Source organism: Roseovarius sp. D0-M9, from assembly GCF_037083805.1.
In the GTDB taxonomy this organism is placed as follows: domain Bacteria; phylum Pseudomonadota; class Alphaproteobacteria; order Rhodobacterales; family Rhodobacteraceae; genus Roseovarius.
The window spans coordinates 1-55,339 of record NZ_JBAPKZ010000001.1 but is presented as its reverse complement, the minus strand read 5'-3'; the positions used below and the strand labels follow the sequence as shown (position 1 = coordinate 55,339).

Sequence of the window (55,339 nt, the reverse complement as noted above, 5' to 3'; positions counted from 1 at the left end):
TGTCGACACGATCCTCGGGCCGGAAATGCGCTCGACCGGCGAGGTCATGGGCTGGGATGTCAGCTTTGCCCGCGCCTTCCTCAAGGCGCAGATGGGCGCGGGCGTTGTGCTGCCGACAGAAGGCAATGTCTTCTTCTCTGTCAAGGAGGCTGACAAGACCGCGCAGATCACCGAGGCCGCGCGCATCATGACGGGCATGGGCTTCACCATCGTCGCCACGCGCGGCACCGCGGCCTTCCTCAAAGAGCAAGGCATCGCATGCAGCACGGTCAACAAGGTCTACGAGGGGCGCCCCAATATTGTCGACATGCTCAAGAACGGCGATATCGCCGTGGTGATGAACACGACCGAGGGTGCCCTCTCCGTCGAGGACAGCCGCGAGATCCGCTCGGTCGCGCTCTACGACAAGATCCCCTACTTCACGACCGCTGCGGCCTCTCTCGCGGCCGCTCAGGCAATGCTGGCGCGGTCCGAGGGCGATCTGACCGTCATGCCGCTGCAAGGTCCACAGGCAGCTTAACGGCAAAGGGTCTGTGCAGCGATGCGCCGCAAGATGGGGCAGACCCGATCACGGACTGTGACAAACGCGATATAGCGCGAAATACGAAATATTATTTCGCGCTATATCGCCGACTGCCTCCCCATTTTAGTTATTTATTTTCAATAAGTTACCGGCATGCGCGCGACCTATGCGCCGCCAGCGCGCCGGCTATGCGCCCCATGCATGTAATTTTATTGAATTCTACATTGCAAAGTCGCAGAAAATGAGTAGATGCGGGTCAGGGCAATGAAAGACGCCCTGGAGACGAACGCGCAAACTTGAAGGAGGCACCCATGACCCGGGATCAACTGAACCGTGAACTTCGCATGCATAGTGCCACCTGGCCTGCTGTGCTTATCGTCTATGGCCTGATCGTTGGGACCATGGTCCTCTCGGCGATGTCAATCACCTGACATCAGGCACGGGCCGGACAATACCGGCCCGGTCTCTTCGAAAAGTTACAGCAGATGCAGCGGCGGATGGGATACCCCCATGCGCCAATTACGACTTCTGACCGGGGGGAACGGAGCCTCTCGGTCTGCCATAAAGGCGATAGCACCATGACCAGAGAACAACTGAACCGTGAACTCCGGGCGCATAGCGCCACTTTCCCAGCCGTTTTGATCGTCTATGCCGTCATTCTCGGCACGATGGTCCTGACCGGTATGGCAATGCTCTGAGGATCAACATGACAAGTCAGCAATGTTAAAGCGGCGGATGGCCTTCCATCCGCCGCTTTTTTATGTCGGGCCCGAACATCAGGCTTTGGTTGTTGCGACCTTCTCGTCTTCGGGGTCGATCTTGTTCGACGCAGACTCCCCAAGGTTCTCCACCCCGCGCTCTTCGAGCAAATCGGTCAGCCAATCGGGGTCCATCTCGGGCACCGAGCTGAGCAGCAGGTCGGTATAGGGGTGATGCGGCGGCGTGAACATCTTGTCCTTCGGCCCCTGCTCGACCACCTGGCCGTTCTGCATGACGACCACCTCATCCGCGATCGAGCGCACAGTGGCCAGATCGTGCGTGATGAACATATAGGCCAGATTCAACTCGTCCTGTAGCCGGTCCAGCAGACGCAAGATCCCTTCGGCGACAAGCTGGTCCAGCGCCGATGTCACCTCGTCGCAGATGATGAAGCTTGGTTCGGCCGCCAGCGCCCGCGCAATGCCGATCCGCTGCTTCTGCCCGCCCGAAAGCTCGGGAGGATAGCGGTTGTAGTATTGCGATGGCTCCAGCTCGATCAGATCCAGCAGCTCATCCACGCGGTTCTTGAGCGCCGTGCCGGACAGACCAGAGTAGAATTTTGCCGGGCGCCCGATGATTTCGCTGATCTTGACCTTGGGATTCAGGGCCGTATCCGCCATCTGGTAGATCATCTGGCATTGGCGCAGCTGGTCCTTGCTGCGATCCCGATAACCGGCGGGAAATGCCTCACCCCTGAAGAGCACCTCGCCCTTTTCGGGCGGCAAGAGCCCGGTGATGACGCGCGCCGTCGTCGATTTGCCCGACCCCGACTCGCCCACAACGGCAACGGTCATGCCTTCGTAGATATCAAAGCTCACGTCATCGAGGATCTTGGGCCCCGATCCATAGGAGGCATCCACGTTCTTGACCGAGATGAGGCAATCGCGCCCCTCTCGGCTGCGCTGCGGGCTCTTGAAGCTGCGCACCGCCCAGAGGGATTTGGTGTAATCCTCCTTGGGGTTGCTCAGCATGTCCTTGGTCGAGGATTGCTCGACCTCTTCGCCCTTGAGCAGCACCTTGATCGTGTCGGCCATCTGCGCCACGACCGCGAGGTCGTGCGTGATATAGAGCGCCGCCGTGTCGTATTCGTCCACGATGTCGCGGATCGCGGCCAGGACCTCGATCTGCGTGGTCACATCGAGCGCGGTCGTCGGCTCGTCAAAGATGATGAGATCGGGCCGGCACGACATTGCCATCGCGGTCATCGCGCGCTGCAACTGGCCGCCCGATACCTGGTGTGGATACCGGAAACCGATCTCGCCGGGGTTGGGCAGACGCAGCTTCTCATACAGCTCCATCGCGTCTTCCTGCGCCTCGACCCGCTTCTTGAGGCGGTAGTGCAACGGTGCCTCGGTGTGCTGGTCGATGATCTTGTGCGCCGGGTTGAAGGACGCCGCCGCCGATTGGGCCACATAGGCGATGCGGGCGCCGCGCAATGCGCGCCGCTCGCCCTCGCTGGCCGTGGTCAGCTCCATCCCGTCGAACTCGATCGAGCTGTCCTCGGTGATGCGTGTGCCATCACGGGCATACCCCATGGCGGCCGCACCAATAGTGGATTTGCCCGCGCCCGACTCGCCGATGAGGCCCATGACCTCGCCGCGATGGAGGGTCAGATCGACACCCTTGATGATGTCGACCCAGCTTTCATCCGTATAGCCTTGGATCTTGAGATTACGGATCTTCAGCAGGACGTCTTTTTTCTTTTGGTCGTTCATAGTCATTGCTCCTTCAGGCCGGAGGACCGGTGCAGCATCCAGTCCACCACGAAGTTGACCCCGACGGTCAAGAGCGCGATGGCGGCGGCTGGGATAAGAGGTGTGATTTCACCGAACGAGATCAGCGTCGCATTCTCGCGCACCATCGACCCCCAGTCCGCCGTGGGCGGCTGGATGCCGAGGCCGAGGAACGACAGGCCCGCCACCAACAGGAACACAAAGCAGAATTCCAACCCGAATTCCGCGATCAAAGGTGCGGTGGAGTTCGGCAGGATCTCGCGGCGGATGAGGTAGAACATCCCCTCGCCGCGCAGCTTTGCGGCCTCGATATAGTCCATCACCACGACATCACCCGCAACCGCCCGCGTCAGACGGAAGACACGCGGCGCGTAGATGATGGCGACGGCGATGATGATGACCGGCATCGACGGGCCAAAGATCGACAGCATCAGCAGCGCAAAGATCAGCGACGGGATCGACATGATGACATCCGCGATGCGGCCCATCAGGTTATCGAACCAACCGCCCTTGGTGGCCGCCAAGAGGCCCAAGGTAGCCCCGAGTATGAAGGCCAGGATCGTTGCGGTCAGTGCAAGGCCGACCGAGTTGCGCGTGCCGTAGATCAGACGGCTGAACATGTCACGGCCCAGCTGATCGGCGCCCAGCAGCATGTTTTGATCCGCCGGAGCAAAGGCCGAACTGATGACCTCGGCCTCACCATAGGGCGCGATCCACGGCGCAAAGATGCCCGCGATCACATAGATGAAGATCACGAACATGCCGAACGCAGCAGTCAGCGGCGCTGTGCGGAGCTCCTTGCCCATGTCACGGCTGACCAGAAGGATCATGAACTCGCGGAACGTGAAGGACATCATGGCCGCCATGCCGATGACGATCGCGATGACCACGAACATCGCCAGCCAGGTGGCGCCCCCGACGATCCCGACGATGATCGACAAGAGCAGCAGTGAGAACAGCATCATGAAGGCCGCCCGCTGATTGTAGATCGTCGCGGCGCAGGATGCGATCAGCAGCACCGCATAATAGACGACCGCGAACACACTCGGCGACATGCCAAAGTAAATAAGGGTTTCAATAGCTTCCATAGTCTCTCTCCCTTACTTCGGATGCCGCAGGCGCGGGTTGGTGAGGATTGCGCCGACATCCGCCGCAAGGTTCAGCAGAATGAAGGTGGCGGCAAAGATCAGGCAGCATGCCTGCACCACCGGGAAGTCACGCTTGGACACCGCATCGACGAGGGCCTGACCGATGCCGGGATAGACAAAGACCACCTCGACCAGAACGACACCCGTGATGAGGTAGGCAAGGTTCAGCGCGACGACGTTGATGATGGGCGCCCATGCGTTGGGCAGCGCGTGCCGCACGATCACTTTCCAGGGCGGCGTGCCCTTGAGCTTGGCCATCTCGATGTAAGGCGACGCCAGAAGGTTGATGATCGCGGCGCGCGTCATGCGCATCATGTGCGCGGTGACGACCAGAACCAGCGTCAGAGCAGGCAGGAACGTCCGCTCCAGAAGATCCCAGAATGACATATTTTCATTGAGGCTGGCGATGGCGGGGAACATGCCCCAATTGACCGAGAAGTAGAGGATCAGGATGTAGCCGAGAAAGAATTCAGGGCTCGAGATCGAGGTCAGCGTCAGCACGTTGGCCACACGGTCAAAGATCGAGTTGCGCAGGAGCGCGACGATCACCCCGAGGATGATGGCAAACGGCACCGCGATGACGGCGGCATATGTCGCCAAGAACAGCGTGTTGCGGAAACGCTCGCCGATCACGCTCATCACCGTTTTCTGGGTAACGATGGAGCGTCCAAAATCAAGGAAGATCGCCCCCTTGAGCCATTCGAAATACCGGACCAATGCCGGCTCATTGAGGCCCATCTGCTCGCGCAGGTTCCTCACGTTTTCCTCGGTCGCCCCTTGGCCCAGAACCGCCTCGGCGATATCGCCCGGCAGCAGCTCGACCATGAAGAAGATGATGACTGAAATCACGAATAGTATGAGCAGCCCAAGACCGAGCCGTTTTGCAACGAGCCCAAGAATGTCTCCCATTTATCCCTCCTGCGGTTTTTATTTTTCTGGCACCGCTTGCACGGCGCTGGCTTCTTGAAAAGACCCCTGATCTTAGGCTGGTTCCTGCTTGTTTGGCAGGATGTGGCAACCAAGGGCCATTTATGTCTTGCGGCGCGATTGCCGCTTGCAAAGACGGCCCGGCGCACCCGCCGGGCCGTTCCCGTATGATCAGGTATCGAACCACCAACGGCTGGCGGCGCGATAGCCGTCCAGCTGCCAATTGGCGGAGTAATTGCCCGTAGTGGCCACATTCTTGCGCTTGCCATAGACGAAGTTCGGGAAATACGGGATGACCGTGCCGCCGTCGTCGCGTGCCAGAATAGCCATGTCGCGATACATCTCGCTGCGCAGCTCGTCATCCAGCTCGGACTTCGCCTTGGCCAGAAGCTCGTTAAACTCCTCGTTTTGCCAATGCGATTCGTTCCAGGCCGCATCGGCAGCATAGGCGAGGCTATACATGACGTCCGGCGTCGGGCGCGCGCCCCAGGCAACCATGCACCATGGCTTCTGGAGCCAGATATCGGACCAATATCCATCATTCGGCTCGCGCGAGACCTGAATATCAATGCCGGATGCCTTGGCGTGCTCGGAATAGAGAATAGCCGCATCGACCGCGCCCGTGGCGATGGAATCGGCAGAATGCAGCGTGACCGACAGGTTTTCGGCGCCGGCCTTCTTCAGCAGCGATTTTGCCTGATCGGGGTCATAGGGCGTCTGCTCTACCCCCTCGGGGTAATATGGCATCGCGGGCGAATGGTGAAAATCGTTGCCCATCGTCGCCGCGCCAAAGAGGATCTTTTCCATCATGTCTTCGCGGTCGATCGACAGTTTGAGCGCATTGCGGACGTTGACATCATCAAATGGCGCGACGTCGCAGAACATCGGCATCGTGATGGCCTGCGCGGAGGGCAGGTTGATCACATCGACTTCTGCATGACGCTCCAAGAGGGACATCGTCTTGTTCTCGAGCCAGCTGGTGGCATCTGCATCGCCGGTGACCAGCGCTGTCTGGCGCGCATTGGGGTCGTTGATGAAGACCACCTCGATCGCGTCGAAATAGGCACCCTCGCCGTGCCAGCCATCATGCCGCGTCAGCGACGCGTTGCGGCCCGGCTCCCACTTGTCGAGGCGGTAGGGTCCGCAGCCATCGCCGCTCTGCCAATCGGCATTGCCATCGTCCCCGCGCGGCAGAATCACCAGGTGATAATCCGTCATCAGCCAGGGAAGGTCGGCGTTGCCGGCGTTCAGCTTGAACGTCACGGTCTCTTCGTCCTCGGCGACGATCTCGTTCACCATCTCAAGCAGCGACTTGGCGACGGATGTGGTGTCTTCTCCCCGGTGGAAGTTCATCGAGGCGGCAACATCCTCGGCGGTCACCTTGCCACCGGAATGGAATGTCGCGTTGGGGTCGATCTTGAACGTCCACTCGGACGCATCGGGCGATGCGGACCACTCGGATGCGACGTCAGGCCCAAGGGTGCCATCAGTGTTGATCTGTGTCAGGAACGACCGGAATGTGTGCGCCAGAAGGATTTCGGCATTGGATTCGTAAAGGCCCGGATCGTGGCTGTCGCCGGAATTCCCGTCATGCTGCGCGATGCGGAAGGTGCCGCCGCGCTTGGGCTGGGCCCGCGCGGCGGTGCCCCAGAGGCCGGTTGCGGCGCTGGCGGTGACGCCCGCGGCCATCGAATAATTCATGAAGGAGCGACGTGATATGCGCCCTTCTCGCGCAGCACCCGCCAGGCGGTCGAGCATCTGCTGGTTCATTGGACTTTTCATATCTTCTCCCCGGATTTTTTATTGATTGGTTTGCGACCACTTGAAAATCTCAGGCGCTCAAACAGTGTCGGATTACAATCCGCGCGCCGTAAGTGCGAAAACGACGCATTGGCAGCAAAACACGAATGATCCTTTGCATCCACAACTTTATGCCAAGTTCATGATTTAGGCTGCTTTTCCCTGTGGTGGAAAAATTTTCAGGTCGCAAGCATCCATCAAGAGCCAAAACATGTGCTGGATGCGGCGGAATTTGAACGGAGGGGTTCGGCGCGCAACGCGCCGAACCCTTTATGTGTACGCACGTCATCGGCGCGTTTAGCTGGCGAACCACCAGCGGCTCGGACCGCGTGCACCGTCCAGTTCCCAGCTGGGGGCCAGGTTCTCACCGGTCTGAACATTGTCCCGCACGGCATAGACGAAGTTGTTGAAGAACGGGATGATCGTGCCCCCGTCGTCGCGTGCCAGATGCGCCATCTCGCGATACATCTCGCTTCGCAGCTCATCGTTCAACTCGGCCTTGGCCTTGCGCAGAAGCTCATTGAACTCCTCGTTCTCCCAGTGCGACTCGTTCCATGCGGCACCCGACTGATAGGCCAGCGAATACATCACATCGGGCGTGGGGCGCGCGCCCCAGCTGACGGCTGTAAACGGCTTTTTCAGCCAGACGTCCGAGTAGTAGCCATCGTTCGGCTCGCGCACGACGTTGACGGTGATGCCCGCCTCGCGCGCTTGCTCGGAGTAAAGGACGCACAAGTCCACCGCACCCGAGAAGACCGAGTCCGCCGTGCTGAGGCTGACTTCGATATCTTCGGCGCCTGCCTTTTTCAGCAGCGATTTCGCCTGATCTGGGTCATAAGTGCGCTGCTCGATCCCTTCGGGATAGTAGGGCATCGCGGGCGAGTGGTGGAAGTCGTTGCCCATCGTCGCCTCGCCAAAGGCGATCTTGTCGATGATCTCTTCACGGTTCATCGCCAGTTTCATGGCGTTGCGCACGTTCACATCGTCAAAGGGTGCCGTATCGCAGAACATCGGCATCGTGATCGCAGCAGCCGAAGGCACCGAGAGGATTTCGATCGACGGATCACGCTCGAGCAGGGATTTGGTCTTGAGATCGACCAAGGACACCGCATCAACGTCACCCGTGACGAGGGCCGTCTGCCGCGCGTTCGGGTCGTTGAGGACCAGCATGTGAAGCTCATCGAAATAGGCGCCTTCGAGGTGCCAGCCGTCATGACGCGACAGACGGAACTGAACGCCCCATTCTTCGTCGTCGAGCTTGTAGGGGCCCGAACCATCGCCGGATTCCCAATCGATCGTGCCGTCGCCATTGCTGGGACAGATCGCAAAGTGATAGTCGGTCATCAGCCATGGCACATCCGCGTTGCCGCCGCTCAGTTCGACGACGACAGTGTGCTCGCCGTCGGCGCGAATGTCGGTGACCGACGAAAACAGCGACTTGGCCGCCGACGTCGAGTCTTCACCGCGGTGGAAGTTCAGCGAATCGACCACATCCTCGGCGGTTACCGATTTGCCGCTGTGGAAGCTGGCGTCCTGGTTGATCTCGAACGTCCAGACCGACGCGTCATCATTCGGCTCCCAGCCGGTAGCCAGGTCATTGCCCAGCGTGCCATCGGGATTGATCATCGTCAGATACGACCGATGCTGGTGCGCCAGATAGATCTGCTGGCGGCTGACATATGTGCCGGGGTCATGATTGTCCGACGAGTTGCCGTCATGGATGCCAAAGCGGAATGTGCCGCCCTTTTGCGGGGCTGCGTATGCCTTGGATGTCCACAGACCGGTCGCTGCCGAGGCGCTGACGCCTGCGGCCATCGAGTAATTCATGAACGAGCGGCGTGAGATGGTGCCTGTTTTCGCGGCATCGCCGAGGCGTGCCAACAGTTCGTTATTTTTTGTCTTGGTCATCAAGAGAACCTCCGTAGTTGTTGAAATCAGGCTGCCGGCAATCGGGCGGCGCAGGATGCGCACACCGGGACGTCGATCACTCGGCGGACAATCGCTGAGACGCACGAAGTAGCTTTGCGTCTGTGGTCAATTTGGCCCGCATGGGGATAGACTAATTGCGACATGTCGTGAATAGAGCATGTCTGGCGTCACATCGCCAGCCGAATTAGGCAAGAAACCCTTATTTTTATAGGTTGACCTTGGGCAGAGCCCCTCTAGGGCCCTTGTAATAAGTGCTTCGAGGCGAATTTGTGACGTAGCGTCAATTGGCCGTGAGCCCGCATTCATGTCGTAAACAGACACGGTTTTGCGGCCTGCGTGTTATTTGAGCACAACTTAGGCGCTTAATCCCGGCGCATGCGCAACTTTGCAAAGTAATCAAGCCGCTTCTTCAGCTCTCGCTCGAAGCCGCGTTCAACCGGCTGGTATAGCACCGGCCGCTTCATGCTTTCAGGGAAGTAGTTCTGCCCTGAAAACGCATCCTCTGCATCGTGGTCATAGGCGTAACCCGCGCCGAACCCCTGCTCTTTCATCAGCTTGGTCGGCGCGTTGAGGATATGTTTCGGTGGCGGCTCGGACCCGGTCTTTTTCGCCTCGCGCATCGCCGCCTTGAAGGCTGCGTAGCCTCCGTTCGACTTGGGCGCCAAGGCGAGGTAGATCACCGCCTGCCCCAGCGCCAGTTCGCCCTCGGGGCTGCCCAGCCGCTCGTATGTCTCCCACGCATCGAGGCAGACGCGGTGGGCATGCGTATCGGCCAGTCCGATGTCCTCGACGGCCATGCGGGTGATCCGCCTTGCCAGGTATCGCGGATCCTCGCCCCCGGTCAGCATCCGCGCCAGCCAGTAGATCGCGGCATCGGGATCGGACCCGCGCACCGACTTATGCAGCGCCGAGATCAGGTTGTAATGCTCATCACCGGACTTGTCGTATTTCGCGGCACGGCGCATCAGGCGGCTGGCAAGGCCCTCGGTGCCCAGCTTTCCCTCCACCTTCCACGCCATGATCTGCTCGATCAGGTTCAAGAGGGCGCGCCCATCCCCATCGGCCATCTCCAGCAGCGCCTCGCGCGCGGGGCCGTCGAGCGGCAGGGCGCGGTCCAGCTCGCGCTCGGCCCGTTGGGCGAGACGCTCAAGATCGCCAAGGTCGAGGCGCGTCAGGATCAAGACCTGTGACCGGCTGAGCAGGGCCGCGTTCAACTCGAAGCTGGGATTTTCGGTCGTCGCCCCCACGAGCAGGATCGTGCCATCCTCCATATAGGGCAGAAAACCGTCCTGCTGCGCCTTGTTGAAGCGGTGGATTTCGTCCACGAACAGCAGCGTGCCCTGCCCGTTCTGGCGGCGATGGCGCGCCTCCTGAAACACCTTCTTCAACTCGGCCACACCCGAGAATATCGCGCTGATCTGGATGAAATGCAGATCGGTGACATCGGCCAGAAGGCGCGCGATCGTTGTCTTGCCCACGCCGGGCGGCCCCCAGAAGACGAGGCTGCCGAGGCTGCCCGCCGCCAGCATCACGCCCAAGGGTGCCTCATTGCCCAGCACCTGCTCTTGTCCGATCACCTCGCCCAATGCCTTGGGGCGCAGCCGGTCGGCCAGTGGTCGGTGCCCTTGGGGTTGCGTTGCTGCCGGTGTCTCGCCACTATCGAAAAGATCCGCCATCGCTAAAGCCTGAAACGCATGGACAGGCGCCGCTGGCCGCGCTGCACATCAAGGGCAAGGCCCCTCTCGGCGGCCTCAAGCGCGGCCTCGGCGCTGGCGCTGTCTGTCACTGCGGCTCCGTTGACGCCCATGATGATGTCGCCCGCGCGCAGACCCGCCCGCGCACCGATCTCGCCCGGATCCTCGACCAAGGCGCCAGCGGCGGTCAGGGGCAGGTCGTATTCGGCCATGACGGCAGGGTTGATGGTGCTGAGCGTGACGCCCGGCACGGCGGCGCGGGAGCCGGTTACCAGTGTCGCGCGCGGCGGCATATCGGGCGCGCGCACCATCGGCACGATGACCTCGCGCATCTCGCCGTTCTGCACCACTTGCATAGCGACCTCCGCGCCCAGCCCCGCAACGCTCATACGATAGATCATTTCAGCGGGGCCGTTCACCTCCTGCCCGTCCACCGCGAGGATCACATCACCCGGCGCCAAACCTGCGGCGCCAAACGGACTGGCGGGGTGCATATCCGACAAGATGATTCCACCCGCGCGCCCGAAGCCCAAACCCTCGGCCATGTCGTAGCTGACGGGCTGGCCCGTGACGCCGGCCCAAGGGCGCTGGAATGCGGTCTCGCCCGCGCGGGCCTGTTCGACGAATTGCCCGACCAGCGTGGCGGGAATGGCAAAGCCGATCCCGTTGGAGCCGCCCGAGCGGCTGAGGATCGACGTGTTGATCCCAATAAGGCGGCCGCTGGTATCGACAAGCGCGCCGCCCGAATTGCCCGGATTGATCGGCGCGTCGGTCTGGATGAAATAGCCGCGCGCATTGCCCGTCGCGGTCCCTGAGCGGGCAAGGCCCGAGACGATCCCGCTGCTGACGGTCTGGCCGACGCCAAAAGGATTTCCGACCGCCAACACCAGTTCCCCAACCTCGACACTGTCCGAGGCGCGCAGATCCAGCGCGGGCAGGTCCGCGCCGCCCTCGAGTTGCAGAATCGCGAGGTCGCTTTCCTCGTCGGATAAAAGCACGGTCGCATCAAACTCGCGCCGATCGTTCAGCACGACGCGAATATCGGTCGCCTGTCCCACGACGTGATAATTCGACACGACGATGCCATCGGGCCCAAGGATCACCCCCGAGCCCAGCGAGTTTTCCACGCGCGGGCGCTGAGCGCCAAAATTCCTGAAGAGCTGGCCAAAAAACGGATCATCCGCAAAGGGGCTGGCGCGCCCCTCGATCACGCGCCGGGCATAGATATTGACGACCGCGGGCGCCACTGCCTTGACCACGGGGACAAATCCCATCTGGATCTGGGCACTGTCCTGCGGAACCTGCATCTGCTGGGCACCCGCGGGCGCGCTGAGCGCGATCAGAATGATGGCAAAGCGTTTCAACATGGGCGGGGGCTCCGTGGGTCGCGGGGGCAGATGACTGACCCTCGCGATATGCGCCCCGGTGGACGCGATTGCAAGTTTTGGGGCGCTGGTGACCCAGCCAGCCCCGCCGACCAGTCCCGCCCAGCCGGAAACGCAAAAGCCCCCGCCGGAGTCCGGCGGGGGCTTTGCTAACTTGCGACACCTGCCCTTGCGGGCGGCGCTCAGTCTTCGTCCATCGACGCCATTTCGGCTGCAACGCGCTCTTTGTCGGCCTTGCCCTTGGCAGCCGGATCGCGGTCAACGAATTCGATGATCGCCATCGGCGCCATGTCACCATAGCGGAAGCCCGCCTTGAGGACACGGACGTAACCGCCCTGGCGGTCCTTGTAGCGCGGGCCGAGCACGTCGAACAGCTTCGCGACATACTGGTCCTGCTTGAGCTGCGCGGCAGCCTGGCGGCGGGCGTGCAGATCGCCGCGCTTGCCCAGCGTAATCATCTTTTCGATGATGCGGCGCAGTTCCTTGGCCTTGGGAAGGGTCGTCTTGATTTGCTCATGTTCGATGAGCGAGCCGGCCATGTTCGCCCAAAGCGCCTTGCGGTGCTCATGGGTGCGGTTCAGGCGGCGGTAACCTCTTGCGTGACGCATTTGTAATACTCCTAACTTGTTTTGCTTTGTCCGGCGGCGTGATGCGTGTCAGGCCGCTCTCCTTGGGGGCCGAAGCCCCGGGTATCAGCAGGCCGGGCGATATGGCCCGACCTGCGAGATCTTAAAAGGCGTCTTCGAATTTCTTCGCCAGATCCTCGATGTTGTCGGGCGGCCAATCCTCGACGTCCATGCCAAGGTGCAGACCCATGCCCGACAGCACTTCCTTGATCTCGTTCAAGGACTTGCGGCCGAAGTTGGGCGTGCGCAGCATCTCGGCTTCGGTCTTCTGGATCAGATCACCGATGTAGACGATGTTGTCGTTCTTGAGGCAGTTTGCCGAACGCACCGACAGTTCCAGCTCGTCCACTTTCTTGAGCAGAAGCGGGTTGAACTCCAGACCGTCGTCGTCGTCCTGACGGCCAGCAGACTCAGGCTCGTCAAAGTTGACGAAGATGCTGAGCTGATCCTGCAGGATGCGTGCAGCATAGGCCACGGCGTCATCCGGCGTGATCGAGCCGTCTGTTTCGATCTTCATGGTCAGCTTGTCATAGTCCAGCACCTGGCCCTCGCGGGTGGGCTGCACGTCATAGCTGACACGGCGCACGGGGCTATAGATCGCATCCACGGGGATCATGCCGATCGGCGCATCCTCAGGCTTGTTCTTGTCAGCGGCGACATAGCCCTTGCCGGTGTTGACCGTCAGTTCCATGAAGAGATCCGCACCCTCGTCCAGGTGGCAGATCACGTGATCGCGGTTCAGAACTTCGATGCCGGAGCTGTCCGAGATATCTCCGGCGGTGACGATGCCGGGGCCCTTGGCGCTGATCGACAGACGCTTGGGGCCTTCGACTTCCATCCGCAGGGCGACGCCCTTGAGGTTCAGGATGATGTCGGTGACATCCTCGCGCACGCCCGCGACCGAGGAAAACTCGTGCAGAACGTTGTCGATCTGAACGGCAGTGATGGCCGCGCCCTGCAGCGACGACATCAGAACGCGGCGCAGCGCGTTGCCAAGGGTCAAGCCAAAGCCGCGCTCGAGCGGCTCTGCAACGACCGTTGCGTGACGCACGGGGTCATTGCCCGGCTTGACGTCCAGCTGGGTCGGCTTGATCAATTCAGCCCAATTTTTGTGGATCATGTGTCCCTCCATACCAGTCCCGCCCGCATGTCCGACGGTCAGAACGCCCGAGGTTTCTAAATGACGTAAATGGGGCCGCGCGGACATGCGCAGCCCCACTTGAAATAGTGGCCTCAGACGCGGCGGCGCTTTGGCGGGCGGCAGCCATTGTGGGCCATCGGCGTCACGTCACGAATGGACGTGATGTTGAAGCCGACAGCAGCCAGAGCGCGCAGCGCGCTCTCGCGGCCCGAACCGGGGCCCTGCACTTCGACTTCCAGAGTGCGCATGCCGTGCTCTTGCGCCTTCTTGCCTGCATCTTCTGCGGCCAGCTGGGCGGCGTAGGGCGTCGACTTGCGCGAGCCCTTGAAGCCGCAGCTGCCGGCCGAGGACCATGCGATCGCGTTGCCCTGAACGTCGGAGATCAGGATCTTGGTGTTGTTGAACGAAGAGTTCACATGCGCAACGCCAGTGGCGATGTTCTTGGAAACCTTCTTCTTCGTGCGGCGGGTATCGCGTGCCATATCTGCTGCCCTCCCTTATTTCTTCTTGCCGGCAATGGCCTTTGCGGGGCCTTTGCGGGTGCGGGCGTTGGTATGGGTGCGCTGGCCGCGAACCGGCAGGTTCCGGCGGTGGCGCAGACCGCGATAGCAGCCAAGGTCCATCAGACGCTTGACGTTCATCTGCGTCTCGCGGCGCAGGTCACCCTCGACGGTGAGGTTGGCGTCGATATACTCGCGCAGCGCGACCGCTTCGGTGTCGCTCAGCTCGTTGACGCGGCGCGAAGCATCGATACCGACGGCTTCGCAGATGGTCTTGGCCGTCGAGTGGCCGATACCGGTGACATAGGTGAGGGCAATGGGAACCCGTTTGTGCGTCGGGATGTTGACGCCGGCGATACGTGCCACGTGCATATTCCTTTTCGTTGCGAGCCCGTAATTCCGGGCCCTTTTTTCACAACGCAGGCCCGTCGCAGATGCACCGGGCCGTAGCTGAATTCAGGTGATCGATTCGCAATGGTACTAGCCCAAATGAATCAGCTCCCTTGCGGGATGGTGCTGGTTAGGGTGAAATGCTCGGGGCGTCAAGGGTGGCGCGCAAATCTTCTGCGCCGACCCTCTTTGGCCGTGCCCTCTCAGGGTGCTAGAGACCTGCGATCAGGCGTCAAGGACGCTTGCGATCGAGGCTGTCACCTCTTCCATGCTGCCGAGCCCGTCGACAGTGCTGAGCATGTCCTTGGCGTAGTAATAGCCGATGAGGGGCGAGGTCTTCTTGTAGTATTCCATGAGGCGGTTGCGCAGCGCCTCCTCATTGTCGTCGGCGCGCCGCTTGAACTCATGCTTTTCGCCGCAGCTGGTGCAGATGCCATCTGCGGGGATCGGCTTGGTCTTGTCGTTATAGACCGCGCCGCAGCCCGCGCAGGTCGAGCGCGATGTGATCCGGTCAACCAGCGCCTCGTCATCGACCTGCATCTCGATCACCGCATCCAGCGTCTCACCGCAATCGGCGAGAAGCTGACCCAGCGCATCTGCCTGCGGCAGAGTGCGCGGAAACCCGTCAAAGATGAACCCGCCACCCTTCTCGCCGTTCAGCTTTTCGCGGATAAGACCAATGACGATTTCATCGGTGACCAGATCACCGCGCGCCATCACATCAGCCACTTTCCTACCCATCTCGGTGCCGGACGCCTTGGCCTCGCGCAGCATGTCGCCCGTGCTCAGTTGGATCATGCCGCGTTCGGCAACCAGATGCTGAGCCTGCGTGCCCTTGCCCGCGCCCGGCGGTCCGAGAAGAATGATATTCATTTATTTACGTCCTGTCCCTTTGCGCCGCGCGCGACGCTTTCCTTTACCGCCAAGCTGCGATTTTTCAATCAGGCCCTCGTATTGGTGCGCCAAGAGATGTGACTGCACCTGCTGGATCGTATCCATCGTGACCGAGACGACGATAAGAACCGAAGTGCCGCCAAAATAAAAGGGAATGGCAAACTGTGCGCGCAAGATTTCAGGCAGCAGGCAGACCAGCGCAAGATAGCCCGAACCAAGGACCAGAATACGGCTGACCACATATTCGAGGTATTCCGCCGTCCGCTTGCCCGGACGGATGCCGGGAACAAATCCGTTCTGGTTCTTGAGGTTCTCGGCCACCTCGTCGGGTTTGAACGCGACGTTGTAGGTATAGAAATACGCGAAGAACACGATCATGCCGGTAAAGAACAGCAGATAGAGCGGCTGTCCCGGGCCGAAGTAGGCAAGGATCGTCGACATGATGGGGCTACCGCCCTGCCCGCCCGAGAACGTGCTGATGGTCGTCGGCAGCAGCAAGAGCGACGAGGCAAAGATCGCCGGGATAACGCCCGCCGGGTTCACCTTGATCGGCAGATGCGACGAGCCGCCGTCATAGACCTTCATGCCCACCTGGCGGCGTGGATACTGGATGTGAACCTTGCGCAGACTGCGCTCCATGAACACCACGAAGGCGATCACGGCGATCACCATCACGATGACACCGACGATGACAGCCGGGCTGATCGCGCCCGAGCGGCCCGACGCAAAGAACTGCGCCAGCGCCGCAGGCACCTCGGCGATGATGCCCACAAAGATGATAAGGCTGATGCCGTTGCCGATCCCGCGCGCCGTGATCTGCTCACCCAGCCACATCAGGAACATGGTGCCGCCGACCAGCGTGATCATGCACGACACGATAAAGAACGTGCCGGGGTTGGTCACCAGATCGCCCGATTGCAGGCTGACCGCGAGACCATAGGATTGCAGCGTTGCCAGGAATACGGTGCCGTAGCGGGTATACTGGTTGATCTTCTTGCGGCCCGCCTCGCCCTCTTTCTTGAGCCGCTCCAGCGCGGGGACCATGGCCGTCATCAACTGAACGATGATCGAGGCCGAAATATAGGGCATGATTCCGAGCGCGAAAATGCCCATCCGCCCCAGCGCGCCGCCGGTGAACATGCTGAGCATGCCGCCGATGCTGGCCCCTGCATCGTTCATGAACTCCCGCAGCTCGACGCCGTCGATGCCGGGCACCGGGATCCAGGTGCCAAGGCGATAGACGATCAGCAGCATCAGGGTATAAAGGATGCGCTTGCGAAGATCAGTGGCCTTGCCGAGCGCCGCCCAGCTGGTGTTGGCCGCCATTTGTTCTGCTGCAGATACCATTCGGCTCTCTTTCGGAATGACAAACGCCGCCGGGGTGCTGTTTTCCAGCGGCCCGGCGGCGTCCGTTTTGAAAACTAGGAAGTGTGTAAGCGGCGGGCGCGCCGCTCACAACCTATTATTCAGCCGCCTGCGCGCTTGTGACTTTCAGTGAGCCACCCGCCTTCTCCACAGCCTCGACCGCCGACTTGGACGCGCCGCTGACTTCGAGGGTGATCTTGGAGGTCACATCGCCCTTGGCCAGAACGCGGATACCGTCCAGCTTGCGGCGCACGAGGCCCGAGGCGATCAGCGCGTCCTCGGTAATGGCGCTGCCGGCGTCCAGTTTCTTGTCGTCGATGAATTTCTGGATCAGGCCCAGATTGACCACGGCATATGCCTTGCGGTTCGGCTTGGTAAAGCCGCGCTTGGGCAGTCGCTGGTAGAGGGGCATCTGGCCACCCTCGTAGCCGCCGATGGCGACACCCGAGCGGGATTTCTGACCCTTGATACCGCGTCCGGCGGTCTTGCCCATGCCCGAGCCGGGACCACGGCCAACACGCTTCTTACGCTTGGTTGCGCCGTCATTATCGCGCAGTTCATGCAATTTCATGTCGCTTCTCCTTGTGCCGGATGCGGCCCCCAGCGACGGGAGCGGCCGAACGCGGCTTTGCGGTTGGTTGCGAGTCGGCACGAACGCACCGACACAGCCGGGCATATAGCTGGCGGCAGGCACGTGTGCAAGTGGGTCATCCTGGCCGCAGGCTTGGTTGACCTGCCACGCCTAACGCCTACAGGGGGTGAAACCTGCCACGCCTAACGCCTACAGGGGGTGAAAGACGTATTTGACCAGCAAATAACTTTGCATGACGAAACAGCATAAAAAAAGCCCCGGCCATTTTGGGCCGAGGCGTTTGTCTTGCAGGACCGAAGTTGAACCTCAGCCCTTTTCTTCCAGGATTTCCACCATGTGCGGGATCTTGTTGATCATGCCGCGGACACTGGGCGTGTCCTCCAGCTCGCGCACGCGGTGCATCTTGTTCAGGCCGAGGCCGATCAGCGTTGCGCGCTGGTCGCCGGGGCGGCGGATCGGGCTGCCGATCTGCTTGATCACGATTGTCTTGGCCATGTCTTAGCCCTCCTCGGCGACGGGCGCTTGCTCGCCCTTCATTTTGGGTGCGTCGGATGTCGCCATGATGTCCGCGACCTTCTTGCCGCGGCGCTGCGCGACCATGCGGGGGCTCGACTCCTTGGTCAGGCCGTTCATGGTGGCGCGGATCATGTTGTAGGGGTTCTGGCTGCCGTTGGATTTCGCAACGACGTCCTGAATGCCCAGCATCTCGAAGACGGCACGCATCGGACCACCGGCAATGATGCCGGTACCTTGCGGGGCGGTGCGCATCACGATCTTGCCGGCGCCGTGGCGACCTTCCATGTCGTGGTGCAGGGTGCGACCCTCGCGCAGCGGCACGCGGATCATGCCACGCTTGGCGGCTTCGGTCGCCTTGCGGATGGCCTCGGGGACCTCCTTGGCCTTACCCTTGCCAAAGCCGACGCGGCCCTTTTGATCGCCTACGACGACGAGCGCCGCAAAGCCAAAGCGCTTGCCGCCCTTGACGGTTTTGGAAACGCGGTTGATCGCGACCAGACGGTCGGCGAATTCGGGGGCCTCTTCGCGCTGATTGCGGCGGCCTCCCCCACGGTTGTCATCTCTTGCCATGTGGCATGTCCTTTACTTGGCGGCGCGCGCGGCGCCTGCTTGTCTCAATCCAGGTGGGCGCGCCTGCGCCCCCGGATCATCGAGGCGGCCCCGACCCCATGAAGGGAGCGGGGCCGCCTACGCCATCTTTAGATCTTCAGACCACCTTCACGCGCGGCGTCGGCCAGAGCCTTCACCTTGCCGTGGAAGAGGAAGCCGCCCCGGTCGAAGTAAGCTTCGCTTACGCCGGCCTTCTTGGCACGCTCTGCAATCGTGGAGCCGACCTTGATGGCCGCCTCCATGTTGCACTTGCCGACCATGCCCAGATCCTTTTCGAGGGTCGAGGCCGATGCCAGCGTCACGCCGTTGGCATCGTCGATCAGCTGAGCGCTGATGTTCTTGTTGCTGCGGTGAACACTCAGGCGCATACGCCCCACGTTCACTTTGCGAAGTTTGTTCCGAACGCGCAGGCGGCGTTTCAGAAACAGTTTTCTCTTGCTGTTTGCCATCTACCCGTTCCTTACTTCTTCTTGCCTTCTTTCTGGAAGATATACTCGTCTTTGTAGCGAATGCCTTTGCCCTTGTAGGGCTCGGGACGACGCCAGTCGCGGATGTTTGCCGCGACCTGTCCGACGAGCTGCTTGTCCGTGCCTTCGACCACCAACTCGGTGGGCTTGGGGACGGTAACAGTCACACCTTCCGGAATTTGGAAATCGACGTCGTGGCTGAGGCCGAGGTTCAGTTTCAGGGTATTGCCCTGAAGCTGCGCCCGGTAACCCACGCCGCGAATTTCCAGCTCTTTCTTGAACGTCTCCTTGGCGCCATGGACCATGTTGGCCACCACAGTGCGGGTCATGCCCCACTGCTGGCGCGCGCGCTTGGATTTACCGCGCGGAGTGACGCGGATCAGACCATCATCGATGGTGATCGTGACGTCATCCGTTGCGGTAAAGATCTTGGCGTCCTTCGGACCCTTGATCTCGAGTTTCTGGCCGCTGAGCGACGCAGTAACACCATCAGGAAGCGGGACGGGCAGTTTGCCGATACGAGACATATTCTGGCCTCCTTAGAATATCGTGCAGAGCACTTCGCCGCCAACGTTGTGGCTCCGTGCATGTGCATCCGACATCACACCCTTGGGGGTGGAGACAATCGACACACCGAGGCCCTGACGGACCGAAGGGATGTCCTTGACGCCCAGATAGACGCGACGACCGGGTTTGGAAACCCGCTTCATTTCGCGAATGGCTGGGGCGCCATCGAAGTACTTGAGGCTGATCTCGATGGCCGGGTGGCCATCCTTGCCAGTCACGCTTTCAAAGCCGCGGATATAACCCTCATCCGCCAGAACACCGAGCACACGCTCGCGCATTTTGGAGGCGGGGGTCATCACCGTGGATTTGCCGCGCATGGACGCGTTGCGGATCCGCGTGAGCATATCGCCGATAGGATCATTCATTTCAAATCTCCCTTACCAGCTTGATTTCACGAGGCCAGGTGCCAGGCCGCTTTGGCCCAGTTCCCGCAGCGCGATACGCGACACTTTGAGCTTGCGATAATACGCATGCGGACGGCCTGTCAGCTGGCACCGGTTGTGCAAACGGGTTGCACTGCTGTTGCGCGGCAGGTCGGCCAGCTTCAGGGTCGCGCGAAAGCGCTCTTCCATCGGCTTGCTCTCGTCGTTGATGATCTCTTTCAGTGCGGCGCGTTTTGCAGCGTACTTTTCGACCAGTTTCTGGCGCTTCTTCTCGCGCTCGATCATTGCTTTCTTAGCCATAACTCTCTCTCCCGCTGCTTCAGCTGTTGAAAGGCATGTTGAAGTGCTTCAACAGCGCCTTTGCTTCGGCATCGGTTTTCGCCGTGGTTGCGATGATGACATCCATGCCCCAGGATTCGTCGATCTTGTCGAAGTTGATCTCGGGGAAGACGATGTGTTCCTTGATGCCGAAGGCATAGTTGCCATTGCCATCGAAGGATTTGCCCGAAATGCCGCGGAAGTCGCGGATCCGGGGCATCGCGACCGTGATCAGACGGTCGAGGAAGTCGTACATGCGGGCACCGCGCAGGGTGACCTTTGCGCCAAGGGGCATGTCCTCACGAACGCGGAAACCGGCGATCGAGTTCTTGGCCTTGGTCACGACGGCGCGCTGGCCTGCGATCGTGCTCAGGTCGTCCTGAGCCGATTTGGCCTTCTTGCTGTCGCGGACCGCCTCGGCACCGCAGCCGATGTTCAGGACGATCTTGTCCAGACGCGGGATCTGCATGTCGTTGGTGTAGCCGAATTCTTCTTTCAGCTTGGCCTTGATCTCGTCGCGGAACTGCGTTTGCAGGCGCGGGGTATAGTTTGCAGTATCAAGCATCGATCACATCCCCCGTGGTCTTGGCGACGCGCACTTTCTTGCCGTCCTTGACGTCAAAGCCGACGCGGGTCGGTTTGCCCTTGGCATCCAGCAGCGCGATGTTGCTCAGATCGATCGGCATCGCCTTGGGAAGGCGGCCGCCTTGGGCGGTCTGGCTCTGGCGGGTGTGGCGGATGGCCATGTTCACGCCATCGACCACGGCCTTGCCGGCCTTGGGATCGACGGAGGAAATCGTGCCTTCCTTGCCCTTGTCCTTGCCAGCGAGGATGACGACCTTGTCGCCTTTCTTCAATTTGGCAGCCATGTCACAGCACCTCCGGGGCGAGCGAGATGATTTTCATGAATTTCTTGGCGCGCAGTTCGCGAACGACCGGGCCGAAGATACGCGTGCCGACCGGCTCACCTGCGTTGTTCAGGATCACGGCTGCGTTGCGGTCAAAACGGATTGCGGTGCCGTCTTCGCGGCGCACTTCCTTGGCGGTGCGAACGACGACGGCCTTGCGGACGTCACCTTTCTTCACACGGCCACGGGGGATGGCTTCCTTGACCGAGACGACGATGATGTCGCCGACGGACGCGTACTTACGCTTGGAACCACCCAGAACCTTGATGCACTGAACGCGGCGCGCGCCGCTGTTGTCAGCAACATCCAGGTTTGTCTGCATCTGGATCATTTGGTTTCTCCCGACCTACCGGGGGGCGATGCGGCCCTTGCCCCGGGGTTTCGATTGAGCCGAAAGGCCCTGCAAGCTTACGCTTGCAGAACCTCCCAACGTTTCGTCTTGGACTTGGGTGCGCATTCGATGATGCGGACCTGATCGCCGACCTTGAAGGATTCGTTCTCGTCGTGAGCGCGGTACTTCTTGGACTTACGAATGGTTTTCTGCAGAACGGGGTGCTTGAAGCGGCGCTCGACCGAGACGGTCACGGTCTGTGCATTGGCGTCGCTGGTCACGGTGCCGGAGAGGATACGTTTGGGCATCTTGCAGGCTCCTTATTCTGCTGCCGCAGCAGCGGCTTTCTCATTGAGAATGGTCAACACGCGCGCGGCGTCGCGGCGTGCGGTGCGCATCTGCGCAGCATTCTCCAGCTGGCCTGTCGCGGCCTGAAAGCGCAGGTTGAACTGAGCCTTCTTCAGGTTCGACAGCTCTTCGCGCAGCTGATCGGGTGTCTTTTCGCGTAGTTCCTTGGCGTCCATAGCCTTGTTCCTTTCAACATCACTGGAGGGCCCGACATGCACCTTTGTCTCGATGCAGTTGGTCACCCTGATTCCGGTGGAGATCATTCGTGATTGGGCGCGTATAAGGGTGAAGCCACGCGGGCGCAACCCCTTTGCTCATTTACCTCTCGCTCCGCGCCCTGCCCTGCGTTAAGAGACGCACCATGGCAGATATATCATCCCACTTCGTCACCCGCCTTTACCGCGCTCAACTGAGCGAGCTGGGCAAGCCCATCGACGCGTCCGAGATGGAGGCGTCCTGTTGGTCCATCGCCGAGGACGACGAGGCGGGCCAGGCGTGGTGCGAGGAGAACGGCTATGCCGGGTATACCTCTTATGCATCGCTGGACGACCTGCCCTATCGCTTTCCGATCTTTCGCGACCTGAAAAAGGTTCTGGACAAGCATGTCGCAGCCTTTGCCGCGGATCTGGAATTCGATCTGGGCGACAAGAAGCTGAAGCTGGACAGCCTGTGGATCAACATCCTGCCCGAGGGCGGCACGCACTCATCGCATATCCATCCCCATTCGGTGATCTCGGGAACGACCTATGTGACCATGCCCGAGGGCACCAGCGCGCTCAAGCTGGAAGATCCGCGCCTGCCGATGATGATGGCCGCCCCCGCCCGCACCAAGGACGCGCGGGAAGAGTTGCGGGCCTTCAAATACGTCACGCCCGACGCCGGCGAAGTGCTGATGTGGGAGAGTTGGCTGCGCCACGAAGTCCCGGTGAACATGAGCGAGGACGACCGGATCAGCGTGAGTTTCAACTACGCCTGGGGGTGAGGCGACCATATCCGCCGGAGCAAATGTGCCTTGCGTCTAGGTGAAACTGCATCGGACTTGACTAAAGCCATCCATCCTTTGGGCTTGATTGTTCGAGACAGACGGACTTCGATCTCATTCAAAACAAAACCCCCGCCGATCTCTCGGCGGGGGCTTTTTATGTTTTCAACCAGGGCGCGGCCCGCGATTTTCCTTCGGAAATTCGCTACACCGCACTGGACAGAAAGCGCTGCGCGCTTTCGTCCTTACCAGTCTTCGCGAACCACGACACGGGTCTTGATCGGCAGCTTCATCGCGGCAAGGCGCAGCGCCTCGTAGGCGATCTCTTCGCTGACGCCGTCGATCTCGAACATGACGCGGCCCGGCTTGACGCGGGCAGCCCAGTAATCGACCGAGCCTTTACCCTTACCCATGCGGACTTCAGTCGGCTTGGACGTGACGGGCAGATCCGGGAAAATCCGGATCCAGACACGGCCCTGACGCTTCATGTGGCGCGTCATCGCGCGGCGAGCCGCCTCGATCTGACGCGCAGTCACACGCTCGGGCTGCGTTGCCTTGAGACCAAAGGAGCCAAAGTTCAGGTCTGAGCCGCCCTTGGCGTCGCCCTTGATGCGGCCTTTGAACTGCTTGCGGAATTTAGTGCGTTTTGGTTGTAGCATCTGTCATTCCCCCTTAGCGCCGGCCACCAGCACCGCGAGGTGCCGGACCGTCCTGAAGTTCCTGAGCTTTCCGGTCACGCGCAGACGGGTCGTGATCCATGATCTCGCCTTTGAAGATCCAGGTCTTGATCCCGATGATGCCGTAGGCGGTCAGTGCCTCGACATGCGCGTAATCGATATCGGCCCGCAGCGTGTGCAGGGGCACGCGGCCCTCGCGATACCATTCGGTCCGCGCGATCTCGGCGCCGCCGAGGCGACCCGCGAGGTTCACACGAATGCCCAAGGCACCCATACGCATGGCGTTCTGCACGGCCCGCTTCATCGCACGGCGGAAGCTGACCCGGCGCTCGAGCTGCTGGGCGATGCTCTCACCCACCAGCGCGGCATCCAGCTCGGGCTTGCGCACTTCGACGATGTTCAGGTGCAGCTCGCTGTCGGTCATCGCGGCCAGCTTCTTGCGCAGGGTTTCGATGTCTGCGCCTTTCTTGCCAATGATGACGCCGGGGCGCGCTGTGTGAACCGTGACGCGGCACTTCTTGTGCGGACGCTCGATGATCACGCGGCTGACGCCGGCCTGCTTGCACTCTTTCTTGATGAACTCGCGCATGGCGATGTCCTCAAGCAGAAGATTGCCGTAGTCCTTGGTGTCGGCATACCAGCGGCTGTCCCAGGTGCGGTTCACCTGCAGGCGCATGCCAATCGGATTGACTTTGTTACCCATCAGGCTTGCTCCTCGACTTGACGCACAATGATCGTGATTTCCGAGAACGGCTTGCGCAAGGCGCCAAACCGGCCACGGGCACGCGGGCGGCCGCGCTTCATCACGAGGTTCTTGCCGACGTAGGCCTCGGCCACGACAAGCTCATCCACGTCGAGATTGTGGTTGTTCTCGGCGTTGGCGATGGCCGACTGGAGGCACTTGCGCACGTCCTCGGCAATCCGCTTTTGCGAGAAGGTGAGGTCCGTCAGGGCCTTGTCCACTTTCTTGCCACGGATCAACTGTGCCAGAAGGTTCAGTTTCTGCGGGCTGGTGCGAAGCATCCGGAGTTTGGACCGGGCTTCGTTATCGGCCACGCGGCGGGGGTTCTTTTCCTTGCCCATGACTTACTTCCGCTTCGCTTTTTTGTCGGCGGCATGACCGTAATAGGTACGCGTCGGCGAATACTCACCGAACTTCTGACCGATCATGTCTTCGCTGACGTTGACAGGGATATGCTTCTTGCCGTTGTAGACGCCAAACGTCAGGCCCACGAACTGGGGCAGGATCGTCGAGCGGCGCGACCATATCTTGATGACTTCATTGCGCCCGGATTCGCGAGATGCTTCGGCCTTTTTCAGGACGTAAGCATCCACGAAGGGGCCTTTCCATACAGAACGTGCCATGTCTTAACGGCCCTTCTTCTTGGCGTGACGCGAGCGGATGATCAGCTTCTGCGACGCCTTGTTCTTGTTGCGAGTGCGGGCACCCTTGGTCGGCTTGCCCCATGGGGTCACCGGATGGCGGCCACCCGAGGTGCGGCCCTCACCACCACCGTGCGGGTGGTCGATCGGGTTCATCACGACACCGCGGACAGAGGGGCGCACACCGTAGTGACGCATCCGGCCGGCCTTGCCGAAGTTCTGGTTCGAGTTGTCGGGGTTCGAAACCGCGCCAACCGTTGCCTTGCACTCCTGCCGCACGAGACGAAGCTCGCCCGAGCTGAGGCGGATCTGCGCGTAGCCACCATCGCGGCCCACGAACTGGGCATAGGTGCCAGCGGCGCGTGCGATCTGGCCGCCCTTGCCGGGTTTCAGCTCGATGTTGTGGACGATCGTGCCGATCGGCATGCCGGCGAAGGGCATGCAGTTGCCGGGCTTGATGTCGACGCGTGTGCCGGAATAGATCTTGTCACCGATGGCCAGGCGCTGAGGCGCGAGGATATAGGTCTGCTCGCCGTCATCGTACTTGATGAGGGCAATAAACGCGGTCCGGTTCGGGTCGTATTCGATCCGCTCGACGGTAGCCGCCATATCGAATTTGTTACGCTTGAAATCAACGATCCGGTAGAGGCGCTTGGCCCCGCCCCCGCGACGACGCGATGTGATACGTCCGGTGTTGTTCCGGCCGCCCGATTTCGTCAGACCCTCGGTGAGGGCCTTGACGGGGCGTCCTTTGTACAGCTCCGAACGGTCGATCAGCACCAGCCCGCGCTGGCCCGGCGTCGTTGGCTTATACGACTTGAGTGCCATGCTTTCTGTCTTCCGTTTAGCAAACGGCAGGTGTGTGGTTCTGCCTATGTGGGGCGGGCGTGGCCCGCCATTGGTATAGAGCCCCGAAGGTCTCCGGCTAACACGTTCCTGAGAACGAAAACGAAGCCCCGGACGAATCCGAGGCTACCGTGATGGGTCCGTTTAGGGGACAGCGGCGCAAGGGTCAAGCGGGTAAGGCATAGAAAGCTGCGGTTCTACCTCCAAACCTTCCCAATTAAAAAAACCCCGGCCACTTTCGCAACCGGGGTTCTCGAATCTTCAAGCCAACACTGAAATCAGAGACCGGTGGTCACGTCGATCGTGTTGCCTTCTTCCAGCGTGACATACGCTTTCTTGACGTCTGCGCGCTTGCCCAGACGGCCGCGGAAGCGCTTGGCCTTGCCCTTGGTGATCGTCGTGTTCACAGCCTTGACCTTCACACCAAAGAGAGCCTCGACGGCCTCCTTGATCTGTGGCTTGTTGCTGTCGATCGACACCTCGAAGACAACCGCGCCGTGTTCGGACGCCATGGTGGCCTTTTCGGTCACGACCGGCTTGCGGATCACGTCGTAATGTTCGGGTTTCGCGCTCATTTCAGCTCCCCTTTCGACAAACGGGCCTCAAGTGCTTCGACACCCGCCTTGGTGATCACCAGGGTGTCACGCTTGAGGATGTCATAAACGTTCGCACCGATGGTCGGCAGAACGTCCAGACCGTCGATGTTGCGGGCCGCCTTGGCGAAATCGGCGTTGACCTCGGCACCGTCGATGACCAGCGCGCGCTTCCAGCCCAGATCCTTGATCTGCTTGGCCAGAGTGCCCGTCTTGGCGACGCTGCCGAAATCCTCGATGATCACCAGCTCGCCTGCGCGCGCCTTGGCGCTCAGGGCGTGCCGCAGACCAAGGGCGCGGATCTTCTTGGGCAGATCATGCGCATGGCTGCGCGGTGTCGGGCCCTTGTAGATACCACCCTTGCGGAAGATCGGTGCCGAGCGTGCGCCGTGGCGTGCGCCGCCGGTGCCCTTTTGGCGATAGATCTTCTTGGTCGAGTAGCTGACCTCGGAGCGGGTCTTCACCTTGTGCGTGCCGGCCTGCGCCTTGTTGCGCTGCCAGCGGACGACACGGTGCAAGATATCCGCACGGGGATCCAGGTCGAAGATGTCTTCGCCCAGATCGACCGAGCCGGCCTTGCTGCCGTCCAGTTTGATCATGTCGAGTTTCATGCTTCGTCATCCTTTTTGGTCTTGTCCAGAGCCTCGCTCTGGTCGCCAGCGGCGGCACTGTCAGCGTCGATCTGGGCTTCGGCCTCTTTCGCCGCTTCGGCTTCCTCGGCGGCCTGCGCCTCGGCTGCGGCCTTGGCGGCTGCTTCTTCCGCGGCTGCGGCTGCTGCGGCTGCTTCCTCGGCGGCCTTCTCGGCTTCCTCGGCAGCAGATTTCAGCGCGGCGGGCAGGATCGCGTTCTCGGGGAACGGCTTCTTGACCGCATCCTTGATCGTGACCCAGCCACCCTTGGAGCCGGGAACAGCGCCCTTGACCATGATGAGGCCGCGGCCCGCATCGGTCTTGATCACTTGCAGGTTCTGCGTGGTGATCCGCGCAGCGCCCATGTGACCGGCCATCTTCTTGCCTTTGAAGACCTTGCCCGGATCCTGGCATTGGCCCGTCGAGCCGTGCGAACGGTGGCTGATCGAAACACCGTGGGTCATTTCCAGACCCTTGAAGTTGTGACGCTTCATGGCACCGGCAAAACCCTTACCGATCGAAGTGCCGCAGACGTCCACGAACTGACCTTCGAAGTAATGATTGGCGGTGATTTCCTCACCCACGGCAATCATGTTCTCGGGCGCAACGCGGAATTCCGCGATCTTGCGCTTGGGTTCCACCTTGGCGGCGGCGAAATGGCCGCGCATTGCCTTGGAGGTCCGCTTGGCCTTGGCCGAGCCTGCGCCCAGCTGAACGGCCGAGTAACCGTGGCTGTCGGCCGTGCGCTGTGCGACGACCTGAAGTTTGTCCAGTTGAAGAACGGTGACAGGAACCTGCCGGCCGTCTTCCATGAAAAGACGGGTCATGCCCACCTTCTTTGCGATAACGCCAGAGCGCAACATAGTCAGTGCCCTCCTTAAACCGAGATCTGCACGTCGACACCGGCAGCCAGGTCGAGCTTCATCAGCGCGTCCACGGTCTGGGGTGTCGGATCAACGATGTCCAGCAGGCGCTTGTGCGTGCGGATTTCCCATTGATCGCGGGATTTCTTGTTCACGTGGGGGCCACGCAGAACGGTGAATTTTTCAATCTTGTTCGGCAGCGGAATCGGTCCACGGACGTCTGCGCCCGTGCGTTTCGCGGTGTTGACGATTTCCTGCGTGCTGGCATCCAGTACGCGGTAGTCGAACGCCTTGAGCCGAATGCGAATGTTCTGGCTTTGCATTGGTCTAGCCTTTCGCGGCATTGGAGTTGATAGGAGGGAGGCCGGACCACCCGGCCTCCCTCTTCGAACCCTTGGGGCAGGCAACATGCCCGCCCGGGATAATTAATCGAGGATCTTCGAAACGACGCCGGCGCCGACGGTACGGCCACCTTCGCGGATCGCGAAACGCAGACCTTCTTCCATGGCGATCGGGGCAATCAACTCGACATTGAACTGAAGGTTGTCACCCGGCATCACCATTTCGGTGCCTTCGGGCAGAACAACCGTGCCGGTCACGTCCGTGGTACGGAAGTAGAACTGCGGGCGGTAGTTGGCGAAGAACGGCGTGTGACGGCCACCCTCTTCCTTGTTCAGGATGTAGGCTTCTGCCTCGAACTTGGTGTGGGGCGTAACCGACTTCGGCTTGCACAGAACCTGACCACGCTCGACACCTTCACGGTCGATGCCGCGCAGCAGGGCGCCGATGTTGTCGCCTGCCTCACCACGATCCAGCAGCTTGCGGAACATTTCCACGCCCGTGCAGGTCGTCTTCTTGGTGTCTTTCAGGCCAACGATCTCGATCTCGTCGCCGACGTTGATCACACCGCGCTCGACGCGGCCCGTGACAACCGTACCACGACCGGAGATCGAGAACACGTCCTCGACCGGCATCAGGAAGGGCTGATCCACGGCGCGTGCAGGCGTCGGGATGTACTCGTCGACAGCGGCCATCAGCTTGCGGATGGACTCTTCACCGATCTCGGGGTCACGGCCTTCCATGGCTGCCAGAGCCGAGCCGGGGATGACGGGGATGTCGTCACCGGGGTAGTCGTAGCTCGACAGAAGCTCGCGGATTTCCATTTCCACCAGTTCCAGCAGCTCTTCGTCGTCCACCTGGTCGACCTTGTTCATGTAGACGACCATGTAGGGGATGCCCACCTGGCGACCCAGCAGAATGTGCTCGCGGGTCTGGGGCATGGGGCCATCAGCCGCGTTCACGACCAGGATCGCGCCGTCCATCTGGGCAGCACCGGTGATCATGTTCTTGACGTAGTCGGCGTGGCCGGGGCAGTCGACGTGCGCGTAGTGACGCGCCTCGGTCTCATACTCGACGTGCGCGGTCGAGATGGTGATGCCGCGGGCCTTCTCTTCGGGCGCGCCGTCGATCTGGTCGTATGCGCGGAAGTCGCCGAAATACTTGGTGATTGCAGCCGTCAGTGTGGTCTTGCCGTGGTCGACGTGACCGATCGTGCCGATGTTCACATGCGGTTTGCTGCGATCAAACTTTGCCTTTGCCATGGTGTGGCTCCTCTTTTGACAATTCAGGTGGTGGGCGTCATGCCCACCCTACAAGTTTGGGTAGGGCGGGGATGCTCCCCGCCACCCGGTTTAAGCGTATTTCGCCTGGATCTCTTCCGAGATGTTGCTCGGGACCGGCTCGTAATGCGAGAACTGCATCGTGAACTGGGCCCGGCCCGACGACATGGACCGCAGGGTGTTGATGTAGCCAAACATGTTGGCCAGCGGCACCTTGCAATTCAGAGCGATGGCGTTGCCACGTGGCTCCTGCCCCGAGATCTGGCCCCGGCGCGAGGTCAGGTCACCGATGATGCCGCCCGTGTAATCTTCGGGCGTGATGACCTCGACCTTCATGATCGGCTCAAGCAGCTTTGCACCGGCCTTGCGCAGACCTTCGCGCATGCCCATCCGTGCCGCGATCTCGAACGCCATGACCGACGAGTCAACATCGTGGAACTTGCCGTCGATCAGCGCGACCTTGAAGTCGATGACCGGGAAGCCCGCAAGCGGACCACTGTCCATGACCGAGCGGATGCCCTTTTCGACGCCGGGAATGTATTCCTTGGGCACCGAACCACCGACGATCTTGCTCTCGAACGAGAAGCCTTCGCCCGGCTCTGTTGGCGAGATGACCATCTTGACCTCGGCGAACTGACCCGAACCACCCGACTGTTTCTTGTGGGTGTAGGTATGCTCGACCTCGTGACCGATGGTCTCGCGGTATGCCACCTGAGGCGCACCGATGTTGGCATCGACCTTGAATTCGCGGCGCAGACGATCGACGAGAATGTCGAGGTGAAGCTCGCCCATGCCCTTCATGATGGTCTGACCCGATTCCAGATCGGTTTCGACGCGGAACGACGGATCCTCGGCAGCCAGACGTGCAAGGCCAGCCGACATCTTTTCCTGGTCGCCCTTGGTCTTGGGCTCGACCGCGATCTCGATGACGGGATCGGGGAAGGTCATCGTTTCCAGAACGACCTGCTCCTTGACGTCCGACAGCGTGTCGCCCGTGGTCGTGTCCTTGAGGCCTGCCAGCGCGATGATGTCGCCTGCAAAGGCTTCTTCGATCTCTTCACGGTTGATCGAGTGCATCATCATCATACGGCCGATGCGCTCTTTCTTGCCCTTGGTCGTGTTCTGAACGGTATCGCCCTTCTTGAGGACGCCCGAATAGATGCGCGTGAAGGTCAGCGAACCGACAAACGGGTCGTTCATGATTTTGAACGCAAGGCCCGAAAACGCCATGTTGTCGTCCGCGCGGCGCGGGATGTTGCGTGTCTCGGTCTCGTCATCAGGGGCAAAGCCCATGTAATCGACAACGTCCATCGGGCTGGGCAGGTAATCGACGACAGCGTTGAGCAGGGGCTGAACGCCCTTGTTCTTGAACGCCGAGCCGCAAAGGACCGGAACGAAGGTCATCGACAGCGTGCCCTTGCGGATCAAATCGCGCAAGGTCGGCACATCGGGCTCTTCGCCTTCGAGGTAGCCTTCCATCGCGGCGTCGTCCATTTCGACGGCGCATTCTATCAGGTGGGCGCGCCACTCGTCGGCCAGATCCTTGAGGCTGTCGCGGATCGGACCACGCACCCAGGAGGCGCCGAGGTCTTCACCCTTCCAGACCCACTCTTCCATGGTGACGAGGTCAACCATGCCTTCGAGCTCGTTCTCGGCGCCGATCGGAATCTGGATCGGGGCCGGGATCGCACCGGTGCGGTCCTTGATCATCTTGACGCAGTTGAAGAAGTCCGCGCCGATCTTGTCCATCTTGTTGACGAACACGATCCGCGGTACCTTGTACCGGTCGGCCTGACGCCAGACGGTCTCGGTCTGGGGCTCGACACCCGCGTTGGCGTCCAGAACGGCAACGGCGCCGTCAAGAACCGCCAGCGAACGCTCGACCTCAATGGTGAAGTCGACGTGGCCGGGCGTGTCGATGATGTTCATGCGGAACTTGGTGTCCGATGTGCCATCCTTGGTCGGATCATCCTGGCGCTGCCAGAAGGTGGTGGTCGCAGCCGAAGTGATCGTGATGCCACGCTCCTGCTCCTGCTCCATCCAGTCCATCGTGGCGGCACCATCATGAACCTCACCGAGGTTGTGTGACTTGCCGGTATAGAACAGGATCCGTTCGCTGCAGGTGGTCTTGCCTGCATCGATATGGGCCATGATGCCGAAATTGCGGTAGCGTTCGAGCGGATAGTCGCGTGCCATGGGGCTGCTTCCTCAGAGTATCTGTTTTACCAACGGTAATGGCTGAAGGCTTTGTTGGCTTCGGCCATCTTGTGTGTGTCTTCGCGCTTTTTGACGGCGCTGCCGCGGCTGTTCACGGCATCCAGAAGCTCGCCGGCGAGGCGCTCTTCCATCGTGTTCTCGTTGCGCGAGCGGCTGGCATTGATCAACCAGCGGATCGCAAGCGCCTCGCGGCGCTCGGGGCGCACTTCGACGGGGACCTGGTAGGTCGCACCACCAACGCGGCGCGAGCGGACTTCGACGGAGGGCTTGATCAGGTCAAGTGCCTCGTGGAAGATCTCGACCGGCGCGCGCTTGGCTTTGTCTTCGACGCGCGTCAGTGCGTTGTAGACGATGCGCTCGGCGGCAGATTTCTTGCCATCGACCATCAGGTTGTTCATGAACTTTGTCAGAACCCGATCACCATACTTGGCATCGGGCAGGACTTCGCGCTTTTCGGCGGCGTGACGACGGGACATCTGGTAATCCTCTTACTTCGGGCGCTTGGCGCCATATTTCGAACGGCGCTGCTTACGGTCCTTGACGCCCTGCGTGTCAAGCACGCCGCGCAGGATGTGGTAACGCACGCCGGGAAGGTCCTTGACGCGGCCGCCGCGGATCAGGACCACGGAGTGCTCCTGAAGGTTGTGGCTCTCACCCGGGATATAGCTGATGACCTCGAAGCCATTCGTCAGGCGCACCTTGGCGACCTTACGCATGGCCGAGTTCGGCTTCTTGGGCGTTGTTGTATATACGCGTGTGCAGACGCCGCGTTTTTGCGGGCAACCCTGCAAATGCTGCGATTTCTGCGCTCTTACTTTTGGCTGCCGCGGTTTGCGGATCAACTGTTGGATCGTTGGCATTCCGGTTCTTTCCCCGTCTCTCAACACATGTGTCTGCATGGGCACACCCATGCGGTTAATCAAATGCACATCGCGCGTCCGCAATACGCAGCAACCGCGATCGCAACCTTTTCTGTTGCGGACGCGGCGAGTTTCCAGAGGATCGGGACGGCGGGCGCCCGGATCTTGACCACTTCAGTTCTGATATCGGCACACGGGGCGACCCCCAAGCCGGATGAGGCGCGTATAGGGGGAGTCGCAGGGGTTGTCAACAGGCCCACCGGGGCATTGCGCGGCATGCGGCCCGTCCTTTTTACGCTGGCCCGCGGCGCCTTTCAATTGCCACGCGCGTGCCTTGTCTTGGCGCATGTCGGCTGCCATTCTCGCGCCGACGCGCATGACAGGCAGGATCCACTCGAAAATGGACACAACAAGGATGCAGGTGATCGGCCTTTGCCGGTTCTCCTACCCGGCCCTCGGCGGCTTCCAAATCGAGCATGACACACCCGAGGCGCGCGCGGCCTTTCTGTATGACCCCCAGCGGATGGAAGAGCGTTTCGCAACGTTCCAGACGCTGACGCTGCCGTCCCTGCGCGCGCAGACCGACCCCGACTTCACCCTCGCCATCGTCGTGGGCGACGCCATGCCCGAGCCCTTGCTCGCCCGCCTTCTGGACCTTGTCGAGGATATGCCGCAGGCCGTCATCATCCCCCGCGCGCCCGGCCGCCACCGGCAGGTCATGCGCGAGGTTATCAATGACGTGCGCCGCGACAGTCCCCTGCCCTCGCTACAGTTTCGCATGGATGACGACGACGCCGTCGCGGTCACCTTCGTGCAGCGCCTGCGCGAGGCGGCTGCGGGCCTTGCCCCCCTGCTGGGCGAGCACCGCTATATCAGCATCGACTTCAACCAAGGCCATATCGCGCGCATCAGTCCAAAGGGGATTCACGCCAAACCGGCGATCGAAACGCTCTGGACCCCCGGCCTCGGCATGGCCGTCGCACCCGGCGCCTCGCGGGGCATCATGAATTTCAGCCATGCCAAGCTGGGCCGCGTCATGCCGGTCCTGACGCTGCCGGGCGAGGATATATTCCTGCGCGGTCACAACGCATTCAACGACTCGCGCCAGAAGGACGGGATCAGGCCCGTGCGCCTGCCGCTGCTAGATGCCGCCGGCGAGAACGCGTTTCGGCGCATCTATAGCATCGACGCGGATCACGTCCGTGCGCATTTTGCGAAAGGCGCCTGACATGCGCATCATCGGCGTCTGCCGCTTTTCCTACCCGGCCCTTGGCGGCTTCAAGCGGATGCATGACACCGTGGCCGAGCGCGAGGCATATCTTTATGCGCCGACGCGCATGGCGCTCCGCTTCGCCCATTTCGAGGCGCTGACTTTGCCCAGCGTCGCCGCGCAAACCGACCCCGACTTCACCTTTCTCATCCTGATCGGGGAGCATATGCCCGAGCCTTGGCTGGACCGCCTCAAGGCTCTCTGTGCGCCCATCCCGCAAATCAAGATTGTGCCTCGCGCCCCGCTCAAGCATCGGCTGGCCCTGCAACTGGCTATCCAAGACGAGCTGGGCGAGGCGCGCCCCGAAAGCCTTCAGTTCCGTCTGGACGACGATGACGCGATGGGCGTCGACTTCATTGAGCTGGCGCGCTCGGTCGCGCGACGCTCGGGCCGGCTGCGGCGCCGCCAGCCACGCACGGCGATAGAGTTCAACACCGGGTATTCGGCCACGCTATCGGCAAGCGGCATCATCGCCGAGGATGTCATCAGCTCGTTCTGGGCCTGCGGGCTGGCCGTGCATTTCGCCGAAGGCGACGACAAGACGATCATGAATTTCGGCCATCACAAGCTGCACCACATCATGCCGTCCATCATTCATCCGCGCCCGGCGATGTACATCCGCGCCAAACATGCTGACAATGACAGCGCGGCAAAGTTTCGCCCCCGCAGGCTCAAACCCCTGTCGGACGCGCAAAGGCAGATATTCAAGACCCGCTTCAACGTGGACGAAGAACATGTACGGGACGTTTTCGCCGCCCTAGACGCGCCTCACGCATGAGGGTGAAGATGCCACTTGCGATGACGATCCCGGCGCCGACCAGCACGATGGGCGACGGCCAGTCACCGAATACCAGCCATCCCAGCACCAGCGCCCAAAGCAGCGCAGTATAGCGGAACGGCGCGGTAAAGCTGACCTCGCCGACGCGCATGACCGTGATCGAGGTCAGATACCCCGCGACGATCAGCGTGGCGGCCCCCGCGAGGGTCAGCCAGTGCACACCGCTCGGCGCGGCCCATTCGCCGCCCGCTGCCGCAAGGCCAAAGACCACAGTGACCGAAACCGAGGTCACGAAGGTCACCAGCATGGAGGACGTCTCACGGCTCAGCGCGCGGGTCGCCAGATCGCGCAAGGTCAGGCACAAGACGGACGCCAGCGCATAAATCGCAAACAGGTTGAACCCGTCGGTGCCCGGCCGCACGATCATCAGGACACCGACAAAACCGGCCAGCACCGCCGCAATCCGGCGCCAGCCAACCGGCTCGCGCAGCACCAGCACCGCAAAGAGCGTGATGGCCAACGGCACCGACTGCAAGATCGCGGTGACATTGGCCAAGGGCATGTTGAACAGCGCCGTCAGAAAGAAATACGTGCCCGCCACTTCGCCCAAAACCCGCAAAAAGATCGCGCCCGAGTCGCGTCGCGACACCCGTTTGGAAAACGCGCCCATCCGCCAGGCGATCACCGCAACCGCCGCAGTTGTCAGACAGCCGCGCAAAAAGATGACCTGAAAGAGAGGGATCTGGCCCGAGAGCGATTTCAGCAAGGCGTCATTCACCGTGTAGGCGGCCATGGAGGCCACCATCAACGCCGCGCCGGTCATGTTGTCCGATAGCTTCATCGCGGCATTTGCGCAGCCATCCCTCTGGCGCGCAAGAGGCCCTTTTGATTTTTCATTGTTCTCAAAATACTCACTGCGAGAGGGGCATTGCGCAGCGACCACCGCGCCGGGAGACGTCGCACATCAGAACACATGCCGCCAAAAGTAAATTTTCTGTCGCTTTTGGAGCATTTCGCGCCGCCGTCGCCAGAAGCCCATTTTATGCTGCGCTGCAGCGCACTTAAACCAAGCGAAGCTGCGGCAATCTTTGCGCAAGCCGCGCAAAACAGGGCCCCAAAGCCCTCAAAACGGCCTTCCAAGGGCCGTGACCCGTTTGCAATCCCGTGCCGCTTGCGTGCTATACAGCGCCCAAGCAGCCAAGGGGTCAGGGCCGCGAGCGCGCATGTTGCACATGTGTCATCCTAAACTGATCCCATGAAAAAAAACTGCCATACTGGAGTATTGTCGTGCCGAAGAAAAAGAAGATCGTCGTCAAGATCGGGTCCAGCCTGCTGGCCAACAGCGAAAAGCTGACCTTGCGATATGCCTTCATCAACGGACTGCTGAGTGACATCGCGCAGCTACAGACGGAAGGCTACGACATCATCCTGACCTCCTCCGGCTCGGTCGCGCTGGGGCTGAACATGATCGGCAAGCGCCCCGAAGATGCGGGCATCATGGACAAGCAGGCCGCCGCCGCCTGCGGCCAGCCCCTTTTGATGAATGCCTACAGGCAGGTCGCCTCCGAGCAAGACATGAACGTGGCGCAGATGCTGGTCACGGTCGAGGACATGGAAGAGCGTCGCCGTTTTCTCAACATCAAGAACACGATGCTGCGGCTGCTCGAAAGCAACATCCTGCCCATCGTGAACGAGAACGACTCGATCGCGACGCGCGATTTGCGCGTTGGCGACAATGACCGTCTGTCCGCCAAGGTCGCCCAGATGGTCGAGGCCGATACGCTGATGATCCTCACCAGCGTCGAGGGCCTCTATGACCGCGACCCATCCGATCCCGATGCCGAATTCATCCACGAAATCCAGGATGTCAGCGAGCATCTGGAATCAACCACGGGCATCAGCGCATTGGGCAGTGGCGGTATGCTGACCAAGATGCACGCCGCCAACATGGCCCAGAATGCGGGCGTCGAGACGATCATCGCCGATGGCATCATCGAGCGGCCGATTTCCTCCGCGCTCAAGGGCGAGCGGCGCTTTACCCGCTGCCTCGTCTCGGGCGAGACGGCGTCACCGCTCAAGATCTGGCTCAGCAACCGCTTGCAGGTTGCGGGCTCGCTGGTCGTGACGGACAAGGTTGCCAAGGCGCTGGTCGCGGGCGACTGCGGGGTCAGCCGGGCGGACGTGGTCTCGATCCAGGGCGATTTCACCAAGGGCGATGTGCTGCACGTCTATGACGAAGCGGGGAACGAGCTTGCGCGCGGCCTGACGAACTTCTCGTCCGAGGAAACCATGCTGATGGCGCGCCATATCGACATGCCCGTCGAGGATGTGATCGGCTACAAGACCAAGAGCGATGTCATCGCGGCAGAAAACATGCTGATCCTCGAGGACAACCACCTGACGCTCGACGCGCCCGAGCATGACCAGAAGGTCGTCGTGCAGATGTAGGTGCATCGCGCCGCTTGGCAGAAGTTTCAGGGGGCGCAGCAGAGGAATGCCGCGCCCCTTTACGTTTATGGCGGGGATCGCTTCCTTCAGGAAATGACAGAGCCGAGGGCCATCGCCCCCGCCGCCTGCACCGGGTCGATCACGGCCATCCCCAGGCGCGCCTCCAGCGCTGCGCGCCGCGGCGCAAATCCGGCGCAGCCCAGAACCAGCGCGCCTGCGCCGCGCGCCTTCAGCGCCGCGCCCAAGGCCGCCGTCTCTTCAAAGATCGCATCCGAGGTGCCCACCGCCTCGGCGCTCGCATTGTTCAGCGGCAGCTCGTCCACCATACGCTCCAGCACACCCATCTGCCGCAACCGCAGGCGGTGCCGCGCAACCGAGCGGGGGCCAAGCGCGATGATGCCAAAAAGGTCCGCGCGCGCCAGCGCCGTCAGAACGCCGGCCTCCTGAAGGCCGAAAACCGGCTGCGCCACCGCCTCGCGCGTCGCCTCGAGGCCCGGATCGGAAAAGCAGGCGATGACAAAGGCACTGCAATCGGGCCGGCTGCGCGCAAGTTCGGCGACATCGACAGCAGCGCGCGCCGCCTCATTGGCGCTGGCGATGGTGGACGGGCCGTGCGGCACGCAGACCGCCTCGAACGCCGGGCCGCGTTGCGGCGCAAGGGGCGCCAGCGCCGCCGCGATTCCATCCGTCACCGCCTGGCTGGAATTGGGATTGATGAAGAGGATCGGGCCGGGTGCCGCGCCTGATGCCGTGCCGCGCGCCGTGCCGGTCATCGCGTCTCCTCCGCGCGCATCAGCGCGGTTTCCTTGACCGGCGCGCCGGGGCGCCCTGTCAGATCAACGCGGTCCCTTGGAATGAAACGTCCCTGCCCGGCCGTGCCATGCAGGTGCCCATGCTCGACGATCACGGCGCCGCGTGTCATCACGATCTCGGGCACGCCGGTCAGTTCCATTCCGTCAAAAGGGGTGAAATCCATGTTGTCATGCTGATCCGCCAGCGTCACGCGGCGCACCGTCTCAGGGTTCCAGATGGCTATATCGGCGTCCATGCCGGGTGCGATACGGCCCTTGTTCGCCACGCCAAAGATGCGGGCGGCGTTGGTGGCGGTGAGTGCGACGAACGTCTCGGGCCGCAGGCGGCCCTTGACCACGCCTTCGGAAAAGAGCCACGGCAATCGCGCGGCAATCCCCGGCATCCCGTTGGCAATCCTGGGATAGGGCGCGCCCGGCCCATGCATCAGCTTGCCGGTCTCATCATAACGGTAGGGCGCATGATCCGAGCTGACGCTGTCGAAGGTGCCCGACTGAATGTGCCGCCAAAGCGCGTCTTGCGTCGCCGTATCGCGCACCGGAGGCGAGCAGATGTATTTCGCCCCCTCCATGCCCGGCCGGTCGAGATCGGCGCGTGTCAGCGCCAGATACTGCGGGCAGGTCTCGGCAAAGATCGGCGCGCCCTCTGCGCGCGCCCGCTGCACCCTTGCAGCGCCGCCTTCGGTCGAGACATGCACGACGAACAGGGGCGCGCCCGCCAGCTGCGCCAGCGTGATGGCGCGGTTGATCGCTTCTTCCTCGGCCAGTTCGGGGCGCGAGATGGCGTGATATTTCGGCGCTGTCATGCCGCGCGCCGCCAGCTCGCGGTTCATCCAGGCCACCATCGCGTGGTTCTCGGCATGCACCATCGTCAGCGCGCCGTGATCGCGCGCAACGCCCAGAATATCCAGCATGCCCGCATCGCCAATGTTGAGCAGGTCGTAGGTGGTAAAGACCTTGAGCGACGTGATGCCCCGCTCGAACGCACGCGGCAGGCCTGTGCTCAGCACCTCCTCCGTCGGGTCCGAGACGATGAGGTGATAGGAATAGTCGATCACCGATTGCGCCGCGCGCGCATCATAGGTGGCGATCACATCGTCTATGGACTGCCCCCGGTGCTGCGCGGCAAAGGGGATGAAGGACGAATTGCCGCCGAAGGCCGCCGAGACCGAGCCAGACAGGTAGTCATCCGCCGTCATGATGCCTGCGGCGCTTTCCTGCGCGACGTGGGCATGCGCCTCGATCCCGCCGGGCATGACAAGCCGGCCGCCCGCGTCGATGCGGCGCGCGCCGCCTGCCAGACGCTCGGCCACCGCCGCGATGCGGCCCGCGCTTATGCCGATGTCGCCCTTGTAGGTCTCGGACGCGGTGACGACGGTGCCGCCGTGGATGACCGTATCGAACTCCATGGCGCTACTCCCTTGCTTTCAGATCGCGGGCGTCCTGCATCTGATACTTGCGCACCATCAGGCCCGCGCCCAGCCCGGCCAAGGGCCGAAACGGGATCGGCTTGAACGGCAACGCGTCAAAGGCGGTATCCGCATCCGGCTGCTTCAGCATTCGGCGCGCCAGCTTGGCCCCGAAATAGATGCCCCGCGTGACGCCCGATCCGCAATAGCCGCCTGCCATCCAGACCCCGTCCAGATGGCCTAAATGCGGCGAGTGATCGGCGGTATAGGCGATGAGGCCCGACCAGATATGCGGGATCGGCGCGCGCTCCAACTGCGGAAAGACGCGGCAGATCGACGCGCGAAAGGCCGCCTCGCGCGCCGCGCGGTCCATGCCGCCCGCACCGAACCGCCCGCCAAAGATGAAACTGCGGCCATCTGGCGTGGGGCGATACCACATGAAGACGCGGCCCGTCTCGCCATGCATCCGGCCCTTGGGCGTCAGCTCGGCCATCTGCGCCGGGCTGAGCGGGCCCACGGCGCAGGCGCCCGTCTCAAGCGGGATGACACGCCGGCTCAAAGCGTTGCTGCGGCGGTCGGAATAACCGTTGGTGGCCAGCACAAGCTCGCGCGCCTGCAATGTGCCGCGCGCGGTTTTGAGCGTGACGCCATCGCGTGCCTTGGCATGGCCCGTCACCGCGCAGGGCGCAAATATCCGCACTCCGGCAGCGACCGCGCGCGCAGCGATCCCCTCCAGCAGCTTGCGGGGATGAACGCCGCCGTCACGCTCGTAAACAACGCCGCCACGATAGAAATCGCTGCCGATCTCGGCCCGCTGATCCGCGCGGGTGACGTGATGCGTGGGCAATCCGATCTTGGCCGCCAGCCAGTCGCATTCGCGCCCCGATGCCTCGTAATGCGCTTGCGTGCGAGCCCCGCGAAACCGTCCGGTCAACGCCAGATCGCACGCGATGCCCTCATCCGCAACAAAGGCTTCCAGATGATCCAGCGCGCGCAGCCCCTCGCCCAGAATGGCCACGGCGCCCTCTTCGCCGTAAGCATCGACGAGGCCCGTGATGCCCAGCTTGTGCAGGCCCGGCCCCACCATGCCGCCATTGCGCGATGACGCGCCAAAGCCGATGCCCATCGCGTCGAAAACCGCAACGTCGCGGCCCGCCCGTGCCAGATGGAGCGCCGCCGTCAGGCCGGTATAGCCCGCGCCGACGATGGCCACGTCCACCTTGTCCGGCAGCGCGCCAGAGGTCTCGGGCGCGGCCTCGGCAGGGCCTGCGCCTTCCAGCCAATAGTTGCTTTCGCCGGCGAAACCCATGCGCGCCCCGTCCCTCTTACTGCAACGTCCAGTTATCGGAGTTGAGCGCCGCGGGAAAGCGCGCCTCAAGCCCCAGTTCGGCGATGCGCGCGGTGCTGGCGTCGAACAGTCGGCGCGATACCGGGATCTGATCGGGCGTCAGCGCAACCGCGCGCAGCCGCTCTTCGCGTCCCTGATACGCGGTATGGAGCCGCCGCAGATCCTCGATCGCGGTGCCGTCCGAGATGTCTATGCGCAGGTCACAAGCGTCGATCCCATGCTCGCCGGTGACCTGGACAGCCGCCGATTGAAGCGCGCCCATGACTTCGCCGCCGGCATCCCGGCCCGCTTCGAGCGCGGCGATCAGACGGTGCGCCAGCGGCGCTTTGGCAGCCTGAAACGCACGCGCCATGGCCGATGTCACGCCGTCGTTGTCGAGGATATTCCCCAGCGCAAGGCAATCCTTGCCGACCGTATGCGCATAGATCGAATACATGAGCCGTCCGTGATAAACTGCCGCGCGGCCCGACGCATCAAGCACGCCGATCTGGCGCCAGTCGATATGCTCGCTCGAGGCGCAAACCTCGGACAGCGCATCGGGCGCCGCCTTGCCCTCCTTCAGCAGGGCGATGCCCAGATCGCCCAGCCTGCTGTCGGTGCGGTGCTGCGACAGGACCGCGCCCTTGCCATGCGCCAGCCGGATGCACCGTGCCCCGACGGCCAGATCCGAGGTGGTGACGGCAGCCCCGAAGGCGCCCGTGCGCGCGCATCTGCCGACGATCGAGAATGTCATGATCTGTCCCCCATTCGTATCAGACCTGATCGCGCATCGGCATTGGCACGCTCGCACCGCTGGCCTTGAAGCGCGCCCACATCGCGTCGGTCGCCGACTGCCCCTCGGCCACGGCGGCGCCCTCGTCCACCGTGGTCAACACGCGGTCGCGCATCAGGAACTGCCCGGCGACCATCGTGTCAGTGACGATGCCGGGATGGCCGTAATGCACAAGGTTCGAGATCGCCGACAGGCGCGGCGCCATGACTGGCGTCTGCAAGTCGATCACGGCCAGATCGGCACATTTGCCGACGGCGACACTTCCAATGCCCTCATGGCCCAGCGCCTCGGCCCCGTTCAGCGTGGCGTAGTTGAAAACGTCATTGGGCGCGGGCGTGACCGAGCGCTGGTAGGCGCCCCGGTGCAACATCAGCGCCGCCTTCATCGACTGGAACATATCCTCGGTCATGTTGTCGGTGCCGATGGCGATTTTCACGCCAGCGTCCAGAATGGCCTTCATCGGCAGCGGGTGCGGCCCCTTGGCCGACATCGAGGCAGGCGAATGGATCAGCCGCGTGCCGGTCCGGGCCAGAGTCTCGACATCGCTTTCGTTGCAGAATGTCCAATGCACGGCCAGCAGATCCTCGCCCAGAAAATCATTCTGCGCGAGATATTCGGTGGAGGTGCAGCCGTGCAGCCGCTCGACCTGCTCTTTTTCGCTGATGATCTGGCTGAGGTGGATGGTGCGGCGCAGGCCGTGCTTGCGCGCCAGCGCCGTCACCTCGCCCAGCATCCAGGGGCTGCAATTGTCCGGCGCATGGGCAGCCATGATGACGCGCACGCGGTCGTCCTCGGCCCCGTGAAAGCGCTCGATCAACTGCTCGGTCCGGCTCAGGAAGGTCTCGCCAAAGTTCCGGTCGAACCGATAGGTGCCGCTGCCGACCTCGGTGGTGACCGCGTCGGCGCAGCTCTCGGCAAGCCACAGGCGCAGGCCCGTCCCGATCATCGCGGGCGCGTAATCGGCGACATGGCGCAGCGGATCGACCATGGTGGTCGTGCCGCAGCGGATCGCCTCGGCGCAGGCCAGCCGTGCGATGGCCGCGCGCTCGCCCGGCTCCAGCAGATAGGAGGCGGGGACCATGTATTGATAGACCAGATTGCCCTCGATATCCTCAACCGTGCCGCGCAGCGCAAGAAGGACGGCGTGGGTATGGCTGTTGATGAGGCCGGGGGTGATGAGGCGTCCGGTCATGTCGACCGGCTCGAACGCGTCAAACTCGGTGCCGCTCGGATCCTCATGGATCGCGGCGATGCGCCCCCCTTCGATGGCAATCGCACCGCTGCGCAGCACCGGCACGCGGCCCTCATGGGCGACATGCAAGCCGCCATGCAAAAGGTATCTGCCGGTCATGTCAGGTCGTGCCCCTTGCGCGCCAGATGACGATGACGGTGGCCACCAGCGTCAGCATCACCAGCATCGTGGCCACCGATGCGATGGTCGGATCAATGCTCTCCTGAATGCCCTCCCAGATCTTCTTGGGCAGGGTCGACACGTTGCGCACGGTGATGAAGAGAACGCCGACAATCTCGTCAAAGCTGACGATGAAGGCGAAGATGCCGCCGGTCACCATCCCCGGCATTGCGGCGGGCAGAACGACCGCGCGCACCGTCTGCCAGACCGACGCACCAAGGCTGCGCGCCGCCTGCGGGATGCGCGGATCGAGGTTGGCCAGCGCCGCAAAGACCGAGATCGACACATAGGGCAGCGCCAGCAGTGTATGCGCAAGGATCACCCCGCCATGCGTGTCGATCAGGCCCAGCGTCACCCAAAAGCGGTAAAAGCCCAGCGATTGCACCACCGGCGGCACGAGAATGGGCGTGATGAGGATCCAGCGCGCCACGGTCGAGGCCCGGTTCGACAGGAACCAGCAGCCAATGGCGAAGGCCGTGCCCAAAACCGTCGCACAGACCGCGACGACAAGGCCGACCCAGACACTGGTCCATGTCGCAGCCAGCCAGCGGGGGTCCTGAAAATAGGCGACGTAATGCTGTAGCGACAGCTCTTCCTTGGGCAGGCCGATATAGCTGGTGTCGGTCAGGGACACCGGGATCACCACGAGGATCGGCAGCAAGAGGAACGCCAGCACCATCCACGCGCCCGTCATGAAGAATATGCGAAAGCCGCTGGTTCTCTGCATCATTTCCGCTCCAACAAGGCGCTGCGCAGGTTCACGAAGCGCGCGGCGATGGCGATCACGATGGCGGTCGCCACCAGCAGCGCCACAGACAGCGCCGAGCCAAGACCCCAGTTCAGGAACTCCTGGATCTGGTAGGTGATATACTCCGAGATCATCAGGATGCGCCCGCCACCCAGCAGTGCGGGCGTGATGTAAAAGCCCAGCGACAGCACGAAGACAAGCAGCGCGCCGGACATGACACCGGGCATGGTCTGCGGGAAATAGACCTTGCGAAAGGCCGTCAGCTCGCTCGCGCCGAGGCCGCGCGCCGCATCCACATAAGCGCCCGAGATACCGCGCATGTTGGCCATCATCGGCAGCACGGCAAAGGGCAGCATCACGTGGATCATCGCAAGGACCACGCCAAATTCATTGTGCATGAGGCGCAAGGGGGTATCGACCACGCCCGCGCCGATCAGCGTGTCGTTGACGATGCCAGACCGGCCGAGAAGCACGATCCACGAAAACGACCGGATCAGGACCGAAACCCAGAACGGCAACAGGACCAGCGCCACCATCAGCGGTTTGACCCGCCCCGCGAAATTGCTGATCACATAGGCCACGATATAGCCAAGGATCAGGCAGCCGATCGTCGTCTTGATCGCGATGCGGAACGTCAGGACGAAACTGGTCGTCACCGCCGAGGATTCGAACATGCGGGTGTAGTTTTCGATACCCGCCGTCGGCTCGGTCAGCGAGATCTGCCAGATGCCGAGCAGCGGCCAGATGTAGAAGACGATCATGATCGCCAGCGCGGGCAGCACCAGAAACCAGTATCGTAAGCTGTCGGGCAGGCGCGGCATGGGCATCCTCGCGGCAAGTGAAAGGAGGGGTCAGGGGGCGCCAGATGCGCCCCCCGGTGTCGTCAATTGATCAGCGCGTCGATATACTTCTCTTCCGCGGCGACCTGGTTCTTGCCGTACCATTCGTCGTTGTAGAAGATCTGCTGCGCCAGATTCTCGGGGCTGGACGGGTTCCATTTCTGAAGCTCATCCGGGACCAGCGGCGCCGCATTCGGGTTGGCCGGGCCCGAGCCGAGCAGTTCAAGCCATTTGACCTGCAACTCGGGCGTCTGCGCATGGGCGATGAACTTCATCACCTCGTCGCTGCCTGCGGGGTTGTCCTTGGGCACGACCCACATGCCGGGGGCCAGCACGCCGCCGTCGAAACTGGCGCTGAAGGAGCCCTCGTCCATCTGGTCCTTCAGCAGATGCGCGCGGGTCGACCAGATGTTGCCCATGGCGACCTCTTCTTGCAGGAAAAGGTTCTGGCTGTCGCTGCCCGAGCCCCAGACGATGATGTTCTCACGGATCGAGCGGAACTTGTCGATGGCGGCGTCGATGCCGTCCTCGGTGCCCAGCGCCTCATAGACTTCGGAGGTCGGCACGCCCATCGCCATGGTCGCCGATTCGAGCATCCCGCGCACCGATTTGCGGAAAGTGCGCATGCCGGGGAAGTCCTTGACGTTCCACACGTCCTCCCATGTCTGGGGCACGTTTCCATCCAGCATCTTGGGGTTGCAGGCCAGCACGTAGGAATAGACATAATTGCCGACGGCGCTTTTGTATGCTGCCTCTTTCAGCACCGCATCGCGATCAACGATGTCGTAGTTGATCGGCTGGATCACCCCCTGCTCTTCGAGGATGATGGCTGTGCCCATGCCGCTGTCGCAGAGATCCCAGACAACCGCGCCGGACTCGACCATGGCGCGGATCTTGCCGCCCGAGGGGCCCGAGCCGTCGATGACGACGGGGATGCCCGTCTCGGCAGTATAGGTGTCGGCCATGACCTCCTGCAACACTTCCGAGGCGCGACCGCCCCAGTTCACGACGACGATCTCGCTGGCTTGCGCCATGGCCTTGCCGCTGAGCGCCGGAAGCGCGCCCAGCACCATCATCGCCGAGATGAAGCCGCGCCGTGTCAGCAGGCCCTCGCGGTATTTATAGGCCGCGATCTCGATCAGGTCGGCCTTGACCTCGTGGTCGGTGGTATCGTTGAAATCCGTCATCTCGTCTCTCCTTGTTGGGGGTGGAACCGGGCGGCAGGGCCGCTGCGATCCGTTCACTTCTCCTTGCGTGCTCGGCGCTTGTTCCCGCGCCGTTTCCCGCATCATTCCGCCGCGCCTTACCCGGAAACCTCGCCCTCCAGAATCACCGGCGCGTCGGCATCCCAGCCGAAGCTGATGGGCAGGCCCGCCTTGGGCGTCACGCCCGACTTCCATGTTGGCTGCGAGATCATCAACCCGCCTGCATCCACATGATCGACCATGACGAGGCACCGCTCGCCCAGATAGCTGACCTGCCGCACGGTGCCGTCCAGCATCTCGTCCCCCGGCGCGCCGAGGCGGATCCGCTCGGGGCGCAGCGCGACGTTCAGGATGTCGCCCGAGGCCGTCGCTCCGGGCGCAGTGACCGGGAATTCCGTCCCGCCAATGGCGCACGTCAGGGCATCCCCCTGCCGCGCCTTGACGGGCAGATCGAGAAAGTTGGACTTGCCCAGAAAATCGGCCACAAAGCGGTTGCGCGGATGATTGTAGAGCGTATCGGGCACGCCCTCCTGCTGGATCTTGCCATCCTTGAGGATCACGACACGGTCTGACATCGACAGCGCCTCGTCCTGATCGTGGGTGACGTAGATGAAGGTCACGCCCAGCCGGTCATGCAGGGACTTCAACTCCCACTGAAGATCCGCGCGCAGCTTCTTGTCCAGGGCCGACAGCGGCTCATCCAAGAGCAGCACCTGAGGTTCGAACGACAACGCGCGCGCCAGCGCGATGCGCTGCTGCTGGCCGCCCGAAAGCTGCGAGGGCATGCGGTCGGCGAATGCCTCCATCTGCACCAGATCGAGGCAATAATCCACGCGGGCCGAAATTTCCGCACCGGGGCGTTTGCGCACCTTCAGCGGGAAGGCGACATTGTCGCGCACGGTCATCGTCGGAAAAAGCGCATAGCCCTGAAAGACCATGCCGAAATCGCGGTGCTCCGGCGGCTCGCCGGTAATGTCGCGGCCGCGCAGGTCGATGCGCCCCTCGGACAGCGGGGCAAAGCCCGCGATGGCCGACAAAAGCGTCGTCTTGCCCGAACCGGACGGGCCGAGAAGCGTCAGAAACTCGCCCTCCTCCACCGCCAGATCGACGCAGTCGAGCGCATTGACGGATCCGTACCGCTTGGTGGCATTTGCAATGGTGAGGATCGTGTCTGACATGATCTGAACGCGCGTCCCTCTGAGATGGGTGGGCGGAATGATGGCAGCCGAACACGCCGACTGCACTTGGCCTTGTGCCGATCACAGCACGGGCCTCGTTAACTTGGAAATTAAAAAGGGAGCATCATCTATAATTGAATATTATAACCGAAAGCCCCTATGACGGCATACCGCTCAGATGCTCGGACACGCTCTCGCGAAAGAACGTCTGGAACTGAAGCGCCACATTCGACGTCGGGAAAAGCTTGGAGGTTGCCGAATGGGCATGCAGGCTGATCGGCGGATCAATCGGGCGCAGCACAACCCCCGGCACGTCCCGCCCGGCCACCGCAAAACTGTCGACCAGCGCGACGCCCACCCCATTGGCGACGAGCTCCAGCGCGGCCATCGTGTGGCGCACTTCAAAGAAATAGCGCCGCTCGAGGCCCCGGCTCGAAAAGGCGGCGTCGATCACCTGCCCCAGCGGCGTGTCCACCGAATACGAGATATGGCGCGCATGATTCAGCGCCGCGATTTGCACCACGCGCGACAGGGCCAACTCGTGCCCCTCGGGGCAGGCACATAACAGCTGCGCATCGGCGATGGAACGCACGGTCAATGCCGAATGCCTTGGCTGGCTGATCGAAAGGCCCAGCTCCGCCTGCCCGCTGACGAGCCGATTGGCGATCTGATCGGTATGACCCAGATCCAGAGAGACGTTCAGGCGGGGCCTCTTGGCGAGGAACTCGGCAATGATCGGCGGCAGGATGCGCTGGCCGATCGACGGAGTCGCGACAATGCTGAGTCGCCCGGTCGTGCCGCCGCGCAACTCTTCGATGATCGTCGAGACGCGGCGCTGCTGCATGAAGAGATGCTGCGCCTCCTGCGCGATATGGCGCGCTTCGGGCGTGGGGATCAAGCGTCCCCGCTCGCGCTCGAACAGGGCAAAGCCGGCAAGCGCCTCGACATGGCGGATCATGTTGCTGACAGCAGGCTGGCTGACGGCCAACAGCTCGGCGGCCTTGGCCGTCGTGCCCAGTTCGATCACCGCGCAGAGCACTTCGAGTTGGCGCGCATTGATCATGCGAATAACCTCTAATTATCAACCATACCCCAAATTTTATTTCACACTGATGCCTGCGCTGTCTAGCACATTAAGAGCAGCCACAGCTTTTGGGAGAGCGGCATGTCGCGCAGCGAGGTCTTTGCAGTCGCTCAGATGGGGCCGGTTCACCTGGCGGACACAAAGGCGGCCGTCGTCGCAAGGCTGATCGACATGCTGCGCCAGGCGCATGGGCGCGGCGCGACATGGGTGACCTTTCCCGAACTCGCGCTGACCACCTTCTTTCCGCGCTATGTCTATGACACGCCAGAAGAATATGATGTCTTCTACGAAGAGGGCCTGCCCTCGCCTGCGATGGTTCCGCTGTTCGAGGCGGCCAAGGATCTCGGCGTCGGTTTCTACCTCGGCTACGCGGAAAAGGTGCAGGATGGCGGGCGCACGCGCCGCTTCAACACCTCGGTCCTCGTTGGGCCGAACGGCAATATCCTGGGAAAGTATCGCAAGATCCACCTGCCCGGCACGGTCGATCCCATCGGGGATCTGGAGTTCGAGCATCTGGAAAAGCGCTATTTCGAGGTCGGTGATCTGGGCTTTCCCACGTTTTCCACGCCCTCGGGCCGCTTTGGCATGTGCATCTGCAACGATCGCCGCTGGCCCGAGACGTTTCGCGTCATGGCCCTGCGCGGGGCCGAAGTGTTCATGCTGGGCTACAACACGCCCACGCGCAACATCCACCACCACGAGCCCGCATACCTGCGTGAGTTTCACCATCGCCTCAGCATGGAATCGGCTGCCTATCAGAATGGCGCCTGGGTGATGGCGGCGGCAAAATGCGGGTTCGAGGACGGCTTTGCCATGATCGGCGGCTCGATGATCGTGGCGCCGACCGGCGAGGTCGTGACCCGCGCCGCCAGCGAGGATGACGAGGTCATCACGCACAACTGCGATCTCGACATGGGTGCCTATATCCGCCGCTCGGTCTTTGATTTCGCGCGGCATCGGCGCATCGAGCATTACGGTCCGATCACCGCGCAGACCGGCGTCGAGATTCCGGAATGACCTTCTCCCTCGCCGGGCGCTGCGCGGCAAGCGGCCAGATCGGCTATGTCGTCGCCACGTCTTCGGTCTGCGTCGGTGCGCGCGTCGGCGCCGTGGCAGAGGGTGTCGTCATCTTTTCCCAGGCGCGCACCGATCCGCGACTGCATGCGGTCGGTCTGGAGGCGTGGCGCCGCGCGCCCGGCGATGCCCAAGGGGCGCTGGATGCGATGAAATCCCACGCCGTTGCGCCCCATTGGCGGCAGTTGGGCGTCCTTCCCATGAAGGGCACCGCCGCGCATTACACCGGCGCATCCTGCCTCGGTCATTGCGGCGGCAAGGCGGGCGCCAACACGCTGGCGCTGGGGAATTTTCTGGGCTCGGACCGTGTCCTGCCCGCCATGATCGACGGATTCGAGGCATCAACCGGCCCGCTGGCCCAGCGCCTGTTGGACGCCATCCGCACGGGCGAGGCCGCAGGCAGCGAGCGCGAGCCCTTGCAATCGGCCTCGCTGGTCGTGCTGGGGGCGGACGCGCTGAAGGAGGTTGATCTGCGCGTCGATTTTGCCGCCGATCCGCTGGCCGAGATGGGCCGCCTGCTGAATGATTGGCTGCCCAAGGCGGGCGCATACCGTATCCGCGCGCTCGACCCTGACAATGCACCCTCCTCCGCCGAGGTCGAAGGCCGCTAGCGCGCCAAAACGCGTTGGCAGGATCGCTGTGACAAGAGACGCCAGCCGCCTTACCCGGCCCTCAACCCATAGAGCCGATGCACCGCCGCCGCGTCATCAATGCGCCCTGCCACATCGCGCAGCGCCCCGGCATATGTGGCCACGCCTTCATGGCGCGTATGCGGCCAGTCACTGCCCCAGATCATGCGCCCCTCGCCCAGCAGGCCTAGCAGGCGTTCCATGTGGGCGCGCACATCCGCCTGCCCGCGATAGGGCGCGCTCAGCTTGACGTGGATGTCGCCGCGGTCGCGGCACGCCTCCAGCGCGTCCAGCCAAGGCTCGTGCGCGGGATCGGCCGAAACAGGCAGGCCCATATGATCAATCACGACCGGAACGGGCAGCGCGGCAAGGGCGCTGATATAGCCCGCCAGTCGCGCGCTTTCCAATTGAAGCTCAAGATGCATGCCATGCGCGCGCAGCGCGTCGAGAAAGCGCATCACTGCCCCCTCTTGCGGGTCAGGCAGGCGCGCCCCGGCGACAAGGTTCCATCGCACGGCCCGGACGCCGCCTTGGGCCAGACGCGCCAGCTCGTCCTCCGGCACCGCCATATCCACCACGGCAACGCCAGCGAAGCGATGCCGCTCAAGGCCGGAGAGCGCGGTCAGAAGCTGGGAGTTGTCGGTGCCAAGGAAGCTGACCTGCACGATCACACCGCCGCGAATGTCATTGCGTGCCTGTAGCGCGCGCCAGGCCTCCAGCGGCGCGGGATGCTCGGGAACATAGCGCGCACCGGTGACTGGCGCGATCCGCTCGTAAACATGAGCGTGACAATCGAATTTGATCACGCGGCCCTCCCCGACTTCTTTGGTTCTATATAGAACTAGTTGACTGAACCGGTCAATTGCCTTATGCCTCTCCATCGAGGGTTGGAGGACCAATGGCACATACCAGTATGACGAGCGATCGTCGGCTGCCCGCATATCAGCGGCTGCGCGACGAGATGGCCCGCCGCATCGCCGAGGGCGAGTGGGGGCCTGATGCCGCTCTGCCGTCGGAAAACCGGCTGTCCGCCGAGCATGCGTTGTCCGTCGGCACCGTGCGCAAGGCCATTCAGCAACTCGTCGACGAGGGCCTGCTGGAGCGGCGGCAGGGCTCGGGCACATATCTGCGCAAGCCCGCCTTCGATGCGACGCTCTTTCGCTTCTTCCAGATCCGCGAGCATGGCGCAGCCACCAGCATCCCGACCAGCCGCCTGATTTCCCGCACCCGCACGCACGCGCCGGCCCATGTCTGCGAGACGCTGGGCACCGATGACGTCATCTTGATCCACCGCCTGCGCTGCCTGTCCGAGCAGCCGCTGCTCTGCGAAGAGATCTACATTCCTGCGGCCCGCTTCGAAGGGTTCGACACGATCCCCGAGACCGAGATCGGGCCGCTCCTTTATCCCGTCTATTTCGAGCGCTACGGCATCTTTGTCGCGCGCGCCGAGGACGAGGTCCACTTTGGGACCGCCGACGCGCGCACCGCGTCGCACCTGGGCACCAAAGAGGGGCACCCGATCGCAATGATCGAACGCACGGCCTTCGACATGGCCGGAACAGCAATCGAATGGCGGCTCGCATGCGGGCGCGCCGACAGGTTTCGATACCGCAGCCGCATCGGCTGATCATGACAACCAAGGGAGGAAGATCATGAAATTTCTGCTCACGAGTGCCGCCGCTGTGGCACTGACGACCACGGCGGCCTTCGCCGAATACCCGGAACGCGCCATCGAGGTGACGATCCCCGCGCCTGCGGGCGGCGGCACCGACACCAGCGCGCGCAAGCTGGCGACCCTGCTGGAGGAAGAGCTGGGCACATCCATCGCCATTCTCAACGCGGCCGGTGGCGGCGGCTCGGTCGGCGTCACGCAGTTCATGCAGGCAGAGCCGAACGGCTACGCGCTGCTGGCGACCTGGAACAGCCCGATCACGACCGTGCCCCAAGTGCAAAGCACGGCCTATGACATCGACAGCTTCACCCCCATCGCCTCGACCTCCGAGACGGCCTATACCATGTGCGTCGCCGCCGACTTCCCCGCCGAAACCGGCCAGGAATTCCTGGACGAACTGGCCGCAAATCCGGGCAAATACACCTACGGCAATGACGGTATCGGCGGCACCATGCAGCTGGCAGCCGAGCGGATTTTCCAGGCCAAGGGGATCGAGGCCGTGGCCATTCCCTTTGGCGGCGCGGGCGAGACGTTGCAGAACTTCCTCGGCGGGCATGTCGACATCTACGGCGGCTCGATTTCGCCGGTCCTGCCCTATACCGAAACGGACGAGGCCAAATGTCTGATCGTCACCTCCGCCGCTCCGGTCGAGGCGCTGCCGACAGCCGCGGGCCTCGAAGAGCTGGGCCTTGGCGACGAGGAGACGCTGCTGTGGCGGATGGTTCTGGCGCCTGCGGGTCTGGACACCGCGATTGCCGATCGCCTCGTCGCGGCGATCGAGACGACCGTCAACGACCCCAGCTATGTCGAGTTTCTGGCAACCAAGGGCGAGACGCCCAATGTCGTCACCGGCGATGCGCTGACCCAGCGGCTGAACGCCGAATATGACGGTCTGGCCAAAGCCGCCAAGGCCCTCGGCCTCGGCAACTGATGGAACGGCGGCAGGACACCATCCTGGGCGTTCTTTTCGCCGCACTCGGGATCTCCGCAGCCATGCAGGCTGCGGAGTATTCGGACGCGACGGGCACCTACCCGATGATCCTGGGGCTGGTCATGGCGGCGCTCGGCCTGATCGTCGCGGGCAAGGCGTGGCTGCGCGGGCGCGGCGAGGCCCGCCCCTTGACCAAGCACACGGGGCGCGCCGCGCTGAGTGTGGTGCTGGGCGCGGTCTATATCGCGCTGGTGCCGATCTTGGGCTTTTACACCGCGTCCGCGCTGGTGGTGATCTTCCTGCCTGCCGCGCTCGGCTTTCGCCAGCCGATCTACCTCGCCCTCGCGGCGCTCATCTTTACCGCCGTTGTCTGGGTCGTCTTTTCCATCTTGCTGGAGAAGCCTTTGCCCAATGAATTCTGGCTGGCGCGATAGGGGCCTGACATGCAGATCGTGACGGACATTCTCGGCAACGTCTTTGCCCTTGGCCCGATTGCCGCAATGCTCGGCGCCTCCATCCTTGGGGTGTTCATCGGGGCGCTTCCGGGTCTCAACCCGGTCATGGCCATTGCGCTGTTGCTGCCCCTGACCTACTCGATGGAGCCTTTGATCGCGCTCGGCATGGTTGCCGGAATCTACAACGGGTCGATGTATGGCGGCGCGATTCCGGCGATCTTGCTGCGCATTCCCGGCACACCCGCCGCGATTGCGACGACCTTTGATGGCTATCCCATGGCCCAACAGGGTCAGGCGGCCCGCGCGCTCAAGATCGCGTGCTGGTCATCGGCCATCGGCGGTGCCGCATCGGCCATCGCGCTGATGACGATCGGGCCGATCCTGGCGCGCGCGACGCTGGCCTTCGGCCCGGCCGAGTATTTCTGGATCGCGATGTTCGGCATGGCCTCAATCGGGGTGCTTGTCGGCCGAGACGCCGCCAAGGGTCTGATGGCCGCTGTCCTCGGCCTCTTACTGGGCACCGTGGGCCTCGATCAGCTTTCGGGCGTGCCGCGCTTTACCTTCGGTGAGCCGTGGCTGCTGGGCGGGCTCGATCTGATCGTCATCCTCGTGGGCCTCTACGCCCTGCCGCCCGTCATCGCGCTGGCTGAGGATGCAGATCTCAAGGGGCTGTCCGCCGCCGACCTGAAACTCGAGTCGGTCAAGGTGCCCTGGTCCGAGGTGCGCGGGATGGTGCCCACGTGGCTGCGATCGTCGCTGATCGGTATCGGCGTCGGCATCCTGCCGGGGGCCGGCGGCAACATCGCGGCCTTCCTCAGCTACAATGCCACCAAAAGTGCGAGCAAGGATCCGGAAAGCTTTGGCAAGGGCAATCCTCTGGGTGTTGCCGCCGCCGAATGTGGCAACAATTCCGATAACGCGGCTTCGATGATTCCGGCGCTGACCTTGGGCATTCCGGGCAATGTGGTGGCGGCGTTGGTGCTTGGGGCGCTTCTTATCCACGGGCTACAACCCGGCCCGCAGCTCTTTCACCAGAACCCCGGCCTTGTCGGGGGCTTCATGCTGCAGATGCTGCTGACGTCGCTCTTGATCCTCGCGGTGGGCGGTGCGGCGGCGACGCGCATCTTTGCGCAGGTGCAGCGTCTGCCGGGTGTCCTCTTGGTGCCAACGATCCTCGTGCTGATGGTGGTCGGCGTCTATGTCATCAATGGGCGGCCCGTCGATCTGTGGGTGATGTTCGCGGCGGGTGTCGCGGGCTACTTCCTTGAAAAGGTCGAGGTGCCGCTTGCGCCCATCGTCCTTGGCCTGATCCTTGGCCCGATGGCCGAGCAAAGCGTGCGGCGCGCCCTGCTCATCAGTCGCGGGGATGTGACCGAACTGGTGACGCGCCCGCTGTCGGCCGTGATCGCTGTGACGACGGTGGCGCTGATCCTGTGGCCGTTGGTGCGGGCCGCGATGCGGCGCAGGGCAAAAGGGGTGCGCTAGACGGCTCCCCCAAGCCTACTTGATGAAAGGCAGCGCGGCGAGACGCACGGGCCGCGGGCCCTCCGGCAAGCAGATCTCCAGCCCTTGGGCGTCATCACCGATATCACCGCGCACCAGCCCGACGCCGATGACACCCCCCATACGGCGGGAATAGGCAATCTCGCTGGCGTGGCCGACCACTTCGTCTCCCCGGCGCAGATCGACCGGATGGCCCGGCAGTGCGGCCTCGCCCTCGACCATGAGGCCCACGCGCCGCCGCGTCTGGCCGCCTCTCACTTGCGCCTCAAGGGCCGCGCGCCCGATGAAATCATGCCCTGCAGCAAGATCGATGAGCGGACCAAAGCCCATCTCGTAGGGTGTCGCGGGATAGTCCTGAACCCGCATGTCCGCCCCGTAAGAGACAAGCCCACTTTCAAGACGCTCGATGTCGTTGGGCGCGCCCGGCCCGATGCCGAAGGGCTGCCCGGCCTCTTTCACCCGCGTCCAGAGTTCGGTGCCCCGGCTGCGGTCAGTCAGGTAAAGCTCGTATCCGCCCTGCTTGGACCAGCCCGAGCGCGCGAGGACGAGGGGAATATCCCCCAGCATCGTCTCGCGAAAGCCGAAATACTTCAGCTCGCGCACCCAGTCGCCAAACATGGGCGCGATGACCTCGACTGCCTTTGGCCCCTGAACGGCCAGGGGCGAGACATCCGGCTCGCGCACGGCGACGTTCAGCCCACGCTCGCGCGCGATGGCAAGTGCCCAAAGGTGAATGTCGCTATCGGCAACCGACAGCCAATAACGATCGTCGGCCAGCTTTAGCAGGACCGGATCATTGATGAGCCAGCCGTCGTGATCGCACAGCGGCACATATCGCCCGCATCCGATCCGGGTGCTGGCAAGGTTGCGCGGCGTCAGTAACTGGGCAAGACGCCCTGCATCCTCACCGAGCAGTTCAACCTGCCTTTGCGCCGCCACGTCCCACATGGTGACACCGTTCAGCAGCAGGTCGTATTCACCTTCCGGATCACCGAAATGGCCCGGGATATACATATGATTATAGACGGAAAAACTGCGCACCCCATCGCGCACGGTCGCGTCGAAATAGGCTGATTTGCGCAGGTTCGGGCCGATGGCGATTTCAAAGGTCATGATGTCTTTCCGTGATTGTCCTCGCGGCCCAACTAACCCGGATAATTCATGAAGCTGCGGACTTGTGCTCAGGGGGGCAGTTTCCTGGGGTTTGGGTTTGTCTCGCGCACCCGACGTCGGCGTCCGGGTAGCAGGCCGTCC

General features: G+C 62.5%; 62 protein-coding genes (1 of these 62 cut by a window edge). 11 read left to right on the top strand and 51 right to left on the bottom strand.

Features of this window, described 5'->3' with window-relative positions; genetic code table 11:
• Positions 1-520 carry the 3' portion of a carbamoyl-phosphate synthase large subunit gene (gene carB / locus V8352_RS00310; protein WP_336422255.1) on the top strand. It extends 2,807 nt beyond the left edge of the window, so only the last 520 of its 3,327 coding nucleotides appear in the window; its start codon lies beyond the left edge, outside the window; it ends in the stop codon at positions 518-520.
• Between the two features lie 779 nt (positions 521-1,299).
• Here the strand turns inward: carB and V8352_RS00305 are convergent.
• The 25 genes from V8352_RS00305 to rpmC all read right to left on the bottom strand — a co-directional run bounded on the left by V8352_RS00305 (position 1,300) and on the right by rpmC (position 22,029).
• Positions 1,300-2,997 (bottom strand): ABC transporter ATP-binding protein, encoded by a 1,698-nt coding sequence (locus V8352_RS00305; RefSeq protein WP_336422254.1) that lies wholly within the window; start codon positions 2,995-2,997, stop codon positions 1,300-1,302.
• Positions 2,998-2,999: 2 nt separating this feature from the next.
• Complete coding sequence (locus tag V8352_RS00300; protein WP_336422253.1) at positions 3,000-4,103, bottom strand: ABC transporter permease; 1,104 nt, start codon at positions 4,101-4,103, stop codon at positions 3,000-3,002.
• A 12-nt stretch (positions 4,104-4,115) separates the two neighbouring features.
• A complete protein-coding gene (locus tag V8352_RS00295; RefSeq protein WP_336422252.1) occupies positions 4,116-5,072 on the bottom strand; it encodes an ABC transporter permease in 957 nt (318 codons plus the stop codon).
• A gap of 189 nt (positions 5,073-5,261) precedes the next feature.
• Positions 5,262-6,860 carry an ABC transporter substrate-binding protein gene (locus V8352_RS00290; RefSeq protein WP_336422251.1) on the bottom strand — a complete coding sequence of 533 codons (1,599 nt, stop codon included), beginning with the start codon at positions 6,858-6,860 and terminating at the stop codon, positions 5,262-5,264.
• A 327-nt stretch (positions 6,861-7,187) separates the two neighbouring features.
• Positions 7,188-8,798, bottom strand: a complete 1,611-nt coding sequence (locus V8352_RS00285) for an ABC transporter substrate-binding protein (RefSeq protein ID WP_336422250.1) — start codon at positions 8,796-8,798, stop codon at positions 7,188-7,190.
• A 383-nt stretch (positions 8,799-9,181) separates the two neighbouring features.
• Entirely contained in the window at positions 9,182-10,495 is a 1,314-nt protein-coding gene (locus V8352_RS00280; protein ID WP_336422249.1) for a replication-associated recombination protein A, read from the bottom strand.
• A gap of 2 nt (positions 10,496-10,497) precedes the next feature.
• Positions 10,498-11,880: a trypsin-like peptidase domain-containing protein gene (locus tag V8352_RS00275; RefSeq protein WP_336422248.1), complete on the bottom strand. Its 1,383-nt coding sequence runs from the start codon at positions 11,878-11,880 to the stop codon at positions 10,498-10,500.
• Between the two features lie 200 nt (positions 11,881-12,080).
• A complete protein-coding gene (gene rplQ, locus V8352_RS00270) occupies positions 12,081-12,506 on the bottom strand; it encodes a 50S ribosomal protein L17 (protein WP_336422247.1) in 426 nt (141 codons plus the stop codon).
• Between the two features lie 121 nt (positions 12,507-12,627).
• Positions 12,628-13,644 carry a DNA-directed RNA polymerase subunit alpha gene (locus tag V8352_RS00265; protein WP_336422246.1) on the bottom strand — a complete coding sequence of 339 codons (1,017 nt, stop codon included), beginning with the start codon at positions 13,642-13,644 and terminating at the stop codon, positions 12,628-12,630.
• A 113-nt stretch (positions 13,645-13,757) separates the two neighbouring features.
• Positions 13,758-14,147, bottom strand: a complete 390-nt coding sequence (gene rpsK / locus V8352_RS00260) for a 30S ribosomal protein S11 (RefSeq protein ID WP_076532328.1) — start codon at positions 14,145-14,147, stop codon at positions 13,758-13,760.
• Between the two features lie 15 nt (positions 14,148-14,162).
• Positions 14,163-14,531, bottom strand: a complete 369-nt coding sequence (rpsM, locus tag V8352_RS00255) for a 30S ribosomal protein S13 (protein ID WP_336422245.1) — start codon at positions 14,529-14,531, stop codon at positions 14,163-14,165.
• 249 nt (positions 14,532-14,780) lie between these two features.
• Complete coding sequence (locus V8352_RS00250; RefSeq protein WP_336422244.1) at positions 14,781-15,428, bottom strand: adenylate kinase; 648 nt, start codon at positions 15,426-15,428, stop codon at positions 14,781-14,783.
• Positions 15,429-16,796 (bottom strand): preprotein translocase subunit SecY, encoded by a 1,368-nt coding sequence (gene secY / locus V8352_RS00245; protein WP_336422243.1) that lies wholly within the window; start codon positions 16,794-16,796, stop codon positions 15,429-15,431. It abuts the gene before it with no gap.
• Between the two features lie 115 nt (positions 16,797-16,911).
• Complete coding sequence (rplO, locus tag V8352_RS00240; RefSeq protein ID WP_336422242.1) at positions 16,912-17,385, bottom strand: 50S ribosomal protein L15; 474 nt, start codon at positions 17,383-17,385, stop codon at positions 16,912-16,914.
• A 327-nt stretch (positions 17,386-17,712) separates the two neighbouring features.
• Complete coding sequence (rpmD, locus tag V8352_RS00235) at positions 17,713-17,901, bottom strand: 50S ribosomal protein L30 (RefSeq protein ID WP_336422241.1); 189 nt, start codon at positions 17,899-17,901, stop codon at positions 17,713-17,715.
• A 3-nt stretch (positions 17,902-17,904) separates the two neighbouring features.
• Positions 17,905-18,492, bottom strand: coding sequence for a 30S ribosomal protein S5 (gene rpsE / locus V8352_RS00230; protein ID WP_336422240.1), 588 nt, complete (start codon positions 18,490-18,492; stop codon positions 17,905-17,907).
• A 128-nt stretch (positions 18,493-18,620) separates the two neighbouring features.
• Positions 18,621-18,980 carry a 50S ribosomal protein L18 gene (rplR, locus tag V8352_RS00225; protein WP_336422239.1) on the bottom strand — a complete coding sequence of 120 codons (360 nt, stop codon included), beginning with the start codon at positions 18,978-18,980 and terminating at the stop codon, positions 18,621-18,623.
• 11 nt (positions 18,981-18,991) lie between these two features.
• A complete protein-coding gene (gene rplF, locus V8352_RS00220) occupies positions 18,992-19,525 on the bottom strand; it encodes a 50S ribosomal protein L6 (RefSeq protein ID WP_336422238.1) in 534 nt (177 codons plus the stop codon).
• Positions 19,526-19,537: 12 nt separating this feature from the next.
• Entirely contained in the window at positions 19,538-19,930 is a 393-nt protein-coding gene (rpsH, locus tag V8352_RS00215; protein ID WP_336422237.1) for a 30S ribosomal protein S8, read from the bottom strand.
• Positions 19,931-19,942: 12 nt separating this feature from the next.
• A complete protein-coding gene (gene rpsN / locus V8352_RS00210) occupies positions 19,943-20,248 on the bottom strand; it encodes a 30S ribosomal protein S14 (RefSeq protein ID WP_076532310.1) in 306 nt (101 codons plus the stop codon).
• Between the two features lie 19 nt (positions 20,249-20,267).
• The gene (gene rplE / locus V8352_RS00205; protein ID WP_336422236.1) at positions 20,268-20,831 is read right to left on the bottom strand and encodes a 50S ribosomal protein L5; all 564 of its coding nucleotides are present in this window, start codon (positions 20,829-20,831) and stop codon (positions 20,268-20,270) included.
• Positions 20,824-21,135, bottom strand: coding sequence for a 50S ribosomal protein L24 (gene rplX / locus V8352_RS00200; protein WP_336422235.1), 312 nt, complete (start codon positions 21,133-21,135; stop codon positions 20,824-20,826). Before rplX ends, rplE begins: the two co-directional genes overlap by 8 nt.
• 1 nt (position 21,136) lies before the next feature.
• Complete coding sequence (gene rplN, locus V8352_RS00195) at positions 21,137-21,505, bottom strand: 50S ribosomal protein L14 (protein WP_336422234.1); 369 nt, start codon at positions 21,503-21,505, stop codon at positions 21,137-21,139.
• 77 nt (positions 21,506-21,582) lie between these two features.
• Positions 21,583-21,813, bottom strand: a complete 231-nt coding sequence (gene rpsQ / locus V8352_RS00190; protein WP_336422233.1) for a 30S ribosomal protein S17 — start codon at positions 21,811-21,813, stop codon at positions 21,583-21,585.
• A 12-nt stretch (positions 21,814-21,825) separates the two neighbouring features.
• Complete coding sequence (rpmC, locus tag V8352_RS00185; protein WP_336422232.1) at positions 21,826-22,029, bottom strand: 50S ribosomal protein L29; 204 nt, start codon at positions 22,027-22,029, stop codon at positions 21,826-21,828.
• A 185-nt stretch (positions 22,030-22,214) separates the two neighbouring features.
• On the opposite strand from rpmC, the gene V8352_RS00180 reads away from it, so the two are divergent.
• Positions 22,215-22,835, top strand: a complete 621-nt coding sequence (locus V8352_RS00180) for a TIGR02466 family protein (protein WP_336422231.1) — start codon at positions 22,215-22,217, stop codon at positions 22,833-22,835.
• Between the two features lie 245 nt (positions 22,836-23,080).
• Here the strand turns inward: V8352_RS00180 and rplP are convergent, their stop codons facing one another.
• The 13 genes from rplP to rpsL form a co-directional block, all read right to left on the bottom strand.
• A complete protein-coding gene (gene rplP, locus V8352_RS00175; protein ID WP_336422230.1) occupies positions 23,081-23,494 on the bottom strand; it encodes a 50S ribosomal protein L16 in 414 nt (137 codons plus the stop codon).
• A gap of 13 nt (positions 23,495-23,507) precedes the next feature.
• Positions 23,508-24,215, bottom strand: a complete 708-nt coding sequence (gene rpsC / locus V8352_RS00170) for a 30S ribosomal protein S3 (RefSeq protein WP_076532292.1) — start codon at positions 24,213-24,215, stop codon at positions 23,508-23,510.
• The gene (rplV, locus tag V8352_RS00165; protein ID WP_076532290.1) at positions 24,215-24,595 is read right to left on the bottom strand and encodes a 50S ribosomal protein L22; all 381 of its coding nucleotides are present in this window, start codon (positions 24,593-24,595) and stop codon (positions 24,215-24,217) included. Before rplV ends, rpsC begins: the two co-directional genes overlap by 1 nt.
• Positions 24,596-24,598: 3 nt before the next feature.
• On the bottom strand, positions 24,599-24,877 hold the full coding sequence (rpsS, locus tag V8352_RS00160) for a 30S ribosomal protein S19 (RefSeq protein ID WP_008236480.1): 279 nt from the start codon (positions 24,875-24,877) through the stop codon (positions 24,599-24,601).
• Positions 24,878-24,880: 3 nt separating this feature from the next.
• A complete protein-coding gene (rplB, locus tag V8352_RS00155) occupies positions 24,881-25,723 on the bottom strand; it encodes a 50S ribosomal protein L2 (protein WP_336422229.1) in 843 nt (280 codons plus the stop codon).
• Positions 25,724-26,019: 296 nt separating this feature from the next.
• Positions 26,020-26,316 carry a 50S ribosomal protein L23 gene (locus tag V8352_RS00150; protein ID WP_336422228.1) on the bottom strand — a complete coding sequence of 99 codons (297 nt, stop codon included), beginning with the start codon at positions 26,314-26,316 and terminating at the stop codon, positions 26,020-26,022.
• Positions 26,313-26,945, bottom strand: coding sequence for a 50S ribosomal protein L4 (gene rplD / locus V8352_RS00145; protein ID WP_336422227.1), 633 nt, complete (start codon positions 26,943-26,945; stop codon positions 26,313-26,315). The genes V8352_RS00150 and rplD overlap by 4 nt, the downstream gene beginning before the upstream one ends.
• On the bottom strand, positions 26,942-27,826 hold the full coding sequence (gene rplC, locus V8352_RS00140) for a 50S ribosomal protein L3 (protein ID WP_336422226.1): 885 nt from the start codon (positions 27,824-27,826) through the stop codon (positions 26,942-26,944). The genes rplD and rplC overlap by 4 nt, the downstream gene beginning before the upstream one ends.
• Before the next feature lie 14 nt (positions 27,827-27,840).
• The gene (rpsJ, locus tag V8352_RS00135) at positions 27,841-28,149 is read right to left on the bottom strand and encodes a 30S ribosomal protein S10 (protein ID WP_076532278.1); all 309 of its coding nucleotides are present in this window, start codon (positions 28,147-28,149) and stop codon (positions 27,841-27,843) included.
• Positions 28,150-28,251: 102 nt separating this feature from the next.
• The gene (tuf, locus tag V8352_RS00130) at positions 28,252-29,427 is read right to left on the bottom strand and encodes an elongation factor Tu (protein WP_336422225.1); all 1,176 of its coding nucleotides are present in this window, start codon (positions 29,425-29,427) and stop codon (positions 28,252-28,254) included.
• Between the two features lie 90 nt (positions 29,428-29,517).
• Complete coding sequence (gene fusA, locus V8352_RS00125; protein WP_336422224.1) at positions 29,518-31,641, bottom strand: elongation factor G; 2,124 nt, start codon at positions 31,639-31,641, stop codon at positions 29,518-29,520.
• A 26-nt stretch (positions 31,642-31,667) separates the two neighbouring features.
• Positions 31,668-32,138 carry a 30S ribosomal protein S7 gene (gene rpsG, locus V8352_RS00120; RefSeq protein ID WP_336422223.1) on the bottom strand — a complete coding sequence of 157 codons (471 nt, stop codon included), beginning with the start codon at positions 32,136-32,138 and terminating at the stop codon, positions 31,668-31,670.
• A gap of 12 nt (positions 32,139-32,150) precedes the next feature.
• On the bottom strand, positions 32,151-32,522 hold the full coding sequence (gene rpsL / locus V8352_RS00115; protein WP_076532270.1) for a 30S ribosomal protein S12: 372 nt from the start codon (positions 32,520-32,522) through the stop codon (positions 32,151-32,153).
• 346 nt (positions 32,523-32,868) lie between these two features.
• Between rpsL and V8352_RS00110 the strand changes: the two genes are divergently transcribed.
• Positions 32,869-33,750, top strand: coding sequence for a putative rhamnosyl transferase (locus V8352_RS00110; RefSeq protein ID WP_336422222.1), 882 nt, complete (start codon positions 32,869-32,871; stop codon positions 33,748-33,750).
• A 1-nt stretch (position 33,751) separates the two neighbouring features.
• On the top strand, positions 33,752-34,570 hold the full coding sequence (locus tag V8352_RS00105) for a glycosyltransferase (protein ID WP_336422221.1): 819 nt from the start codon (positions 33,752-33,754) through the stop codon (positions 34,568-34,570).
• On the opposite strand, the gene V8352_RS00100 is transcribed toward V8352_RS00105, so the two are convergent.
• Positions 34,509-35,411, bottom strand: coding sequence for a DMT family transporter (locus tag V8352_RS00100; RefSeq protein ID WP_336422220.1), 903 nt, complete (start codon positions 35,409-35,411; stop codon positions 34,509-34,511). The genes V8352_RS00105 and V8352_RS00100 overlap by 62 nt on opposite strands.
• Before the next feature lie 446 nt (positions 35,412-35,857).
• On the opposite strand from V8352_RS00100, the gene proB reads away from it, so the two are divergent.
• A complete protein-coding gene (gene proB / locus V8352_RS00095; RefSeq protein ID WP_336422219.1) occupies positions 35,858-37,018 on the top strand; it encodes a glutamate 5-kinase in 1,161 nt (386 codons plus the stop codon).
• Positions 37,019-37,104: 86 nt separating this feature from the next.
• Here proB and V8352_RS00090 read toward each other — a convergent pair whose 3' ends face one another.
• The 10 genes from V8352_RS00090 to V8352_RS00045 form a co-directional block, all read right to left on the bottom strand.
• Positions 37,105-37,791 carry an aspartate/glutamate racemase family protein gene (locus tag V8352_RS00090; protein WP_336422218.1) on the bottom strand — a complete coding sequence of 229 codons (687 nt, stop codon included), beginning with the start codon at positions 37,789-37,791 and terminating at the stop codon, positions 37,105-37,107.
• Positions 37,788-39,236, bottom strand: coding sequence for a dihydropyrimidinase (hydA, locus tag V8352_RS00085; RefSeq protein WP_336422217.1), 1,449 nt, complete (start codon positions 39,234-39,236; stop codon positions 37,788-37,790). The genes V8352_RS00090 and hydA overlap by 4 nt, the downstream gene beginning before the upstream one ends.
• A 4-nt stretch (positions 39,237-39,240) precedes the next feature.
• Complete coding sequence (locus V8352_RS00080) at positions 39,241-40,545, bottom strand: NAD(P)/FAD-dependent oxidoreductase (RefSeq protein ID WP_336422216.1); 1,305 nt, start codon at positions 40,543-40,545, stop codon at positions 39,241-39,243.
• Positions 40,546-40,561: 16 nt separating this feature from the next.
• Complete coding sequence (locus tag V8352_RS00075) at positions 40,562-41,317, bottom strand: DUF1028 domain-containing protein (RefSeq protein ID WP_336422215.1); 756 nt, start codon at positions 41,315-41,317, stop codon at positions 40,562-40,564.
• 19 nt (positions 41,318-41,336) lie between these two features.
• Positions 41,337-42,707: an amidohydrolase family protein gene (locus tag V8352_RS00070; protein WP_336422214.1), complete on the bottom strand. Its 1,371-nt coding sequence runs from the start codon at positions 42,705-42,707 to the stop codon at positions 41,337-41,339.
• Position 42,708: 1 nt separating this feature from the next.
• Complete coding sequence (locus tag V8352_RS00065; RefSeq protein ID WP_336422213.1) at positions 42,709-43,497, bottom strand: ABC transporter permease; 789 nt, start codon at positions 43,495-43,497, stop codon at positions 42,709-42,711.
• Complete coding sequence (locus V8352_RS00060; RefSeq protein ID WP_336422212.1) at positions 43,494-44,336, bottom strand: ABC transporter permease; 843 nt, start codon at positions 44,334-44,336, stop codon at positions 43,494-43,496. The genes V8352_RS00065 and V8352_RS00060 overlap by 4 nt, the downstream gene beginning before the upstream one ends.
• 62 nt (positions 44,337-44,398) lie before the next feature.
• Complete coding sequence (locus tag V8352_RS00055; RefSeq protein ID WP_336422211.1) at positions 44,399-45,541, bottom strand: ABC transporter substrate-binding protein; 1,143 nt, start codon at positions 45,539-45,541, stop codon at positions 44,399-44,401.
• A 116-nt stretch (positions 45,542-45,657) separates the two neighbouring features.
• The gene (locus V8352_RS00050; protein ID WP_336422210.1) at positions 45,658-46,737 is read right to left on the bottom strand and encodes an ABC transporter ATP-binding protein; all 1,080 of its coding nucleotides are present in this window, start codon (positions 46,735-46,737) and stop codon (positions 45,658-45,660) included.
• A gap of 157 nt (positions 46,738-46,894) precedes the next feature.
• The gene (locus tag V8352_RS00045; RefSeq protein ID WP_336422209.1) at positions 46,895-47,800 is read right to left on the bottom strand and encodes a LysR family transcriptional regulator; all 906 of its coding nucleotides are present in this window, start codon (positions 47,798-47,800) and stop codon (positions 46,895-46,897) included.
• A gap of 102 nt (positions 47,801-47,902) precedes the next feature.
• Here V8352_RS00045 and V8352_RS00040 point away from each other — a divergent pair, with 102 nt between their 5' ends.
• A complete protein-coding gene (locus tag V8352_RS00040; RefSeq protein WP_336422208.1) occupies positions 47,903-48,838 on the top strand; it encodes an N-carbamoyl-D-amino-acid hydrolase in 936 nt (311 codons plus the stop codon).
• Positions 48,835-49,506 (top strand): DUF1028 domain-containing protein, encoded by a 672-nt coding sequence (locus V8352_RS00035; protein ID WP_336422207.1) that lies wholly within the window; start codon positions 48,835-48,837, stop codon positions 49,504-49,506. The genes V8352_RS00040 and V8352_RS00035 overlap by 4 nt, the downstream gene beginning before the upstream one ends.
• Before the next feature lie 50 nt (positions 49,507-49,556).
• On the opposite strand, the gene V8352_RS00030 is transcribed toward V8352_RS00035, so the two are convergent.
• Positions 49,557-50,330 (bottom strand): amidohydrolase family protein, encoded by a 774-nt coding sequence (locus V8352_RS00030; protein WP_336422206.1) that lies wholly within the window; start codon positions 50,328-50,330, stop codon positions 49,557-49,559.
• A 107-nt stretch (positions 50,331-50,437) separates the two neighbouring features.
• Between V8352_RS00030 and V8352_RS00025 the strand changes: the two genes are divergently transcribed.
• The 4 genes from V8352_RS00025 to V8352_RS00010 are packed head-to-tail and all read left to right on the top strand — an operon-like array spanning position 50,438 to position 54,067.
• Positions 50,438-51,151: a GntR family transcriptional regulator gene (locus V8352_RS00025; RefSeq protein ID WP_336422205.1), complete on the top strand. Its 714-nt coding sequence runs from the start codon at positions 50,438-50,440 to the stop codon at positions 51,149-51,151.
• A gap of 25 nt (positions 51,152-51,176) precedes the next feature.
• Positions 51,177-52,127, top strand: coding sequence for a tripartite tricarboxylate transporter substrate binding protein (locus tag V8352_RS00020; RefSeq protein WP_336422204.1), 951 nt, complete (start codon positions 51,177-51,179; stop codon positions 52,125-52,127).
• Positions 52,127-52,561: a tripartite tricarboxylate transporter TctB family protein gene (locus V8352_RS00015; RefSeq protein WP_336422203.1), complete on the top strand. Its 435-nt coding sequence runs from the start codon at positions 52,127-52,129 to the stop codon at positions 52,559-52,561. Before V8352_RS00020 ends, V8352_RS00015 begins: the two co-directional genes overlap by 1 nt.
• Before the next feature lie 9 nt (positions 52,562-52,570).
• Positions 52,571-54,067, top strand: a complete 1,497-nt coding sequence (locus V8352_RS00010; RefSeq protein WP_336422202.1) for a tripartite tricarboxylate transporter permease — start codon at positions 52,571-52,573, stop codon at positions 54,065-54,067.
• Between the two features lie 15 nt (positions 54,068-54,082).
• On the opposite strand, the gene V8352_RS00005 is transcribed toward V8352_RS00010, so the two are convergent.
• A complete protein-coding gene (locus V8352_RS00005) occupies positions 54,083-55,198 on the bottom strand; it encodes a glycine cleavage T C-terminal barrel domain-containing protein (protein ID WP_336422201.1) in 1,116 nt (371 codons plus the stop codon).
• Positions 55,199-55,339 lie beyond the last annotated feature (141 nt).

Excerpts from the sequence above, each read along its gene's own strand:
- V8352_RS00305 (WP_336422254.1), bottom strand. The coding sequence starts at position 2,997 with ATGAACGACCAAAAGAAAAAAGACGTCCTGCTGAAGATCCGTAATCTC.
- V8352_RS00300 (WP_336422253.1), bottom strand. The coding sequence starts at position 4,103 with ATGGAAGCTATTGAAACCCTTATTTACTTTGGCATGTCGCCGAGTGTG.
- V8352_RS00295 (WP_336422252.1), bottom strand. The coding sequence starts at position 5,072 with ATGGGAGACATTCTTGGGCTCGTTGCAAAACGGCTCGGTCTTGGGCTG.
- V8352_RS00290 (WP_336422251.1), bottom strand. The coding sequence starts at position 6,860 with ATGAACCAGCAGATGCTCGACCGCCTGGCGGGTGCTGCGCGAGAAGGG.
- V8352_RS00285 (WP_336422250.1), bottom strand. The coding sequence starts at position 8,798 with ATGACCAAGACAAAAAATAACGAACTGTTGGCACGCCTCGGCGATGCC.
- V8352_RS00280 (WP_336422249.1), bottom strand. The coding sequence starts at position 10,495 with ATGGCGGATCTTTTCGATAGTGGCGAGACACCGGCAGCAACGCAACCC.
- V8352_RS00275 (WP_336422248.1), bottom strand. The coding sequence starts at position 11,880 with ATGTTGAAACGCTTTGCCATCATTCTGATCGCGCTCAGCGCGCCCGCG.
- rplQ (WP_336422247.1), bottom strand. The coding sequence starts at position 12,506 with ATGCGTCACGCAAGAGGTTACCGCCGCCTGAACCGCACCCATGAGCAC.
- V8352_RS00265 (WP_336422246.1), bottom strand. The coding sequence starts at position 13,644 with ATGATCCACAAAAATTGGGCTGAATTGATCAAGCCGACCCAGCTGGAC.
- rpsK (WP_076532328.1), bottom strand. The coding sequence starts at position 14,147 with ATGGCACGCGATACCCGCCGCACGAAGAAGAAGGTTTCCAAGAACATC.
- V8352_RS00250 (WP_336422244.1), bottom strand. The coding sequence starts at position 15,428 with ATGAATATCATTCTTCTCGGACCGCCGGGCGCGGGCAAGGGCACGCAG.
- secY (WP_336422243.1), bottom strand. The coding sequence starts at position 16,796 with ATGGTATCTGCAGCAGAACAAATGGCGGCCAACACCAGCTGGGCGGCG.
- rplO (WP_336422242.1), bottom strand. The coding sequence starts at position 17,385 with ATGAAATTGCATGAACTGCGCGATAATGACGGCGCAACCAAGCGTAAG.
- rpmD (WP_336422241.1), bottom strand. The coding sequence starts at position 17,901 with ATGGCCAAGACAATCGTGATCAAGCAGATCGGCAGCCCGATCCGCCGC.
- rpsE (WP_336422240.1), bottom strand. The coding sequence starts at position 18,492 with ATGGCAAGAGATGACAACCGTGGGGGAGGCCGCCGCAATCAGCGCGAA.
- rplR (WP_336422239.1), bottom strand. The coding sequence starts at position 18,980 with ATGGCAAACAGCAAGAGAAAACTGTTTCTGAAACGCCGCCTGCGCGTT.
- rplF (WP_336422238.1), bottom strand. The coding sequence starts at position 19,525 with ATGTCTCGTATCGGCAAACTGCCCGTCCCGCTTCCTGATGGTGTTACT.
- rpsH (WP_336422237.1), bottom strand. The coding sequence starts at position 19,930 with ATGAATGATCCTATCGGCGATATGCTCACGCGGATCCGCAACGCGTCC.
- rpsN (WP_076532310.1), bottom strand. The coding sequence starts at position 20,248 with ATGGCTAAGAAAGCAATGATCGAGCGCGAGAAGAAGCGCCAGAAACTG.
- rplE (WP_336422236.1), bottom strand. The coding sequence starts at position 20,831 with ATGCTTGATACTGCAAACTATACCCCGCGCCTGCAAACGCAGTTCCGC.
- rplX (WP_336422235.1), bottom strand. The coding sequence starts at position 21,135 with ATGGCTGCCAAATTGAAGAAAGGCGACAAGGTCGTCATCCTCGCTGGC.
- rplN (WP_336422234.1), bottom strand. The coding sequence starts at position 21,505 with ATGATCCAGATGCAGACAAACCTGGATGTTGCTGACAACAGCGGCGCG.
- rpsQ (WP_336422233.1), bottom strand. The coding sequence starts at position 21,813 with ATGCCCAAACGTATCCTCTCCGGCACCGTGACCAGCGACGCCAATGCA.
- rpmC (WP_336422232.1), bottom strand. The coding sequence starts at position 22,029 with ATGGACGCCAAGGAACTACGCGAAAAGACACCCGATCAGCTGCGCGAA.
- V8352_RS00180 (WP_336422231.1), top strand. The coding sequence starts at position 22,215 with ATGGCAGATATATCATCCCACTTCGTCACCCGCCTTTACCGCGCTCAA.
- rplP (WP_336422230.1), bottom strand. The coding sequence starts at position 23,494 with ATGCTACAACCAAAACGCACTAAATTCCGCAAGCAGTTCAAAGGCCGC.
- rpsC (WP_076532292.1), bottom strand. The coding sequence starts at position 24,215 with ATGGGTAACAAAGTCAATCCGATTGGCATGCGCCTGCAGGTGAACCGC.
- rplV (WP_076532290.1), bottom strand. The coding sequence starts at position 24,595 with ATGGGCAAGGAAAAGAACCCCCGCCGCGTGGCCGATAACGAAGCCCGG.
- rpsS (WP_008236480.1), bottom strand. The coding sequence starts at position 24,877 with ATGGCACGTTCTGTATGGAAAGGCCCCTTCGTGGATGCTTACGTCCTG.
- rplB (WP_336422229.1), bottom strand. The coding sequence starts at position 25,723 with ATGGCACTCAAGTCGTATAAGCCAACGACGCCGGGCCAGCGCGGGCTG.
- V8352_RS00150 (WP_336422228.1), bottom strand. The coding sequence starts at position 26,316 with ATGAGCGCGAAACCCGAACATTACGACGTGATCCGCAAGCCGGTCGTG.
- rplD (WP_336422227.1), bottom strand. The coding sequence starts at position 26,945 with ATGAAACTCGACATGATCAAACTGGACGGCAGCAAGGCCGGCTCGGTC.
- rplC (WP_336422226.1), bottom strand. The coding sequence starts at position 27,826 with ATGTTGCGCTCTGGCGTTATCGCAAAGAAGGTGGGCATGACCCGTCTT.
- rpsJ (WP_076532278.1), bottom strand. The coding sequence starts at position 28,149 with ATGCAAAGCCAGAACATTCGCATTCGGCTCAAGGCGTTCGACTACCGC.
- tuf (WP_336422225.1), bottom strand. The coding sequence starts at position 29,427 with ATGGCAAAGGCAAAGTTTGATCGCAGCAAACCGCATGTGAACATCGGC.
- fusA (WP_336422224.1), bottom strand. The coding sequence starts at position 31,641 with ATGGCACGCGACTATCCGCTCGAACGCTACCGCAATTTCGGCATCATG.
- rpsG (WP_336422223.1), bottom strand. The coding sequence starts at position 32,138 with ATGTCCCGTCGTCACGCCGCCGAAAAGCGCGAAGTCCTGCCCGATGCC.
- rpsL (WP_076532270.1), bottom strand. The coding sequence starts at position 32,522 with ATGCCAACGATCCAACAGTTGATCCGCAAACCGCGGCAGCCAAAAGTA.
- V8352_RS00110 (WP_336422222.1), top strand. The coding sequence starts at position 32,869 with ATGTCGGCTGCCATTCTCGCGCCGACGCGCATGACAGGCAGGATCCAC.
- V8352_RS00105 (WP_336422221.1), top strand. The coding sequence starts at position 33,752 with ATGCGCATCATCGGCGTCTGCCGCTTTTCCTACCCGGCCCTTGGCGGC.
- V8352_RS00100 (WP_336422220.1), bottom strand. The coding sequence starts at position 35,411 with ATGAAGCTATCGGACAACATGACCGGCGCGGCGTTGATGGTGGCCTCC.
- V8352_RS00090 (WP_336422218.1), bottom strand. The coding sequence starts at position 37,791 with ATGACCGGCACGGCGCGCGGCACGGCATCAGGCGCGGCACCCGGCCCG.
- hydA (WP_336422217.1), bottom strand. The coding sequence starts at position 39,236 with ATGGAGTTCGATACGGTCATCCACGGCGGCACCGTCGTCACCGCGTCC.
- V8352_RS00080 (WP_336422216.1), bottom strand. The coding sequence starts at position 40,545 with ATGGGTTTCGCCGGCGAAAGCAACTATTGGCTGGAAGGCGCAGGCCCT.
- V8352_RS00075 (WP_336422215.1), bottom strand. The coding sequence starts at position 41,317 with ATGACATTCTCGATCGTCGGCAGATGCGCGCGCACGGGCGCCTTCGGG.
- V8352_RS00070 (WP_336422214.1), bottom strand. The coding sequence starts at position 42,707 with ATGACCGGCAGATACCTTTTGCATGGCGGCTTGCATGTCGCCCATGAG.
- V8352_RS00065 (WP_336422213.1), bottom strand. The coding sequence starts at position 43,497 with ATGATGCAGAGAACCAGCGGCTTTCGCATATTCTTCATGACGGGCGCG.
- V8352_RS00060 (WP_336422212.1), bottom strand. The coding sequence starts at position 44,336 with ATGCCGCGCCTGCCCGACAGCTTACGATACTGGTTTCTGGTGCTGCCC.
- V8352_RS00055 (WP_336422211.1), bottom strand. The coding sequence starts at position 45,541 with ATGACGGATTTCAACGATACCACCGACCACGAGGTCAAGGCCGACCTG.
- V8352_RS00050 (WP_336422210.1), bottom strand. The coding sequence starts at position 46,737 with ATGTCAGACACGATCCTCACCATTGCAAATGCCACCAAGCGGTACGGA.
- V8352_RS00045 (WP_336422209.1), bottom strand. The coding sequence starts at position 47,800 with ATGATCAATGCGCGCCAACTCGAAGTGCTCTGCGCGGTGATCGAACTG.
- V8352_RS00040 (WP_336422208.1), top strand. The coding sequence starts at position 47,903 with ATGTCGCGCAGCGAGGTCTTTGCAGTCGCTCAGATGGGGCCGGTTCAC.
- V8352_RS00035 (WP_336422207.1), top strand. The coding sequence starts at position 48,835 with ATGACCTTCTCCCTCGCCGGGCGCTGCGCGGCAAGCGGCCAGATCGGC.
- V8352_RS00025 (WP_336422205.1), top strand. The coding sequence starts at position 50,438 with ATGACGAGCGATCGTCGGCTGCCCGCATATCAGCGGCTGCGCGACGAG.
- V8352_RS00020 (WP_336422204.1), top strand. The coding sequence starts at position 51,177 with ATGAAATTTCTGCTCACGAGTGCCGCCGCTGTGGCACTGACGACCACG.
- V8352_RS00015 (WP_336422203.1), top strand. The coding sequence starts at position 52,127 with ATGGAACGGCGGCAGGACACCATCCTGGGCGTTCTTTTCGCCGCACTC.
- V8352_RS00010 (WP_336422202.1), top strand. The coding sequence starts at position 52,571 with ATGCAGATCGTGACGGACATTCTCGGCAACGTCTTTGCCCTTGGCCCG.
- V8352_RS00005 (WP_336422201.1), bottom strand. The coding sequence starts at position 55,198 with ATGACCTTTGAAATCGCCATCGGCCCGAACCTGCGCAAATCAGCCTAT.